Origin of the sequence: Kitasatospora sp. NPDC056273, assembly GCF_042268845.1 — a bacterium.
Classification (GTDB): Bacteria; Actinomycetota; Actinomycetes; order Streptomycetales; family Streptomycetaceae; genus Kitasatospora.
Map to the genome: position 1 here is coordinate 1 of NZ_JBHJSJ010000022.1, position 55235 is coordinate 55235.

Below are 55235 nucleotides of genomic sequence, written 5' to 3' on the forward strand. Positions count from 1 at the left end.
GTGCTGCCGAGCGCCGACCTGGACGCGGGGGGGGGGGCCCCCCCCCCCGCCCCGGGGGGGGGCAACCGCCCCGCCCGCCACGCCCCCCCCCCGGTGCCGGGGGGCGCCCCGCCCCCGCGTCCGGGGTCAGCGCTCCTCGCGGAAGTCGACGTGCCGGCCCGCGGCCGGGTCGTACTTGCGCAGGACCATCCGGTCCGGGTCGTTGCGGCGGTTCTTGCGGGTCACGTACGTGAAGCCGGTGCCGGCGGTGGAGCGGAGCCTGATCACCGGGCGCAGTTCGCTGCGGGCCATGGGACGTCCTCCTGGGGTCTGGGGGTCGGGGTCTCGGGTTCCGGGCCGAGGGGTTGGCTCGAACCGTACATCGAAATGGAAGTCATTTTCATCTGGTGTAACGTGAGCCCGGTCCTGCCCATTCCCGGACGCCAGGGAGCACCCATGTCCGCCCGCTGCCAACTCACCGGCCGCCGGCCCGGCTTCGGCAACGCGATCTCGCACTCGCACCGCCGCACCGGCCGCCGCTTCGACCCCAACATCCAGCGCAAGCGCTACTGGCTGCCCGGCGAGGGCCGGTACGTCCGGCTGGCGCTGAGCGCCAAGGGCATCCGCACCGTCGACGCGATCGGCGTCGAGGCCGCCGTCGCCCGCATCCGCGCCCGGGGGGAGAAGGTCTGATGGCCAAGCAGAGCAAGATCGCCAAGAACGAGCGGCGGCGCGCCGTCGTCGCCCGCCACGCCGAGCGCCGGGCCGAGCTCAAGCGGACCATCGCCCACCCCGGCACCGGCCCCGCCGAGCGCGCCGCCGCCCAGGCCGAACTCGCCCGCCAGCCGCGCGACGCCAGCGCCACCCGGGTCCGCAACCGGGACGCCGTGGACGGCCGGCCCCGCGGCTACCTGCGGGCCTTCGGCCTCTCCCGGGTCAACCTGCGCGCCCACGCCCACGCCGGGCACCTGCCCGGCGTCCGCAAGGCGAGCTGGTGAGCGCCGTGGACGGGACCAGGCTGCCGGTGGTGGTCGTCGCTGGCCTGCACGCGGAGCAGCGCCGGGCCGCCGTCGAGGAACTGGCGGCGGCCGCGGTGGACGCCGTGGTCCTGCACCACGACCTGCGGGACGCCGCGCTCGGCACCGTCCGCCGCGAGCTGCGCGACGCCGCCGGGGCCTTCGACGCGGCCGACGTACCGCTGGCGAACGACTGCCCGTGCTGCGCCCTGCGCGAGGACCTGCTGCCCCGGCTGCTGGAGATCGCCGACGGCAGCCGGTACGGACTGGCGATCGTCGAACTGTGGGGCGGCAGCGACCCGCACCCCGCGGTCGAGGTGATCGCCGGGGGAGAGGTGGACGGGCGGCGGCTCGACGGCGCCGTCGAACTGGCGGGCGTGGTCACCGCCGTCGACCCGGACCGGCTGGTCGGCGAGCTCTCCGTCCCCGACGACCTGGCGGAGCACGGCGAGCAGACCGCCTCGCGCGACGACCGGACCCGCGCCGAGGCGCTCGCCCACCAGATCGAGTACGCCGGCACGCTCGCCGTGCCGCGCGCCGCGGCGCACGCGCCGGGGCTCGCCCTCCTGCGCCAGCTGCACGCCACCGCCCGGACCGTCCGGCTCGGCACCGGCGCGCTCACCCGGGCCGCGCTCGGCGGCTTCGACGTGGCCGCCGCCCGCGACCGGGTCAACCCGGCGCTCGCGCTGCTGCCGCAGGAACGGGACGAGGCGGGCGTCGCCACCCTGCTGTGGGAGCGCCGCCGACCGCTCCACCCCGAGCGGCTGCACCGGGCGCTGGAACTGCTCGTCCCGGCGGCGCAGCGCAGCCGCGGCCGGTTCTGGCTGGCCAACCGGCCCGACCTGATACTCGCCTGGGACGCCGCCGGGGCGAACCTCGCGGTCGAGGAGTGCGGGCCCTGGCTCACCTCCCTGCCCGACGCGGCCTGGGAGCTCTACCCGCCCGCGCGCCGGGCCGCCGCCGCCCTCGACTGGCACCCCCGGCACGGTGACCGGGTGCAGCAGCTCAGCTTCACCGCCGAGGGGCTGGACGTCGACGGCATCACCGACCTGCTCGACTCCTGCCTGCTCACCGACGCCGAACTCGCCGCCGGCGAACCCGGCTGGAAGGCCCTGCCGGACGCCTTCCAGGACCTGCTCGACCCCGTCCACTGAAGGAGCGCCCTCCCGTGCGCAAACGATCCGCCCCGCCGAAGCCCCGGCCCAACCCGCTGCTCGCGGCGGGCATCGAGTACATCGACTACAAGGACACCGACCTGCTGCGCCGCTTCGTCTCCGACCGCGGCAAGATCCGCGGCCGCCGGGTCACCCGGCTCACCGCCGAGCAGCAGCGGGCGGTGGCCCGGGCGATCAAGAACGCCCGGGAGACGGCCCTCCTGCCGTACGCCTCGGGCGCCACCCGCTAGCGCCGCCCGACGACGCGTTCGACCACACCACCCGAGAAGGAGCCCGCGATGGCCGTACCCAAGCGCAAGACCTCCCGCAGCAACACCCGGCACCGCCGGGCCCAGTGGCGGGCGACGCCCCCGAAGCTGGTCGCGATCACCCTGAACGGCCGGGAGATGCTCGTCCCGCAGAACCTCGTCCCGGCGTACCGGCGGGGTCTGCTCGACCCGGACGGGCAGTAGGCGCGACGGGAGGAAGCCGCCGCCGAGGGGAGGTGGGCCCCTCGGCGGCGGCGCGCGTCCGAGCGGCGGTGGGGGCGGGGGCCCCGGCGCGGGCCGGAGGGCGACGGCGCGGTCGCGCGGGGGGCGCGCAAGGGGCACCGGGGGTTCTGGCGGGGGTGCTCGGCGGGCGCTTCGGGCCGGGGGTTCGTAGGCTCGACGCATGGCGGATGCGTACGCGGGGCGGCGGGAGCGGGTGAGGGAGCACTGCAGCGCGGCCGGGGCCGATGCGGCGCTGATCACCCGTGCGGCGAACGTGCGGTACCTGACGGGCTGCGCGCCCTGCGGGGCGAGCCTGTTGCTGACCAGGGAGCGGGCGCTGCTGGCGCTGCCGGACGACCTGCCGCCGGACGACACCGGGGAGCACCTGATCGCCCCGGACGTCACCCGGCTGCCGGTGGCGGCCGGCTCGGACACCGCGCTGGCCGCCGCGGCCGCGGCCACCCGCTCCGGGGTGTCGGGCCTGGCGGTGGAGGAGCACGACCTGACCGTCAGCCGGCACCGGGCGGTGGGCGACCTGATAGCGGGGACCCGGCTGGTGGACCTCGGTCGGACGGTCGAGCGGCTGCGGGTGGTCAAGGACGAGCACGAGATCGCGGACCTGCGGATCGCCGCCGAGATCGCCGACCAGGCGCTGGGCGAGCTGCTGGAGTCGATCCTGGTCGGCCGCACCGAGCGGCACCTGGCGATGGAGCTGGAGCGCCGGATGATCGACCACGGCGCCGACCGGGCGGCCTTCCCGGTCTCGGTCGGCACCGGCAGCCACTCCGGCCAGGCCGCCCACCAGCCGACCGACCGCCGGGTGGAGGAGGGCGACTTCCTGACCGTGGTGATGGGCGCCCAGTACCGCGGCTACGGCGTCTCCACCGCCCGCACCTTCGTGATCGGCGCCGCCCCCGCGCCCTGGCAGGTGGAGCTGCACCGGCTGGTCTTCCGGGCCCAGCGGGCCGGGCGGGAGGCGCTCGGACCAGGCGTGGAGCAGTGCGTACCCGACCGGGCCGCCCGGCAGGTCCTGGAGGCGGCCGGCCACACCGAGCCCTCCCCGCACCCGGTGGGCCACGGCATCGGGCTGGAGATCCGGGAGGCGCCGCGCCTCGGTCCGGCGGACATGGGTAAACTGGACAGCCGCGTGCCGGTCACCGTCGGTCCGGGGGTTCACCTCCCGGGCAGGGGCGGCGTCCGGATCGAGGACACGCTCGTCGTGCGCCCCCTTGAGGAGGGCGGGCCCGAGCTGCTCACCATCACCACCAAGGAGCTCCTCGCCCTGTGACCGCGGCCCCCCGGGGGCCGTGGGCGGCAGGACGCAATCCCTTGGTTCCTTGACAGCTATACAGGAGTAAGTGCGCCCGTGGCTTCCACGAACGATCTCAAGAACGGCATGGTCCTCAAGCTGGAGGGCGGCAAGCTCTGGTCCGTCGTCGAGTTCCAGCACGTCAAGCCCGGCAAGGGCCCGGCCTTCGTGCGTACCAAGCTCAAGGAGGTCCTGACCGGCAAGGTCGTCGACAAGACCTTCAACGCGGGCACCAAGGTCGAGACCGCCAACGTCGACAAGCGCGGCATGCAGTTCTCGTACAAGGACGGCGAGAACTTCGTGTTCATGGACATGGACACCTACGACCAGCTGACCATCGAGCCGTCGGTCGTCGGCGACGCCGCCAAGTACCTGCTGGAGGGCTTCGAGGCCCTCGTCGCGCAGAACGAGGGCTCGGTCCTCTACATCGAGCTCCCGGCCGCGGTCGAGCTGACCATCGCCGAGACCGAGCCGGGCGTCCAGGGCGACCGCTCGACCGGTGGCACCAAGCCGGCCACCCTGGAGACGGGCGCCGAGATCCAGGTGCCGCTCTTCGTCACCACCGGTGAGAAGGTCAAGGTCGACACCCGCGACGGCAGCTACCTCGGCCGGGTGAAGTAAGTCCGTGTCGGCCGCACGCAGCAAGGCCCGCACGCGGGCCTTCCAGATCCTCTTCGAGGCCGACCACCGTGGGGTAGACCCGCAGCAGGTCCTCGCCGACTGGGTGGCCCGCGCCCGCGAGCCCAAGCCCGACGAGGGCACCCCGCAGGTCGGTGAGTACACCATGGAGCTCATCGAGGGGTACGTCCAGCACGCTCGTCGCATCGACGACCTGATCGAGCAGTACGCCGTGGGCTGGACGCTCGACCGGATGCCGATCGTGGACCGCAACGTCCTGCGGCTCGGTGCGTACGAGCTGATCTGGGAGGACGGCGTCCCGGACGCCGTCGTCCTGGACGAGGCCGTCGAGATCGCCAAGGAGTTCTCCACGGACGACTCCCCGGCCTTCGTCAACGGCCTGCTCGCCCGCTTCCTCGAGCTGAAGCCGAGCATCCGCCGCTGAGTGGTCGAATCCCGTGAACGGCCGTCGGACCCGAACAGGTGTCCGGCGGCCGTTCCGCGTTTCATCCGGGCGGCGTAGGGTGAGGGCCTACTTGTCAGTAACTTGACGTCCGGAAGCACGCGTGAAGGGCAGGCCCCCCACATGACCACGGCGATCCGCAGCGAGTTCGACCAGGGCATCGCCCTGACCAGGCACCCCGAGGAGGCCGGCCGGTACGAGGCCGAGCTCGGCGCCGGCTGGCAGATCGGCGGCGGGGTGAACGGCGGACTGCTGCTCGCGGTGGCCGGACACGCGCTGTCGCTGGAGCACGGCACCCACCCGGACCCGGTGTCGATCAGCGGTTACTACCTGTCCGCCTCCACGCCCGGCCCGGCCACCGTCCGCACCGAGGTGCTGCGCACCGGCCGCGGCCTGTCCACCGGCACCGCCTCGCTCAGCCAGGACGGCGTCGAGCGGCTGCGCGTGGTGGCCAGCCACGGCGACCTCGCCACCGCCGACGGCGAGGTGCGCACCAGCGCGCTGCCGCCGCAGCTGCCGCCGCCGGACCAGTGCATCGGCGTCGAGCACGCGCCCAAGGAGCTGATCGCCCAGGCCGCCCTGCTGGAGCGGTTCGACCTGCGGCTGGACCCGGCCACCATCGGCTGGGCGCTCGGACAGCCCTCCGGCAACGGGCGGATCCAGGGCTGGTTCCGGCTCGCCGACGGCCGCGAGCCCGACCCGCTGCTGCTCCTGCTGGTCGCCGACGCGCTGCCGCCGGTCACCTTCGACCTCGGCCTGCCGGGCTGGGCCCCCACCGTCGAGCTGACCGTCCACCTGCGCGCCAGGCCGGTGCCCGGCTGGCTGCGGGTCACCCACGCGACCCGCAACCTGGCCGGCGGCTACTTCGAGGAGGACGCGGAGGTCTGGGACGAGTCCGGCCGCCTGGTCGCGCAGTCCCGCCAGCTGGCCCGCGCGCCCCGCTCCGCCTGACGCCCGCGCGACCCGCATTACCGGTGGTTACATTCCTGTGACACGCCGTACGTGTGCGACGCGCGCGGATGGGGAGGAAGACGGTCAGCGGCACGCCTGCCGCCGACCGTCCTCCCCTGAAGCCAGGAGCCACCGATGAGTCATTTGGGGCGCGCCCGCCGTAACTCCGACTGCACCGCCGGCGGCTCGCGGCCCGTGGTGCGGTCGCACCGGCCACGGCGGGTCGAGGGCGCCGAGCAGGCGTTCGTCATCGGAGTGCTCACCAACGCCGCGGACTTCGCCCGGGCCCGCGCCTGGGGGATCTCCGACGCCCCCGACCACGAGCGCTACCTGGCCGACACCGCCGACCTGCTGGCCGAGGCGCTGGAGCGGTTCGACACCGTCCGGGCCCGGACGTTCCACCCGCAGGACTTCGAGGAGTTCTGCCTGCTGAACGGGCTGGACCCGGCCGAGCCCGCGGCCCGCGACCGCTACCTGGTCAACCCGGCCCTGCAGACCCAGCTGCTGGCCTATCAGGGCGAGGAGCTGGCCGGGGACTTCGTGCCGCGCCTGGTGCGCGCCCGGGAGAACGGGCTGACGCTCTGCCACGCCGACCTGCTGCTCGACGGGGGCCTGTACGGGGGCGCGGGCGCCTCCGACGAGGAGCACGCCGCCTGGGTGCGCGCCGCCTACGAGCGCGGGGGCGAGGTGTTCCGGCGGATGCTGGTCGGCGCGGGCGCCGGGGTGTACGAGCTGCGCCTGCGGGTGGACGCGCCCGGCGGCGGGCTGACCGCCGCGGCCCGGGTGCTCCAGTGGGAGGACGGCGTGGTCCGGATCAACGACGAGGACCTGGAGCTGGTCTGCGCGGTGCTCTGCACCGGGCTGGCCCTGGAGCTGCCGGGCGTCGCGGTGCTGCACGGCTCGCAGGGCTCGGCGGCCTCCTGCGGGGAGTACCTGCCGGCCTCCTGGGCCTGGTCGAGCGGCGGGCAGGAGTGGGCCCCGGCCGACCGGCCGGTCCGGCTGGACGGCGTGGCGGCGCAGCCCGGCTACAGCCTGGGGACGGTCTGCTGACGCCTCCGCCGCCCCGGGGTGGTGTGGCTACACCGCGGCGCGGCCCCCGGTCTGGGGAGCCGCGCCGTGACGTTTCTGCTTGCCAGCACTAGTGGCGCGAGTGCTGGGTCGTGCCTGGATCCGCTGGCGGGAGCCGGTGCGGTGAGCCTCAGCTCGCATCCTCCTCGCGCACCGCACGGCGCGCGTCGGGGTTCAGCACGCCCCAGGAGATCAGCTGCTCGGTGAGGATCGACGGGGACTGGTCGTAGATCACGGCCAGGGTGCGCAGGTCGTCCTGGCGGATCGACAGCACCTTGCCGTTGTAGTCGCCGCGCTGGCTCTGGATGGTCGCCGCGTAGCGCTGCAGCGGGCCGGCCTTCTCGGAGGGGACCTGGGTCAGTCTCTCCAGGTCGAGGACCAGGCGCGGCGGCGGCTCGGCCGCGCCGCCGGGCGTACCGCCGGGCAGCAGCTCCTGGACCGGGACGCCGTAGAACTCCGCCAGTTCGGCCAGTCGCTGCACGGTGACCGCACGGTCACCACGTTCGTACGAACCGACGACGACTGCCTTCCAGCGCCCCTGGGACTTCTCCTCGACACCGTGCAGGGAGAGACCCTGCTGAGTGCGGATCGCTCGGAGCTTGCCTCCGAGTTGCTTCGCGTAGTCGCTGGACATTGATCTCCCCGGACGAGATTGCTTCGCGTTCAGTGGTGGGTCACGGGCGATTGCCGACGCCGTTACCGGTGGGTCCGACGTCCGTCTCGTAACTCACTGTGAGGTTACGTAGAGTAAGGTAGTTGCGTCAAGCCGAATGGGGCAGTCGTGCGAATGGCCCGCATCGGCGGCGCGTCCGGAGTGTTAACCCGGGGAAGCGGAATGGTGGACGTCTGTTTGCCGTCCGGCGCGCTGGTAGGATGACCGAAGCCCGCGCCCGGTCGGCGGGGGCCATCCCAGACATCCTTTAAGGCCCGTCCAGTGAGGCGGGGAAGGAGGTCCGCTTCGGCATGACCACACACCACGAACCCACGCCGCGGCCGCCGCACCAGGTGCTCGACGGCACGGACATCGCCCGGGTCGTCACCCGGATAGCGCACGAGATCGTCGAGCGCGCCAAGGGCGCGGAGGACGTCGTGCTGCTCGGCATCCACACCAGGGGCGTCCACCTCGCCCGCCGCCTGCACGACCGGCTGGCCCAGATCACCGGGCGCGAGATCCCGCTGGGCTCCCTGGACATCACCATGTACCGGGACGACCTGCGGCTGAAGCCCGCCCGGGCCCTGGAGCACACCGAGATCCCGCCCGGCGGCATCGACGGCAAGCTCGTCATCCTGGTCGACGACGTGCTCTTCTCCGGCCGCACCATCCGCGCCGCGCTCGACGCGCTGAGCGACATCGGCCGCCCGCGCGCCGTCCAGCTCGCCGTCCTGGTCGACCGCGGCCACCGCGAGCTGCCGATCCGCGCCGACTACGTGGGCAAGAACCTCCCCACCTCGCTGCGCGAGGCCGTGCAGGTGCGCCTCGCCGACCGCGACGGCGTGGACGCCGTCCTGGTCGGCGATCGCGACTTCGCCCAGCGCTCCTCGCAGGCCCTGGCCCCCCAGTCTTCCGAACCGCACCTCCCGGAGTAGCCCGCGTGAAGCGCCACCTCGTCTCCGCCGCCGATCTCAGCCGCGACGACGCGCTGCTGATCCTGGACACCGCCGAGGAGCTGGCCCAGCTCTCCGGCCGGGCCGTCAAGAAGCTGCCCACGCTGCGCGGCCGCACCGTCGTCAACCTCTTCTTCGAGGACTCCACCCGGACGAAGACCTCCTTCGAGGTCGCCGAGAAGCGGCTCTCGGCCGACGTCATCAACTTCTCCGCCAAGGGCTCCTCGGTCTCCAAGGGCGAGAGCCTCAAGGACACCGCGCTGACCCTCCAGGCGATGGGCGCCGACGCGGTGGTCATCCGCCACCACGCCTCCGGCGCCCCGGCCCGGCTGGCCCAGTCCGACTGGCTGCACGGCAGTGTGATCAACGCCGGTGACGGCACCCACGAGCACCCCACCCAGGCGCTGCTCGACGCCTTCACCATGCGCCGCCACCTCAACCCGGGCGCCGGCCAGGACCTCGCGGGCCGCCGGGTGACCATCGTCGGCGACGTCCTGCACAGCCGGGTCGCCCGCTCCAACGTCCACCTGCTGAACACCCTCGGCGCGCAGGTGACCTTCGTCGCCCCGCCGACCCTGCTGCCGATCGGGATCGAGAACTGGCCCTGCGAGGTCAGCTACGACCTGGACAGCGTGCTGCCCAAGACGGACTCGCTGATGATGCTGCGGGTGCAGCGCGAGCGGATGAACGCCGCGTTCTTCCCGACCGAGCGCGAGTACAGCCGCCGCTACGGCATGAACGGCCGCCGGATGGCCCAGCTGCCGGACCACGCGATCGTGATGCACCCCGGTCCGATGGTCCGCGGCATGGAGATCACCGCCGAGGTCGCCGACTCGCCGCGCTGCACCGCGATCGAGCAGGTCGCCAACGGCGTCTCCGTCCGGATGGCCGTCCTCTACCTGCTGCTCGGCGGCGCCGTCTTCGCCGACGCGCCCACCGACACCCCCCGTACCGACTCCGTGGAGACCGCCCAGTGACCAGCTACCTGATCCGCAACGCCAAGATCCTGGGCGGCGCCCCGCAGGACCTCCACCTCGCCGACGGCGTCGTCCAGGCGATCGGCACCGGCCTGACGGTCGAGGCGGACATCGAGATCGACGCCACTGGGCTGATCGCCCTGCCCGGCCTGGTCGACCTGCACACCCACCTGCGCGAGCCCGGCCGCGAGGACGCCGAGACCGTGCTCACCGGCACCCGGGCCGCCGCGATGGGCGGCTTCACCGCCGTGCACGCGATGGCCAACACCACCCCGGTGGCCGACACCGCCGGCGTGGTCGAGCAGGTCTGGCGGCTCGGCCAGGAGGCCGGCTACTGCGACGTGCAGCCGGTCGGCGCCGTCACCGTCGGCCTGGAGGGCAAGCAGCTCGCCGAGCTCGGCGCGATGCACGAGTCCGCCGCCGACGTCCGGGTCTTCTCCGACGACGGCAAGTGCGTGGACGACGCGGTGCTGATGCGCCGCGCCCTGGAGTACGTCAAGGCCTTCGACGGCGTCGTCGCCCAGCACGCCCAGGAGCCGCGGCTCACCGAGGGCGCCCAGATGAACGAGGGCCAGGTCTCCGGCGAGCTCGGGCTCGGCGGCTGGCCGGCCGTCGCCGAGGAGTCGATCATCGCCCGCGACGTGCTGCTCGCCGCGCACGTCGGCTCCCGGCTGCACGTCTGCCACCTCTCCACGGCCGGCTCGGTCGAGATCGTCCGCTGGGCCAAGTCCAAGGGCTGGGACGTCACCGCCGAGGTGACCCCGCACCACCTCCTGCTCACCGACGAGCTGGTCCGCACCTACGACCCGGTCTACAAGGTGAACCCGCCGCTGCGCACCGCCGAGGACGTCCGGGCACTGCGCGAGGCGCTCGCCGACGGCACCATCGACGCCGTCGCCACCGACCACGCGCCGCACCCGGCCGAGGACAAGGACTGCGAGTGGGCCGTGGCCGCGATGGGCATGGTCGGCCTGGAGACCGCCCTGTCGGTCGTGCAGCAGACCATGGTCGACACCGGCCTGCTGAACTGGGAGGGCGTCGCGGACCGGATGTCGCACCGCCCGGCCCGGATCGGCCGTCTCACCGGTCACGGCCGGCCGATCTCGGTGGGTGAGCCCGCCAACCTGGTGCTGTTCGATCCCGCGTACCGTGGTGCCGTGAACCCGGACAGCTTCGCCACCCGCAGCCGCAACACCCCCTACAAGGGCCTGGACCTGCCCGGACGGGTGCACGCCACCTTCCTGCGCGGGCGCGCCACCGTGCTGGCCGGCGAGCTCGCCGAGCGGGGCGAGGCGTGATGGACCGCGCCACGCTCGCCCAGGAGCAGGCGAAGGTCACCGACTGGCCCGGGTACATCGGCTGGTCCATCGGCCTGCTGATCGTGATCGGCCTCGTCTACTGGCTGATGCGCCAGGGCTGGAACTGGCGGCGCACCCTGCAGTCCGGGATCCCGCCGCTGCCGGCCGTGCCGGCCCGCGCCGGGCGCACCATCCTGGAGACCAGCGGCCGGTACCACGGCACGACCACCGCCGGGAACTGGCTGGACCGGGTCGTCGCCCACGGCCTGGGCACCCGCAGCCGCGCCGACCTCACCCTCGGCGAGGACGGCCTGCTGGTGCAGCGCCCGGGCGACGTCGACTTCTGGATCCCGGCCGAGCACCTGACCGGTGCCCGTACGGACTCCGGGATCGCCGGCAAGGTCGTCCCCTCCGGGCTGCTCGTCGTCACCTGGACGCACGAGGGCGCCGAGCTGGACTCCGGTTTCCGGGCCGACCACCCCGATGAGCACGCCGCCTGGGTCGAGGCGGTCGCCCAACTCGCAACACGTACGAAGACGAAGACGGAAGAGGCCGCGCAATGACCGCACCTGCCCCCACCACGCAGCGCCAACGGCGGGAACGAGTGCCTGCCGTGCTCGTCCTGGAGGACGGCCGGACGTTCCGCGGACAGGCCTACGGCGCCATCGGCGAGACCTTCGGCGAGGCGGTCTTCAACACCGGCATGTCCGGCTACCAGGAGACCCTCACCGACCCGTCGTACCACCGCCAGGTGGTCGTGATGACCGCCCCGCAGATCGGCAACACCGGCTGGAACGACGAGGACGACGAGTCCAAGCAGATCTGGGTCGCCGGCTACGTGGTGCGCGACCCCGCCCGGGTCGCCTCCAACTGGCGCTCCCGCCGCTCGCTCGACGAGGAACTGGTCGACCAGGGCGTCGTCGGCATCAGCGGCATCGACACCCGCGCGCTGACCCGCCACCTGCGCGAGCGCGGCGCGATGCGCTGCGGCATCTTCTCCGGCGAGGCGCTGGCCGACCAGGCCGCCCTGCTGGCCCGGGTGCAGCAGTCGCCCGAGATGAAGGGCGCCGACCTGTGCGCCGAGGTCGCCACCACCGAGGCGTACGTGGTGCCCGCGATCGGTGAGAAGAAGTTCACCGTCGCCGCGCTGGACCTCGGCATCAAGGCGATGACCCCGCAGCGGATGGCCGAGCGCGGCATCGAGGTGCACGTGCTGCCGGCGAACTCCACCCTGGAGGACCTCTACGCCGTCAACCCGGACGGCGTGTTCTTCTCCAACGGCCCGGGCGACCCGGCCACCGCCGACCACCAGGTCGCCGTGGCGCAGGGCGTGCTGGAGCGCAAGACCCCGTTCTTCGGGATCTGCTTCGGCAACCAGATCCTCGGCCGCGCCCTGGGCTTCGGCACCTACAAGCTCAAGTACGGCCACCGCGGCATCAACCAGCCGGTGCAGGACCGCACCACCGGCACGGTCGAGGTGACCGCCCACAACCACGGCTTCGCCGTGAACGCCCCGCTGGACAAGGTGAGCGACACCCCCTACGGGCGGGTCGAGGTCTCCCACGTCTGCCTCAACGACGACGTGGTCGAGGGCCTCCAGGCACTCGACGTCCCCGCCTTCAGCGTGCAGTACCACCCCGAAGCGGCCGCCGGTCCGCACGACGCCGCCTACCTGTTCGACCGCTTCGTGAAGCTCATGGAGGGCCAGCGTGCCTAAGCGCTCTGACATCAAGTCCGTCCTGGTGATCGGCTCCGGTCCGATCGTGATCGGCCAGGCCGCCGAGTTCGACTACTCGGGTACGCAGGCCTGCCGGGTCCTCAAGGCCGAGGGCCTGCGGGTCGTGCTGGTCAACTCCAACCCGGCCACGATCATGACCGACCCGGAGATCGCCGACGCCACCTACGTCGAGCCGATCACCCCGGAGTTCGTCGAGAAGATCATCGCCAAGGAGCGCCCCGACGCGCTGCTGCCGACCCTGGGCGGCCAGACCGCGCTCAACACCGCGATCTCGCTGCACGCGGCGGGCACGCTGGAGAAGTACGGCGTCGAGCTGATCGGCGCCGACGTCGAGGCGATCAACAAGGGCGAGGACCGCGAGCTCTTCAAGGGCGTCGTCGAGGCCGTCAACGCCAAGATCGGCCACGGCGAGTCCGCCCGCTCGGTCATCTGCCACACCATGGACGAGGTGCTGGCCGGCGTCGACACGCTCGGCGGCTACCCGGTCGTCGTCCGCCCCTCCTTCACCATGGGCGGCGCCGGCTCCGGCTTCGCCCACAACGAGGAGGACCTGCGCCGCATCGCCGGCCAGGGCCTGACCCTCTCGCCGACCACCGAGGTGCTCCTGGAGGAGTCCATCCTCGGCTGGAAGGAGTACGAGCTGGAGCTGATGCGCGACAAGAACGACAACGTCGTGGTCGTCTGCTCCATCGAGAACTTCGACCCGATGGGCGTCCACACCGGTGACTCGATCACCGTCGCCCCGGCGATGACGCTCACCGACCGCGAGTACCAGATCCTGCGCGACATCGGCATCGCCGTCATCCGCGAGGTCGGCGTGGACACCGGCGGCTGCAACATCCAGTTCGCCGTCAACCCCGAGGACGGCCGGGTCATCGTCATCGAGATGAACCCGCGCGTCTCCCGCTCCTCGGCGCTCGCCTCCAAGGCCACCGGCTTCCCGATCGCCAAGATTGCCGCCAAGCTGGCCGTCGGCTACACCCTGGACGAGATCCCCAACGACATCACCGAGCAGACCCCGGCCTCCTTCGAGCCGACCCTCGACTACGTCGTCGTCAAGGTGCCGCGGTTCGCGTTCGAGAAGTTCCCGAGCGCCGACGCCACGCTGACCACCACCATGAAGTCGGTCGGCGAGGCGATGGCCATGGGCCGCAACTTCCCCGAGGCCCTGCAGAAGGCGCTGCGCTCGTTGGAGAAGAAGGGCTCCCAGTTCAACTGGACCGGCCCGCTCGGGGAGAAGACCGAGCTGCTGGTCAAGGCCACCGTGCCGACCGACGGCCGGATCAACACCGTGATGGACGCCATCCGGGCCGGCGCCACCCCGGAGGAGGTCTTCGAGTACACGAAGATCGACCCGTGGTTCGTCGACCAGCTCTTCCTGCTGGACGAGATCGCCGGCGAGCTGGCCGAGGCCGAGGAGCTCACCCCCGAGCTGCTGCGCCACGCCAAGCGGCACGGCTTCTCCGACCAGCAGATCGGCGAGATCCGCGGCCTGAAGCCGGACGTCGTCCGCGAGGTGCGGCACGCCCTCGGCATCCGCCCGGTGTTCAAGACCGTCGACACCTGCGCCGCCGAGTTCGCCGCCAAGACCCCGTACTTCTACTCGTCCTACGACGAGGAGAACGAGGTCGCCCCGCGCACCAAGCCCGCCGTGATCATCCTGGGCTCCGGCCCGAACCGCATCGGCCAGGGCATCGAGTTCGACTACTCCTGCGTGCACGCCTCCTTCGCGCTCGCCGACGCCGGGTACGAGACCGTCATGGTCAACTGCAACCCGGAGACCGTCTCCACCGACTACGACACCTCCGACCGGCTCTACTTCGAGCCGCTCACCCTGGAGGACGTGCTGGAGATCGTCCACGCCGAGCAGCAGGCCGGCCCGCTCGCCGGCGTGATCGTCCAGCTCGGCGGCCAGACCCCGCTCGGCCTGGCCCAGGCGCTCAAGGACAACGGCGTGCCGATCGCCGGCACCCAGCCCGAGGCGATCGACCTCGCCGAGGAGCGCGGCGCCTTCGGCCGCGTCCTGCGCGACGCCGGCCTGCCGGCCCCCAAGCACGGCACCGCCTTCTCCTTCGAGGAGGCCAAGGCGATCGCCGACGAGATCGGCTACCCCGTGCTCGCCCGCCCGTCCTACGTGCTCGGCGGCCGCGGCATGGAGATCGTCTACGACGAGGCCTCGCTCGCCTCCTACCTGGAGCGCCACGCGGGCCTGATCTCCGAGCACCCGGTGCTCATCGACCGCTTCCTCGACGACGCGGTGGAGATCGACGTCGACGCCCTCTACGACGGCACCGAGCTCTACCTCGGCGGCGTCATGGAGCACATCGAGGAGGCCGGCATCCACTCCGGCGACTCCGCCTGCGCGCTGCCCCCGATCACCCTCGGCGGCTACGACATCAAGCGCCTGCGCACCTCCACCGAGGCCATCGCGCGCGGTGTCGGCGTCCGCGGCCTGATCAACATCCAGTTCGCCATGGCCGGGGACATCCTCTACGTGCTGGAGGCCAACCCGCGCGCCTCCCGGACCGTCCCGTTCACCTCCAAGGCGACCGCCGTGCCGCTGGCCAAGGCCGCCGCCCGGATCTCGCTCGGCGCCACCATCGCCGAGCTGCGCGCCGAGGGCCTGCTCCCGGCCGAGGGCGACGGCGGCACGCTGCCCGCCGACGCGCCGATCGCGGTCAAGGAGGCCGTGATGCCGTGGAGCCGCTTCCGCGACATCCACGGCCGCGGCGTGGACACCGTGCTCGGCCCGGAGATGCGCTCGACCGGTGAGGTCATGGGCATCGACAAGGTGTTCGGCACCGCCTACGCGAAGGCGCAGTCCGGCGCGTACGGCGCGCTGCCGACCAAGGGCAAGGTCTTCGTCTCGGTGGCCAACCGGGACAAGCGCAACCTGGTCTTCCCGGCCCGGGCGCTGGTCAACCTCGGCTTCGAGGTGCTCGCCACCGCCGGCACCGCCGAGGTGCTCCACCGCGGCGGCATCCCGTCCACGCTGGTGCGCAAGCACAGCGAGGGCGAGGGCCCGAACGGCGAGCGGACCATCGTCCAGCTGATCCACGACGGTGAGGTCGACCTCATCATCAACACGCCGTACGGCACCGGCGGCCGCCTCGACGGCTACGAGATCCGCACCGCGGCCGTGGCCCGCGCGGTGCCCTGCCTGACCACCGTCCAGGCGATGGGCGCGGCCGTGCAGGGCATGGACGCGCTGCTGCGCGACGAGGTCGGGGTGATGTCGCTCCAGGAGCACGCCGAGCTGATCAACGCCGGCCGCAAGTAGCACCACCGCAGTGGGGGGCACCGGAGCCAGCCGGGTGCCCCCCACTTCCATGAGCAAGCCCGTTATCCGCTCCGGGAGTTGAACCACCCTTGTACAAGCTTCTGTTCGACCTGCTCTTCAAGAGGATGGACCCCGAGAAGGCCCACCACCTCGCCTTCTTCTGGATCCGCCTCGCCTCCTCGGTGCCCGGCCTGCGCACCCTGGTGCGGCTGGTGCTCGCCCCGCGCGACCGGGCCCTGCGCACCCGCGCCCTCGGCCTCGACCTGCCCGGCCCGTTCGGCCTGGCGGCCGGCTTCGACAAGAACGGCGTCGGCATCGACGGCCTGTCGATGCTCGGCTTCGACTACGTCGAGATCGGCACCGTCACCGGCGAGGCCCAGCCCGGCAACCCGGCGCCCCGGCTCTTCCGCCTGGTCGAGGACCGCGCGCTGATCAACCGGATGGGCTTCAACAACCAGGGCTCGGCCCGGGTCGCCGCCCGGCTGGCCGCCCGCCCGCACACCAGCTCCACCCCGGTGCTCGGCGTCAACATCGGCAAGACCAAGGTGGTCGAGGAGGCCGACGCCGTCGCCGACTACGTGAAGTCCACCGAGCGGCTCGCCCAGTACGCCGACTACCTGGTGGTCAACGTCAGCTCGCCGAACACCCCCGGGCTGCGCAACCTCCAGGCCGTGGACCACCTGCGGCCGCTGCTCTCCGCCGTCCGCGAGGCCGCCGACCGCACCACAGCGCACCACGTGCCGCTGCTGGTCAAGATCGCCCCCGACCTGGCCGACGAGGACGTCGACGCGGTCGCCGACCTCGCCCTGGAGCTGGGCCTGGACGGCATCATCGCCACCAACACCACGATCGGCCGCGAGGGCCTGCGCGCCGACGCCGCGCGGGTCGAGGAGATCGGCATGGGCGGCCTGTCCGGTGCCCCGCTCAAGGCCCGCGCCCTGGAGGTCCTCCAGCGGCTGCGCGCCCGCACCGGGGGCCGGCTGACCCTCGTCTCGGTCGGCGGCATCGAGACCGCCGAGGACGCCTGGCAGCGGATCGTCCACGGCGCCGACCTGGTCCAGGGCTACAGCGCCTTCATCTACGAGGGCCCGTTCTGGTGCCGGCGGATCCACAAGGGCCTGTCCGCCAAGGTCCGCGCGGGCGGCTTCCGCAGCCTGGCCGACGCCGTCGGCAGCGCCGTCCGCGGCTCGTGAACACCCCCATCGGTTCTGGACCCACCGGTCCTGGAAAGGACGACATGACCCTCGCCCCGTTCGGCGCCCGGCTGCGCCAGGCCCTCGACACCCGCGGCCAGCTCTGCGTCGGCATCGACCCGCACGCCTCCCTGCTCGCCGCCTGGGGGCTCGGCGACGACCTCGCCGGGCTGGAGTCCTTCAGCCGCACCGTGGTCGAGGCGCTGGCCGACCGGGTGGCCGTGCTGAAGCCGCAGGCCGCGTTCTTCGAGCGCTTCGGCAGCAAGGGCGTCGCGGTGCTGGAGCGCACCGTCGAGGAGGCCCGGGCGGCCGGCGCGCTGGTCCTGATGGACGCCAAGCGCGGCGACATCGGCTCCACCATGGCCGCGTACGCCGAGGCCTTCCTGTCGCCGGGCAGCCCGCTGTTCTCGGACGCGGTGACGGTCAGCCCGTACCTGGGCTTCGGCTCGCTGCGCCCGGCCCTGGACCTGGCCCGGGAGCAGGGCTGCGGCGTGTTCGCGCTGGCGCTCACCTCCAACCCCGAGGGCGCCGAGGTGCAGCGCGCGGTGGGCGCGGACGGCGAGCCGGTCGCGGCCTCGGTGCTGCGGCAGCTGGCGGCCGAGAACGAGGGCGCCGCGCCGCTCGGCTCCTTCGGCGCGGTGGTCGGCGCGACGCTGGCCGACGCGGGCGTGGACCTGGCCATCAACGGCCCGCTGCTGGCCCCCGGGATCGGCGCCCAGGGCGCGACCATGGCGGACCTGCCGCGGGTCTTCGGCGCCTCGGTGATGAACGTGGTGCCGAGCGTCAGCCGCGACGTGCTCAAGCACGGCCCCTCGGTGCCGGCGCTGCGCGAGGCGGCGGAGCGCTTCGTCGGGGAGTTCGCGGAGGCCGTGTAGGGCCCGTCCTGCCGGTCAGCCCGGATCAGGGCGCGGCGTTGGGGTGCGTGCATCGCAAGGCGGAGGAGGGAGTCCATGCGGAGCATCGGCGACCGACGACAACGCGGCGAGGTGCGTGCCCCGGCGTCGCGGACCCGGGAGTGATCGGCAAGACGGGTCCTGGTAGCGGAACCCGTCCTTCAGGTAGCGGGCTGGTGACCCTGCGGAGTGTCCGCAGGACCGCGCGGTGGCCGCCGAGTTGACGTGAGCGCCGTCACATCGGCCCCGCCAAAGTCTCGCAATCGCGGTCATTTTGCCCTGGAAAGTCCTGGTCGGCCTTGGCTGACCAGGACTTTTCGTGTTCTTTTCCTGACGTGGCGCCGCAATCCGGGTAGTGTCCGGCGATAGGTCATCGGCGAGCCGCGATTTCCGTGGCTCCCGCAGGTCAGGGCCTTGTGGTTCCCCTTGCGGACGGTGTCCTCGGTACCGAAACCAGTCCTAGCTCAATCCATCCATCCACACCCTGAGGTGAACGGCGTGGCCCTTCCGCCCCTTACCCCTGAACAGCGCACCGCCGCGCTCGCCAAGGCCGCCGAGGCTCGCCGGGAGCGCGCCGAGGTCAAGAACCGGCTCAAGCACTCCGGCGCCTCCCTGCACGAGGTGATCAAGGCCGGCAAGGCCGACAACGACGTGATCGGCAAGATGAAGGTCTCGGCTCTGCTCGAGTCCCTTCCCGGCGTCGGCAAGGTCCGCGCCAAGCAGATCATGGAGCGCCTCGGCATCAGTGAGAGCCGGCGTGTCCGCGGCCTCGGTACGAACCAGATCGCTTCCCTGGAGCGGGAGTTCGGCGGTGGCGCCGCCTGACCGTGCCCCCGTGGTCCCAGGATCCCCCGCGATCCGGGATAATCGGTGCATGAGTGAGCGTCCGCGGCTGACCGTGCTCTCCGGCCCTTCGGGGGTCGGCAAGAGCACGGTCGTCGCTCATATGAGGAAGATGCACCCCGAGGTCTGGCTCTCGGTGTCGGCGACGACCCGGCACCCGAGGCCCGGCGAGAAGAACGGGGTCCAGTACCACTTCGTCGACAACGACGAGTTCGACAAGCTGGTCGCCAACGGCGAGCTGCTGGAGTGGGCCGAGTTCGCCGGGAACCGTTACGGGACCCCGCGTGCGGCCGTGCAGGAGAAGCTGGAGCGCGGCGAGCCGGTGCTGCTGGAGATCGACCTCCAGGGCGCCCGGCAGGTGCGCGAGTCGATGCCCGAGGCGCAGCTGGTCTTCCTGGCCCCGCCGAGCTGGGACGAGCTGGTCCGTCGGCTGACCGGCCGGGGCACCGAGTCGCAGGACGTGATCGAGAAGCGGTTGGCGGCGGCCAAGATCGAGCTCGCGGCCGAGCCCGAGTTCGACACGACCCTTGTCAACACCTCGGTCGAGCAGGTAGCGGCCGAACTGCTAGCCTTGCTCGGTGTAGCCTGACCTGTCTGTCTTTTCCACCCTTTCGGAAGGTTTTAGCGTGTCCTCTTCCATGACCGCGCCCGAGGGCATCATCAACCCGCCGATCGACGAGCTGCTCGAGGCCACCGACTCCAAGTACAGCCTCGTGATCTACGCCGCCAAGCGCGCGCGCCAGATCAACGCTTACTACTCCCAGCTCGGCGAGGGCCTGCTGGAGTACGTCGGCCCGCTGGTCGACACCCACGTGCACGAGAAGCCGCTGTCGATCGCGCTGCGCGAGATCAACGCGGGCATGCTGACCGCCGAGGCGGTCGAGGCTGCCTGAGGCGGTCGCTGAATTTCCGGGAGGGCCCGGCGGAATCGTTTCCGCCGGGCCCTCCGGCGTTCCCGGCGCCGGAGCGCGGTGCGGAGCGCCGTACGGGGTCGGGCCGGGGCGCTGTGCGGGGCGGGGCCGGGGGGCCGTAGGGTGGGCGCGTTCCCGATGCGGAGCCCGATGCGGAGAAAGGCCGGTAGATGACTCTGAGTGCGGACGCCCCCCGCGTGGTCCTCGGCGTGAGCGGCGGGATCGCCGCGTACAAGGCGTGCGAGCTGCTGCGCCGCTTCACCGAGTCCGGCCACCAGGTCACCGTGGTGCCGACCGCGGCCGCGCTGCACTTCGTCGGCGAGGCGACCTGGGCCGCGCTGTCCGGCCGCCCGGCCGCCACCGAGACCTGGGAGCGCGTGCACGAGGTGCCGCACGTGCGGATCGGGCAGCAGGCCGACCTGGTCGTGGTCGCCCCGGCCACCGCCGACCTGATCGCCAAGGCCGCCCACGGCCTCGCCGACGACCTGCTGACCAACACCCTGCTCACCGCCCGCTGCCCGGTGGTGCTGGCGCCCGCCATGCACACCGAGATGTGGGAGCACCCGGCCACCCGGGACAACGTCGCCACGCTGCGCCGCCGGGGCGTGATCGTGCTGGAGCCGGCCGTCGGGCGGCTGACCGGCAAGGACACCGGCAAGGGCCGGCTGCCCGAGCCCTCCGCGATCTTCGAGGCGTGCAAGGCCGTGCTGCGCCGCGGCGGGCCGGTGCCGACCGACCTGGCCGGCCGGCACGTGGTGGTCTCGGCCGGCGGCACCCGGGAGCCGCTGGACCCGGTGCGCTACCTCGGCAACCGCTCCTCCGGCAAGCAGGGCTACGCGCTCGCCGTGACGGCCGCGGCGCGCGGGGCCCGGGTGACGCTGCTCTCGGCCAACGCCGAGCTGCCGGACCCGGCCGGGGTGGACGTGGTGCACGTCTCGACCGCGCTGGAGCTGCGCGAGGCGGCGCTGGAGGCGGTCAAGGACGCGGACGCCGTGGTGATGGCCGCGGCGGTGGCGGACTTCCGGCCCGCCGAGTACGCCACCGGCAAGATCAAGAAGGTCGAGGGGGTCGAACCGGCCGCGGTCGCGCTGGTCCGCAATCCGGACATCCTGGCCGAGCTCTCGGCCCACCGGGCCCGTTCGGGCCAACTGGTGGTGGGTTTCGCGGCGGAGACGGACGACGTGCTCGCCAACGGCCGCGCCAAGCTCGCGCGCAAGGGCTGTGACCTGCTGGTCGTGAACGAGGTGGGCAACGGAAAGGCCTTCGGCACGGACGTCAACGAGGCCGTGGTGCTGGGCTCGGACGGCGGCGAGACGGCCGTTCCGGTGGGCCCGAAGGAGGCGCTCGCGGACGTGGTCTGGGACCTGGTCGCAAAGCGGCTGGAAACAGGCGGCAACTGATCGGATTCGCTCGCGCGGCGGTCGAGAAATCCTGAAGCGGGTGACGTTCGGCGGAACCAGACCGTTAGACTCCAGGAATCAAGTCTTTCCGGAGTTCCCCGGTACGAGCCGGGGAACTTCAGTCAGCAGCCGCTGCAACCCCAGGGAGCGCTGTGTCTCGCCGCCTGTTCACCTCGGAGTCCGTGACCGAGGGACACCCCGACAAGATCGCTGACCAGATCAGCGACACCATCCTTGACGCTCTCCTGCGGGAGGACCCGACGTCCCGGGTCGCCGTGGAGACGCTCATCACCACCGGCCAGGTGCACGTGGCCGGCGAGGTGACCACCAAGGCGTACGCGCCGATCGCCCAGCTCGTCCGGGACAAGATCCTGGAGATCGGCTACGACAGCTCCAAGAAGGGCTTCGACGGCGCCTCCTGCGGCGTGTCGGTGTCCATCGGTGCCCAGTCGCCCGACATCGCGCAGGGCGTCGACACCGCGTACGAGGCCCGTGTCGAGGGCGACGAGGACGACCTGGACAAGCAGGGCGCCGGTGACCAGGGCCTGATGTTCGGCTACGCGTCCGACGAGACGCCCGAGCTCATGCCGCTGCCGATCACCCTGGCGCACCGCCTCTCCCGCCGCCTGACCGAGGTGCGCAAGAACGGGACCATCCCCTACCTGCGCCCCGACGGCAAGACCCAGGTCACCATCGAGTACGACGGCGACAAGGCCGTCCGCCTCGACACCGTGGTCGTCTCCACCCAGCACGCCAGTGACATCGACCTGGAGTCGCTGCTCACCCCGGACATCCGCGAGTTCGTCGTCGAGCCGGAGCTGAAGGCGCTGGCCGAGCAGGGCATCAAGCTGACCACCGAGGGCTACCGCCTGCTGGTCAACCCGACCGGCCGCTTCGAGATCGGCGGCCCGATGGGCGACGCCGGCCTCACCGGCCGCAAGATCATCATCGACACCTACGGCGGCATGGCCCGCCACGGCGGCGGCGCCTTCTCCGGCAAGGACCCGTCCAAGGTGGACCGCTCGGCCGCGTACGCGATGCGCTGGGTGGCGAAGAACATCGTCGCCGCCGGCCTCGCCCGCCGCGCCGAGGTGCAGGTCGCGTACGCGATCGGCAAGGCCGAGCCGGTCGGCCTGTTCGTGGAGACCTTCGGCACCGAGTCGGTGCCGGTCCTCGCGATCCAGAAGGCCGTCTCCGAGGTCTTCGACCTCCGCCCGGCCGCGATCATCCGCGACCTGGACCTGCTGCGCCCGATCTACTCCCAGACCGCCGCGTACGGCCACTTCGGCCGTGAGCTGCCGGACTTCACCTGGGAGCGCACCGACCGCGTGGAGCAGCTGAAGGCCGCCGTCCAGGACTGACGTCCTGAGCCCGGTGCCCGAGCGCCGACCCGTAGCGTTCTGACGCTCGGCCCGTAGCGCCCGGAAGCGGCGCCCGTCCCCGTTCGGGGGTGGGCGCCGCTTCGTGCATTGTCGGTGTGACCTGGTAGTACTTGGTGGCGATGAGCAGCACAGGGGAGAACGGGGCCGCCGAGCCGGAGCAGCTGGCGTTCATCCGGGAGACGGTCAAGCGGGCCAAGCCGCGCACCTGGCACGGGGCCAAGCGGGCCGAGCACCTGCCGGTGGCCCGGGTCGTGGTGGACAAGGGCGTGCTCACCATCGACAAGTTCTTCGACTACGCGGTGCCGGCCGCCATGGCCGAGGAGGCCCAGCCCGGGGTGCGGGTGCGGGTGCGGTTCGGGGCGCGGGTGGTGAAGGGCCAGCGCGAGGGCGGGGAACTGCACGACGGGTTCATCGTCGCCCGGCTGGAGAAGAGCGACTTCGCCGGCCCGCTCGCCCCGCTGGCCCAGGTGCTCTCGCCCGAGCCGGTGCTCACCCCGCAGCTGCTGCGGCTGTGCCGGACCGTCGCCGACCGGTACGCCGGGACGCTGGCCGACGTGCTCCAGCTGGCCGTCCCGCCCCGGCACGCCAAGGCCGAGGCCGAACCCTCGCCCCCGCCGCTGCCGCGCCCGGCCGCCCCGGCCCCCGGCGGCTGGCAGCGCTACCCCGCCGGGCCCGACTTCCTCGCCTCGCTCACCGCCGGCGGCTCGCCGCGCGCGGTCTGGGCGGCGCTGCCCGGGCCCGGCTGGCCGTACGAGATCGCGCGCGCCGTGGCCGCGACCCTGGCCGGCGGGCGCGGGGCGCTGGTCGTGCTCCCGGAGGGGCGCTCGGTGGCCCGGGTCGACCAGGCGCTGACCGAACTGCTCGGCCCCGGGGCGCACGTGGCGCTGGAGGCCGACCTCGGCCCGCGCGAGCGGTACAAGCGCTGGCTCGCGGTGAGCCGGGGCTCGGTGCGCGCCGTGATCGGGACCAGGGCCACCATGTTCGCGCCGGTGCGGGACCTCGGGCTGGTCGTCGTCTGGTCGGACGGCGACGGCAGCCACAGCGACCCGCGCGCCCCGCACCCGCACGTGCGCGAGGTGGCGCTGCTGCGGGCCGCCGACGAGGGCGCCGCGGTGCTGCTCGGCGGGCACGCGGTGACGGTGGAGGGCGCGCAGCTGGTCAGCACCGGCTGGGCGCGCCCGCTGGTCGCGGACCGCGAGACGGTGCGGCAGGCCGCGCCCCGGGTGCGGACCGTCACCGACCAGGACCAGCACCGGGACGCCGCCGCCCAGGCCGCCCGGCTGCCCTCGGTGGCCTGGGAGGCCGCCCGGGAGTCGCTGGCCGCCGGGCACCCGGTGCTCATCCAGGTGCCCCGGCGCGGCTACGTGCCCCGGCTGGCCTGCGGGCGCTGCCGGACCCCCGCCCGCTGCCGGCGCTGCGAGGGGCCGCTGGAGGCGCCCTCGGCGGACGCCACGCTGTGCTGCGCCTGGTGCGGGGAGCCGGAGAACGACTGGCACTGCCCCGAGTGCGGGTCCTTCCGGCTGCGGGCCCAGGTGGTCGGGGCCCGGCGGACGGCGGAGGAGCTGGGCAAGGCGTTCCCGCGCATCCCGGTGCGGACCTCGGGCCGGGACGCGGTGCTGGCCACCGTGCCGGACGAATCCTCCCTGGTGATCTCCACGCCCGGCGCGGAACCGGTGGTCGAGGGCGGCGGCGGGTACGGGGCCGTGCTGCTGCTGGACGGCTGGGCGCTGCTCGGCCGGCCGGACCTGCGGGCGGGGGAGGAGACGCTGCGGCTCTGGCTCACGGCGGCCGCGCTGGCGCGGTCCTCGACGGAGGGCGGGACGGTGGTCGTGGTCGCCGAGCCCTCGGCCCGCCCGGTGCAGGCACTGGTCCGGTGGGACCCTTTGGGGCACGCCGGGCTGGAGCGGGACGAACGGGCGCAGCTGCACTTCCCGCCGGTGTCCCGGATGGCCTCGGTGAGCGGCAGCCCCTCGGCGGTCGCGGACCTGCTGAACCTGATCCGGCTGCCGGAGGAGGCGGACGTGCTCGGGCCGGTGCCCGCGCCGGCGCTGCGGGGGGAGGAGCAGGAGCGGGCGCTGCTGCGGGTGCCGCCCGGGCAGGGGGCCGCGCTGGCGGCGGCGCTCAAGGCGGCGCAGATCGCGCGGATCGCGCTGCGGACGGCGGAGCCGGTGCGGGTGCGGGTGGATCCGACGGACATCGGCTGAGACGGACATCGGCTGAGGGGCGGGGCTCGGGGGCTTCGGGGGCTCGCGGGTGGGTGCGTCGCGTTCGGGGGCTTCGGGACCGGCGGCCCGGCGGGGCGGGGTGAGTGGGCCACCCCGCCCCGGACGGCCCGGGTGCGTGGCTCGGTCAGCCGCGCAGCGGGATGCCGGGTCGGTCCGCCTGGGGGCGGTCGACGGGGGTGCTGCGGTCGGTCGTGGCGCGGTCGACGGGGGTGCGGTCGATGCCGGGGCGGTCCAGCGGGCCCCGGTCCAGCGCGCCACGGTCGATGCCGGCGCGGTCGATGCCGGTTCGGTCGATGGGCGTGCGGTCGATCGTGGTGCGGTCCATCGGCGTGCGGTCGATGCCGGTGCGGTCGATCGTGGCGCGCTCCAGGGCGCGACCGTCCAGGCCGCCCTGGCGGGCCGCCGGGACGGTCGTGGCCAGTCCGGTGCGCTCGGTGCCCGTGGGCAGCTCCTCGGAGCGGTCCGGACGGGCCTGGCCCGGGACGGCGCCGCTCGCGGCGAGGAGTTCGCTGGTCGGCCGGCGCATCCCGTAGCGCCGGTGCACCGCCTGCTTGGTGACCCCGAGGGCGGAGCCCACCGAGTCCCAGGAGAACCCCAGCGCCCGGTCGAACTCGACCGCCGCCGCCACCAGGGTCTCCACGCTCTCCCGCAGCTCCTGTGCCAGGCGCACGGTCGGCGCCGGCGCCCGCCCGTACACGACGAAGCCGGCCGAGGTGCTCGGTCGGCGCGGACGGTAGACGTTGCCCAGTTGAGCGGTGAGCGTCCGCAGCGCGTCGACCTGCCGCCTCACCCGCTCGATGTCCCGCACCAGCAGGTGCAGGCTCGCCCGCGCCCGGGCGTCGTGGTTGATCTGCTCGGCCATGGCCTACGTGCCACCTTCCGTACGGTTCAGCTCGGCCGGGACGCGGTGTCCCGTTGCGCCCGGCCCCGGTCAATCTCTCTTGACCAACGCCGAAGCGGGGGCCGGGGTAACGCGGCTCGGCACAGTCGGGGCGTGCCGGGCGGCGATCCGGTGCTGATCCGGCGCCGGTCTGGGCCCTGAGGCGGGGCCGGTCCGGTGCCGGTCCGGGCTCCGGGGAAGCCCTCGGCGGGCGGCCGCGCGGGTTGCATAGACTGGCGGGTGAACCAGCCGCCGACCGCAGCCCGCGCCCCTACGGACAGGAGCCCGTACCCCGTGGCGATCCAGCCGATCCGTCTCTTCGGAGACCCCGTCCTGCGGTCCACCGCCCAGCCGGTGACCACCTTCGACAAGGAACTGCGCAAGCTGGTCGGCGACCTCACCGACACCATGCTGGACGCCCCCGGCGCCGGCCTCGCCGCGCCGCAACTCGGCGTCTCGCTGCGGGTATTCACGTACCACGTGGACGGTGTCACCGGGCACCTGATCAACCCGGACCTGTCGCTGAGCGAGGAGGAGCAGGACGGCCCCGAGGGCTGCCTGTCGCTGCCGGGCCTGCGCTACGACACCACGCGCGCGTACGGCGTGGTGGCCAAGGGCTTCAACATGTACGGCGATCCGGTGACGGTGGAGGGCACGCAGTTGCTCGCCCGGTGCATCCAGCACGAGACCGACCACCTGGACGGCATCATCTTCATCGACCGGTTGGACCGCGAGCAGCGCAAGGCCGCGCTGAAGGCGATCCGGGAGGCGGACTGGGGCGCCGGGCCGGCCCCGGTGGTCAAGGTCTCGCCGCACGGCACCTTCGGCTCCGCCCGCTGAGTTCGGCCGGTTCCTTCGGTCCCGGCGGCCCCGGTGGTCTTCCCCGGTCGTTGTCGGTCTTCGTTGGTTTCTTGAACTTCCTTTTGCAGAAAGGCACTTGATGCGTCTCGTCTTCGCCGGCACCCCCGAGGTCGCCGTTCCCGCCCTGGACGCCCTGCTCGCCTCGGACCGGCACGAGGTCGTCGCCGTGGTCACCCGCCCCGACGCCCCGGCCGGGCGCGGGCGCAAGCTGGTCGCCAGCCCCGTCGCCCAGCGCGCCGAGGAGGCCGGGATCGAGGTCCTCAAGCCGGCGAAGCCCAGCGACCCGGACTTCGTCGCCCGGCTCACCGAACTCGCCCCCGACTGCTGCCCGGTGGTCGCCTACGGTGCGCTGCTGCGCCCCGGCACCCTGGAGATCCCCAAGCACGGCTGGGTCAACCTGCACTTCTCGCTGCTGCCCGCCTGGCGCGGCGCGGCCCCGGTCCAGCACGCGGTGCTGGCCGGCGACGAGGTCACCGGCGCGTCCACCTTCCTGATCGAGCAGGGCCTGGACTCCGGCCCGGTCTACGGCGTGATCACCGAGGAGATCCGCCCGACCGACACCAGCGGCGAGCTGCTCACCCGGCTCTCCCTCTCCGGCGCGCGGCTGCTCGCGGCCACCATGGACGGCATCGAGGACGGCTCCCTGCACGCCGTGCCGCAGCCCGCCGAGGGCGTCACGCTCGCGCCGAAGATCAGCGTCGAGGACGCGCGGATCGACTGGAGCCACCCCGCGCTGCGGATCGACCGGGTGGTGCGCGGCTGCGCGCCGGCGCCGGGGGCCTGGACGGAGTTCCGGGGTGAGCGGCTGAAGGTCACCGGGCCGGTCAGGCTGCTGCCGGACTCCACCGAGCTGGCGCCGGGCGAGGTCGCGATGGCGGGCAAGAACAGCGTCCGGGTCGGGACCGGCAGCCACGACATCGAGCTCGGGGAGGTGCGTCCGCAGGGGAAGAAGGAGATGCGGGCCGCCGACTGGGCCCGGGGCGCGCGCCTGGAGGCGGGGGAGCGCTTCGGGGGCTGACGCTCCGGTTTGGCGCTACTGTTCGTTTGAGATCGTCCGTGTTCGTTCGACTTCGTTGTCGTCTGATTGCGTTGTCGTCCGAGTTCGTTGCTAACCACCGTTCGTTGATAACCACCGCAGCACCTTGAGGCACCTGTGACCACCCCCAGCGCCAAGCGCGCCCCCCGCCCGCACCGCCGCCCGAAGAAGGACCCGGCCCGGATCGTCGCGTTCCGCGCGCTGCGCGCCGTCGACGAGCGCGACGCGTACGCCAACCTGATCCTGCCCTCGCTGCTCCGCGAGGCCGAGCAGAAGGGCATGGACCGGCGCGACGCCGCCCTCGCCACCGAGCTGGTCTACGGCACCCTGCGCCTGCAGGGCACCTACGACGCGGTCATCGCCGCCTGCATCGACCGGCCGCTCGGCAAGGTCGACCCGCCAGTGCTGGACGTGCTCTCGCTCGGCGCCCACCAGCTGCTCACCACCCGCATCCCCAGCCACGCGGCCGTCTCGGCGACCGTCGAGCTGGCCCGGGTGGTGCTCGGCGACGGCAAGGCCAAGTTCGTCAACGCCGTGCTGCGCCGGATCAGCGCCCACGACCTGGACGCCTGGATCGAGAAGGTCGCTCCGCCGTACGACAAGGACGCCGAGGACCACCTGGCGGTCGTGCACTCGCACCCGCGCTGGGTGGTCTCCGCGCTCTGGGACTCGCTCGGCCGCTGGCAGCCGGACGCCTCCGGGCGCGCCGCGATGGAGGACCTGCTGCGGGCCGACAACGAGCGGCCCGAGGTCACCCTGGTCGCCCGCCCCGGCCGGGCCACCGTCGGCGAGCTGGCCGACGCGCTGCCCGAGGCCGAACCGGGCCGCTGGTCCCCGTTCGCCCTGCGGCTCGCCGAGGGCGGCGACCCGGGCGCCGTCGCGGCCGTGCAGGAGAACCGGGCGGGCGTGCAGGACGAGGGCAGCCAGCTGGTCGCGCTGGCACTGGCCGCGGCGCCGCTGGACGGGCCGGACCGGCTCTGGCTGGACGGCTGCGCGGGCCCCGGCGGCAAGGCCGCGCTGCTCGGCGCGCTGGCCGCCGAGCGGGGCGCGGCGCTGGTCGCGAGCGAGAAGCAGCCGCACCGGGCCCGGCTGGTGGCACGGGCGCTGGCGGGCAACCCCGGCCCGTACACCGTGATCGCGGCCGACGGGACGCGCCCGGCCTGGCGGTCCGAAGGCTTCGACCGGGTGCTGGTCGACGTGCCGTGCTCCGGCCTCGGCGCGCTGCGCCGCCGCCCGGAGGCGCGCTGGCGGCGCCGGCCGGCGGACATCGCGGCCTTCGGCCCGCTCCAGCGGGACCTGCTGCGTTCGGCCATCGAGGCCACCCGGGTCGGCGGCGTGGTCGGCTACGCGACCTGCTCGCCGCACCTCGCGGAGACCCGGGCGGTCGTGGACGACGTGCTGCGGGCCGAGGGCGGCCGGGTCGAGTGGATCGACGCGCGCCCGCTGCTGCCCGGCGTCCCGGCGCTCGGCGACGGCCCGGACGTGCAGCTGTGGCCGCACCTGCACGGGACGGACGCGATGTACCTGGCGCTGCTGCGGCGTACCGCCTGACGGCGGGGTACCGATGCCGCCTCCCCGGTCGGGGTCGCTTCCCCGGCCGGGGCCGTCGCCTCGGCGGGGAGGCCGGCCGGTCGGCTCCGGCAGGTGAACCGCCGCCTGTCCGGGCGGGGTTGACGCGGCGTCGGATGTCGGCTTCCATGGCTGCTGTGTAGCCGCTCGGCTGCATGATCTTTGGGGGGCAGGCTTCGTCGCGTCGAGCGGCGGAAGCCGGGGAAGCAACCCCACAAGACATGCGGCGCGATGCGGCTGTTTCGTTGTGTGGAGTCGGATCCTCGGCGCTGCCCTCCCCGGCCGTGGGAGGCGGCAGTGTCATCGGAGATTCGACGTTCGATGGGGGAGCCTGCCGGTTCGCGGGGTGACGGTGGTGCCGGGACGGACGGCCGCGCGCTCGATCTGATCGCCCTGATGTCGATCCTGGCGGTGTGCACCCTGATCTGCCTGCTGGCCGGTACGGGGGCGCTCCAGGCGGTCATCGGCGCGGCGGGCATCCTGTTCGCCGCCTGGCGGACACCGCGGCGCTCCGGGCGGGAGGAGGGGCGTCGGCGCGGGCCCCGTGGGTGAGACGGGGGCGGCCGCGGCCGTGGGCGGCTTGCATCTCCCGTAGGGGGAGGTAGCAGGGTGGTGGCCATGAACGGCGACGCGCTCTGGACGATCGGTGAGCTGGCCCGGCGCACGGGGCTGACGGTCAAGACCGTCCGCTTCTACTCGGACCAGGGGATCGTGTCGCCGGCCGACCGCAACCCGGCCGGCCACCGGCGGTACGGCCCAGAGGCCGTCGCGCGCCTCGAACTGGTCCGCACCCTGCGGGAACTCGGGCTCGGACTGCCCGCGATCCGGCGGGTGGTGGAGCGTGAACTGACGCCGGCCGACGTCGCCGCCGCGCAGGCGGAGGCGATCGACCTCCAGATCCGGGTGCTGCGGCTGCGGCGGGCGGTGCTCGGGGCGGTGGCCAGGATGGGTTCCACACCTGAGGAGTTGACGCTCGTGCACCGGTTGGCCCGGCTCACGGAGGATGAACGGGGGCGCCTGATCGGGGAGTTCCTGACAGGGGTGTTCGGCGGGATCGAAGACGGCGGGGTCGGGGGCGGCGGGCGGTTCGCCGCGGTGGCGCGCTCGTTGACGCCGGAGCTGCCGGAGGAGCCGTCGGTCGAACAGGTCGAGGCCTGGGTGGAGTTGGCGCAGCTGGCGGGGGACGCCGGGTTCCGGGCGCTGCTGCGCGGGCTCGCCGAGGCGGAGGCCGCGGAGGCGGCCGGCACGGGGCTGCCGAGGCCCGGACTGGCGGTGGCGGTGCGGGAGTTGGCCGGGCCGGCGGTCGCGGCCGGGGTGGAGCCCGGGTCGGCGGAGGCGGCGGCGGTCGTCGCGGTGCTGGTGGAGCGGTACGGGCGGTGCTGCGCGGGGGCGGTGCCGGGGGATGCCGGGGCGGTGCGCGACCGGTTGGCGGAGCGGCTGGGGGCGATGGCCGATCCGCGGCGGGAGCGGTACCTGGAGCTGCTGGCGGTGGTCAACGGTTGGGCCGCGCCGGAGAGTTGGGCGGCCGAGGTGGACTGGGCGGTGCGCGCGGTGGCGTGAGTCGGGGCTGCTCGGCGGCGGGGTGGCGAGGAGGTGAGGCGGTGGGGCCGTGGGGCGGTGGGTCTGTACGGCTACCGGCGGGTGGGGCCGGAGAAGGTGGTGAGGAAGGCGTGGGCCTGGGCACGGAGGTGGTCGACCGGCGGGTCCTCGCAGATCACCTCCAGGCCGAGTCCGGTCGCCCGGCCCAGGTCGTAGTAGGACTGGTAGGCGAGGTACGGGCGGTGGTCGTCGGTGGGGTCGAGGCCGACGGCGAAGGTCGCGAAGTGGGGCTGCGGCCCGCCCGGGGCGGGGGCCGGCCCGCTGCGGGAGAGCTGCCACTCGAACTCGTACGGCTCGGGTTCGGCGGGCAGGTCCAGCAGGGCCTGGGCGAGCCGGCGGACCTCGTCCGGGTTCGCGAAGGGGATCGACTCCGACGAGGAGGGGGCCGAGGCGAGCAGTTCCCAGGCGTCGCCGTTGTGGCCGACGGTCAGGGCCCACTCGCCGCTCGGGTCCTGCCAGCGGCAGCTGATGATCGGGTCCACGGCGGTCAACCTCCCTGTGGCGCTGGATCGTTCGTACCTCATCATGGTGGCACACCGGTCGCTGCGGGGGCCTTGGCCGCGAGCCGTCCTCGGGCCCGTTGCCAGGCTTCCTGGAGCGTGCGGCAGCCGTGGCCCGCTCCGGGTGCGCCCTGCGGGGCGGGTCGGTCAGTCGGTCAGTCGGTGACGGGGGCCGGGTGCCAGGGGCGGTCGGGGCGGGTCTGGACCGGGGCGGAGGTGAGGCGCAGGGCGTACACCTCGCGGTCGGTGGCCTTGTACGGGACCTGGCCGAGGTACTCGTGGCCGGTCAGGTGGCACCAGGCGGGGAGGTCGAGCGGGGCGGCGGGGTCGGTGGTGTGGATGTGGACCACCGCGCCGGCGGGGAGGTGCGCGATCCGGGCGCGCAGTCGGAGCAGGAGCTGGACGCAGAGCAGGCCGGTGCCGTCGATGGTGAGGTCGGGGGCGTTCGGGGCGTCGGGGGTGGCGGTTTCGGGGGCGGTCATCGGGGCGTCTCCTGGGTGATGCGCCAGAGGCGGCGGGGCAGTTCGCCCTCCTCGAAGGGGTGGACGTCGGTCAGGTGCCAGCCTTCGGCGAGCCTGTCCACCAGCTCGCGGGGGAAGAAGTGGACGGCGAAGCCGCCGTGCTCCCAGATGTCGTCCCCGTGGCCGGTGCCGGCGCCGTAGTGGGCGTCGCCGGTGTGGCGGACGGTGCGGACGAGGGTGCCGCCCGGGCGCAGGACCCGGCGGATCTCGGCGACGAGCGCCTCGATCTCCCCGGTGGAGAGTGCCATGCAGAGCAGCATGTGGGCGAAGACCGCGTCGACGGAGGCGTCGGGGAGGGGCAGCGGGTCGCGGACGTCGTGGGCGAGGACCGAGAGCCGGTCGGCCAGGCCCTGGTCCGCCGCGGTGGTGCGCAGCTGCTCCAGGCCGGTCGGGCTGAAGTCGGCGGCCAGCACGCGGAAGCCCGCCCGGGCGAAGTGCAGCGCGTCGCGTCCGTGACCGGCGCCGAGTTCCAGCACCTCCCGGGCCCCGGCGGCGGCGAACACTCCGGCGGCGTACTCGGCGGGGGCGGAGGGCCGCTCGCCGTACATCCCCGGGTTGGCGGTGTAGGTCTGCTGCCAGTGCGCGCGTTGGGCGTCCGCGAGGGCGCGCTCCGGGCCGGGCCCGGCGTCGGGGGTGTCGGTCATGGTGCGGCCCTTCGCGGGGTGGGGTGGTGCGGGTGGTGCCAGTGGTGCCAGATGGCACGGAGGTGCCCGTGGTGCGGGGCCAGCCTAGGACGTGGGCTCGGGTGGAGGGTGTGGCGGGGTGCGGAAGGGCGCGCGCGGGGGCGGCGGGGCGGGCGGATCAGCCGAGGTGCCGGCCCGGGGCGGTGCCGCCGAGGCGGGTGAGCAGGGTGGACAGCCGGCCGAGGTCCTCGGCGCTCCACTGCTCCGCCGCGAAGTGCTCGGCGGCGACCTTGCGGGCGGTGTACAGCATCTCGGCGAGCCGCTCGCGGCCGGTCGGGGTGAGGGCGGCGTAGGTGACCCGGGCGTCGCGGGCGGCGGCCTCGCGGGCGACCAGGCCGATCCGCTCCAGCGGTGCGAGGCCGCGGGTCACGCCGGAGGCGGTGAGCCCGAGGGCCTCGGCGAGGTCGACCCGGCGCATCCGGCCGCCGGGGGCCTGGGAGAGGTGGAGCAGCATGGTGAAGTCGGCCAGGCTGACGCCGTGCAGGCGGCTGAGGCCCGCGTCGAAGCGCTTGACCACGGCGGTCTGGGCGCGGACCAGCCGCAGGGCGGTGTCCAGGGGATCGGGGCTCGGGCTCGTCGCGGCCGGTGCGGTCGCGGCCCGGTCCACCTGGTCCGGCTGCTGCTGGTCTGAACGCTGATGGTCTGGACGCTCTGTCATTGCCACCTCCTTGACTGCTCAAGTATAGCGCTAGGGCGAGCCGTCAAGGAGGTGGCGGAGGGGGGAGGGGAGGGGTGGGTCAGTGCGCGGTGTTGGCGGCGCGGCGCTGACGCTTGCCGAGCGGGGCCTGGGAGAGGTCCTCGGCCTGGGAGCGGAGGTTCTTGTAGCCGTAGCCGCGTTCGATGAGCCAGTCCCGCGCCGACTGCTCGGCCCGCTCGGTGGCCTCCAGGATGTCCTCCTCGGCCTCGCCCTCGTCGAGGAAGCGGAAGGTGAAGGCGGCCCGGGCGGAGACGTCGTAGCTGAGGTGGCCCTCGCGGGTGAAGGCGGCGCGCAGCACGTCGTGCTCGGGGGCGGCGGCGAGCAGTTCGGCACGCTGGTCGGCGGTGAGGCCGTCGAAGACGCCGCGCACCATGATGCGGAAGGTTCGAGTGGTCATCCCCCGACCATAGGCAGTGCGGGCCGCCGACCGCCAACGTGATTCCTGGGCCGGGCGCTTCTCGGTGACGGTCGGTGGTCGCGGGCCTCCTTGGGCGCCCGTAGGCGGTCGTCGGGTGGTCGCCGGTGGTGGTGGGCGCCGGTCAGGCGGGGGTGAGTACTTCGGCGAGCTCGTCCGCGTACCGGGTGAGCCGGTCGAGCCCGGGGCCTCCTCGGGCGCGCCGGAAGCCGTGCCGCCGACCGTGGAAGGCGGCCTGGACGGCGTGGAGTTGGGTCCAGCGGCGGAGGCGTTCGCGGTCCAGCTCGGCGGCCTCGGCGAAGACGTCGAGCGCGCGGAGGAGAGCGCGCTGCCGGTCCGGCGCGTCGAGCAGCGTCAGGGCGTGGACCTTGAGCAGGGTGCCGCCGTCGTAGGCGCGGTCTCCCACGTAGCCCTTGGGGTCCACGGCCAGCCAGGGTTCGCGCTCCGCCCGCAGGATGTTGCGGGGGTGGAGGTCCCCGTGGACGAGCACGTCCGGCTGGGTGCGGGCGAGTTCGCGGACGGTGGCGAGGGCGGCGCCGACCGTGCGGGCCGGCAGGGGGTGGGAGAGGGAGGCCGCGTCGGCGCGCAGGGCGGCCTCCCATTCCGCGGCCTGCTCGCTCAGCCGGGGCAGGCCCGGGGGCGCCGGGACGGCGAGCCGCCGGCTGAGCCGCCCGGCGACCGTCGGCACCTCGTCGGTGTCCCGGGCCTCCGCGAGCGTGGTCGGGCTCGCCCGTTCGAGCAGCATCGCGAAGCGCTCGTCGTCCCGTTCGTAGAGCCGGACGGCGCCCCGGCCCGCCCACACCGCGAAGGCGTCCGGCTCGTGCACGTTGCCGGGGTGGGGGAACGAGACCTTCAGTACGGCCACGCGTTCGGCCGCCTGCCGGACCGGGAGGATCAGGCCGACCCCGCCGTGGGTGGCGGCGCCGTCCGGCACGCAGCCCCAGCGTTCCAGCAGCTCGGCGGCGAGGCCGGGGAGTTCGGCGATCCAGGCCGCGCCGGGGGCTCCCTCACGGTCGATGGTGGTGCGGGCGAGCCCGCCGGGGATGCTGATCATCTGCTTCCTTTCGACGGTGGGGGGAGGGCGCTGGTGTGGCTTGCCGGTTCGGTCCGGTTCGGTCCGGTCGGGCTCAGGGGGCGAAGGGGCCGAAGGTCGTGGCGGCGAGGCGGAGCGCCGGTGCCGGGGTGCCGCTCCCGGCGCCGACGGAGTAGACCAGCCGCCTGCGCAGGTCCGGGGTGGTGAAGACGCCGTCGGAGTACCCGAGGTCGTGCCCGGTCTTGCCCCAGAGCACCGTGCCGTCCTGCAGCGGGACGGCCATCAGTCCGGCGCTGTAGCAGGCCCGACCCTTGTCCGGACCGAACAGGCACTCGCCCGCTCCGCGTACGGGCACCAGTCGGCCGGAGGCGTCGCGCGGCAGGGTGAGCAGGTCGTGCAGCTGCTGCGGAGGCAGGAGTTCGCCGTCGAGCAGGGCGCGCAGGAACCTGTCCAGGTCGGCCGGGGTGGACACCATCGACTCCGGGTTGCCGCCCTGTTCGGAGACGTCCGTCGGGGTGTCGGCGCTGTCGGGGACGTAGCCGGCCAGGTGGGGCTCCGGCATCGCGGGCCTGCCCTCCGTCACCTCGGTGTGCCGCAGGCCGAGCGGCTTCAGGATGCGGGCCGTCACCTCCTCCCTGATCGTGTGCCCCGTCACCTGCTCGATGATCCGGCCCGCCACCCGGTAGTTGAAGTTGTTGTACTCCTGCTCGCTGCCCGGATCGAAGGCCGGGCCGGCCTCCGGCAGGCCGCGCTCCGGGTGGGGCCGAAGCGTCCGCTGGACGACCAGGTCGAGCGTCTCGATCGCGAAGCGGTTGGCGATCAGGCCGTCGCGCTTCTCCAGCTCGGTGTCCTCGAGTTCCGGGCCCTCGACGGCCTGCGGAAGTCCGCTGGTGTGGTCGAGGAGTTGACGGACGGTGATCGGCAGCGTGAAGCTCGCGGGCAGCGTGCCGGGCAGGTACTGCTGGACGGTGCCGTCCAGGGAGATCCGCTGCTCGGCGGCGAGTTGGAGCAGCACCGCGGCGACGAAGGTCTTGTTGATGCTGCCGATCCGGAACGCCGCGTCCGGCGCCACCGGCCGCCCGCTCACCGGATCGTCGGCGCTGCCGCGCCAGACCAGGCCGTCGGCCGTCACCCGGGCGACCGCGCCCGCCACCGGGTCGCCCGGCCGGGCGGCGATCGCGGCGTCGAGGGCAGCCGGATCGAGGACAGCCGGACCGAGAGCGGCCGGAGCAGGCGTGGCGGCGAAGGCGGGTGCGGTGGATGCGGACGCCGCCGCGAGGAGCAGGGCGGCGAGGCCCCGCGCGAGGGTGGCGGGTTTGCTGACGGCCATGTGCCCTCCGAAGCGGGTGGGACGGCTGTGGGGCGGAGCGATCCGCCCTGGAGAACACGCGGCTGACGGTCATTCAGTTGCACACGACCGGTGCGAAGGCGGAGAGCGCGGGCACGGAACACGGTGAGGACTCCCTTCCACGGCGGCCCGGGTGGCCACCGTCGCGATGCCCCCAAGAGTGATCGCCGGAAGCCCCTTCGCGCATGTGCCGTTCGGCAGGAATCCGGCGGGAAAGCGACCGGGCCTCCCCTGCCGATCGGCAGGGGAGGCCCGGGGTGCGGACGCGGACCACACGGGACGCGGGACGCGACAGCGGTTGGGGGGCGTCGGCTACACCCGCGCCGGCAGCCGGGTGCAGACCGCTCCCGCCACCAGCGGAGCGGGCTCGGCGCCCAGGACGCCGAGGGTGAAGGCGGTGGTCAGCGCGCTGATGTCGCGGGACTCGCGGAGCAGCAGGTGGTTGGCGCCCGGGGCCTCGTACCGCGCGAGATCCGGGACGACCCGCCGGGCGCGCAGCGCGTACTCCAGGGACTGGGTGGCACTGGCCGAGCTGTGGTCCCCGGTGCCGTGGACGATCAGCACCCGCCGCCCGGCCAGCTGGTCGACCGGGTCGCCGCTGGGCAGCCACGGCGCGATCCCGGCCACGCCGACCACCGACGGGTGCCCGGCGCACCAGAAGGCGGCGCGCCCGCCCAGCGAGTTGCCGATCAGCACGACGGGTGCGCCCGGGTAGAGCCGGGCCAGCTCGTCGAGCGCCCAGCGGGTGTCGACGGCGGTGTCGGCGTCCGCGTCGTTCCAGCCGCCGTGGCGGTAGCGCAGCAGGTGCACCGCGAGGCCGTGCGGCCGGCCGCGGTCGGTGAGTTCGGTGGCCAGGTCCCGCAGGCCCAGCTCGGCGACCCGCATCGGTGCGCGCCGACTGCGGAGGAACCCGCCCGGCAGCAGCAGGGCGACGCCGGTGACCGGCTCCTCGCCCCGTCGTGGGGTCAGCTCTGCGGTGCGCGGACGCTGCGCTCGGAACACGCGAATTCCCTCCTGATGTGTACAGGCGGATTCTACGGTTCCGAGGAGGGGTCGCGGTGCGCGAGCAGGGACCACAGGACCCAGCCGGAGACCCGGGTGCGCTCCACCATGACCTTCGCCCAGCGGGCGCCGAGCGGTGAGGTCCAGGTGTCCACGACCTCGACCCGGTCACCCGAACGGGCGAGTCCGATGACGGTCTCCTCGCCGAAGTGGTCGACCCGGACGTTGGCGGCGTTGGCCGACACCTCCCACCAGCCCGCACCGGGCTCGGGCGGCAGGTCGGTGCCCGCCGTGACGGCCGTCGGGATCAGCAGGATGCCCAGCGCGACCACGGTGGCCGCCGCACGGCCGATCACGGCCACGGGGACCTCCGTGCGGTGGTCCGCGCGGTGCCGCGGACGGGCAGCGGTGAGGGCATCGGGATCAGGGGAGGCATGTACAGCAGAACGAGCCGACCGGGCGTGCGCGTACAGTCCGGCGCCGAGGTTGACCCGGTCGGCGCAGCACGACGTGCGGACCCGGTGCCGCCGGTGCGCCGGCGGATGCCCGACACATGTCAACTGTCCGGCCGTAGCGCGGGGTTGGCGCGCCCTGGCGGACGGCCGTCGAGTCGGCCGGCGGCGGCTGGGGGTGCGGACAGGGCCGGTCGGGCGGGGCGGTCACACGGCCCTGTCACAGGGGGCGGTCACTCCGGGCGCTGCTCCGCCAGGAGCTTCGCCCGGGTCTCCCGGACGAACGCCGCGACGACGTCCGCGTCGGCGAGCACGCGGGTGACGACCCGTCCGCCCCGGCCCGGTCCGGTGCGCTCCGTGATCCGCAGCTCGCGCGTGTCCTCGGCGCTGATGTCCTGGAGGTCGTTCCACGGCAGCGGGGCCGTGGGGTGGTCGTCGTCGGGGTCGAGGAGGAGTCCCGCGGGCAGCACGGCGAGCACCGTCCCGAACAGGACGTGTCCCTCCTCCTCGAACCGCTCGTGCAGCGGCGCGGTGTAGCGCGGCAGCAGGCCCGCGCGGATGGCCTCGGCCAGCCCCGGTTCGTAGCGGCCCGCCAGTTTCGAGACCACGAAGGGGGTTTCGCGGCCGCGCGCCAGGATGAGGACGCGGCCGAAGTGCTCGACGCTCAGGTTGCCGCGGAACTCCATCCGGGAGGGTATGTACTCGTAGCTCTCGATGGCGTCCCAGGGGAGGGCGCGGAAGTCGCCGCCGGCGTGGTGGAGGACGAGGCCGCCCTGGTAGCGCGCCACGGCGACCAGCCCGGAGCGCGGCGGGACCTTCTGGTAGGCCACGGCGGCCGCTGCCACGGCGGCGACCGCGAGGACGGCGCCCCACCAGGTCCAGCCGGAGGCGGCGAGGACGAGGATGCCGGGCAGTCCCAGGCCCCACTTGCCCACGCCGTCGCCGATCCGGCGGCTCGTCCGGTACAGCCGCCGCCGTTCGCCCAAGCCCGCCTCGGCCGCGACCTCGTCGCAGCGGGTGGCACCACTCATCGCTGACTCCCCTCGGCTGTGGAGCGCGCCAGTCTAGTCAGGGTGGTCGGGAGGGTGGGTGGTCGGGCGGTCGGTCGGGGCGGCCGGGTGGGTGGTGAAATCCCTTGCCCACAAAGGCTGGTAACACTGTTTCCCATCGGTTACGTTGTTACCCATGAGCACGCCCTACCAGGACGCGCAGCGGGTCGGCCAGGATGCCGTACGCGCCGTGATCCTCGACCGCGCCATCTCCCTCCTCGTCGCCGAAGGCCCCGCCGCGCTGACCGTGCGCCGGATCGCCGCCGAGATCGGCTCCTCGACCAAGGTGCTGTACACGATGTTCGGCGGGAAGGAGGGGCTGCTCGACGCGCTGTACCGGGAGGGCTTCGCACGACTGCGCCGGGCGCAGGAGCAAGTCCCGCGCGGGAGCGACCCGTTGGAGTACCTGACCGAGCTCGGCCGCGCCTACCGGGAGCGGGCGGTTACCGAACCCGCCTACTACCGCGTGATGTTCGAGCAGCCGGTGCCCGGATTCCGGCCCAGCGCCGAGGCGTTGGCCCTGGCCGACGGCGCGTTCGGCGCCTCGGTGGCCGCCGTCGAGGCCTGCATGGCGGCCGGGGTCTTCCGGCCCGGCGACGCCCTGGAGGTCTCCAACCTCTTCTGGGCGGCCACCCACGGCGCGGTGAGCCTGGAGCTCGCCGGCCACTTCGCGTCGGCCGAGGCCGGGGCGCGCTACGAGGCGCTGATGGCCGCACTGGGGCGGGCGTTCGGCGCCGGTTCGTGAACGAGTCCGGACACCCCATCACCTGACGAGAGGCCGAGACGATGAGCCCAGGCGACCCGATCCGCAACGGCACGATCGGCAAGAGCAACGGCAACGGCGCGATCAGCAACAGCAACAGCAACGGCAACAGCAACAACGGTACGAGGCGCAGCCGCTACGTCTCCGGGAACTTCGCCCCGGTGGCCGAGGAGGTCACGGCCTACGACCTGCCCGTCACCGGCCGGATCCCCGCCCACCTCGACGGCCGCTACCTGCGCAACGGCCCCAACCCGCTGGGCATCGACGACCCGGGCGCACATCTGTGGACCCTCGGCGCGGGCATGGTGCACGGCGTGCGGATCCGGGACGGGCGCGCCGAGTGGTACCGCAACCGCTGGGTCCGCTCCGGCACGGTCGCCGACCGGCTCGGTGAGCCCCGGCGCGGCACGCCCGTCGACGAGCGGATGGACATCTCCCCCAACGTGCAGGTCGCGGGCCTCGCCGGGCGCACCTACGCGCTGCTCGAAGGCGGCATCCGCCCGTACGAACTCACCTACGAGCTGGACACGGTGGGGCCGTGCGGGCTGGGCGCCACGCCGGAGGGGTACAGCGCCAACGCCCACTCGGTCGTCGACCCGCACACCGGGGAACTGCACTCGCTGGCCTTCCGGTACGGCTCCGAGCAGGTGCAGCACATCGTGATGGACGCGGCCGGCACCGTCCGGCGCAGCACGCTGATCGAGGTGCCCGGGAACCCGTACATGCACGACTTCGCGCTCACCGAGCGGTTCGTGCTGCTGTACGACACCCAGGTGGTGTTCAGCCCGGCGCACCTGGCCACCGGGGTGCCCTTCACCTGGGACGGGCGGCGCGCCGCCCGGGTCGGGGTGATGCCGCGCGAGGGCGGCGCGGTGCGGTGGTTCGAGCTCGCGCCGCACCTGGTCGGGCACACCCTCAACGCGTACGAGCGGACGGCGGACGAGCTGGTGGTCGACGTCGTGCGGCACCCGCCGGGCATGGACCTGCGGAACATCGGCGCGAGCCGGCCCACGCTCGACCGCTGGACGGTCGACCTGGCGGCGGGGACGGTCCGGGAGGAGCGGCTGGACGACCGGGTGCAGGAGTTCCCGCGCCTCAACCCGCGGCACACCGGCCGCCCCTACCGCTACGGCTACGCGGCCGCCGTCGAGCTCTACGCGCCGCCGACCGGCCCCGGGGACGACCGCCCGGACGAGGGCTTCAGCAACGCCCTGCTCAAGCACGACCTGAGCCGGGGGACCGTCGAGGCCCACGAGTTCGGGCGCGACGGGGCGGTGGGCGAGGCGGTGTTCGTCGCCGCCGAGTCGCCGACGGCGGAGGACGACGGGTACCTGATGGCGTACGTCCACGACCCGGAGCGGGGAGCGGCGGACCTGGTGGTCCTCGCCGCCCAGGACTTCACCGGCGAGCCCCTGGCCCGCATCCACCTGCCGGTGCGGGTGCCCCTGGGCCTGCACGGCAACTGGGTGCCGGGCGGGGACAGGGTGTCTGGCGGGGACCGGACCGCAGGCAGGGGCGGGGACACGGGCTGGAGCTGAGGGGCCAAAATGTGCCCGCTGCGAGCACGGGCGGGATCGCGCCCGGCGGCACCGCGGGGGAGGGCGTCGGCGTAGGGGACGGGGGTCTCGACGGCGGCGAGGGCGGTGAGGGCGGCGAGGGGGAGGCCCTGGGAGCCGGGGCGGAGCCGCCCCGGCGGGGTCATCGGGGCCGGGTGGCGCGGAGGGAGTAGGTCTGCGGGGCGGGGGCGCCGGCGGGGACGCGGAAGTGGGCGTGGGCGTGCTCGTGGAGGAAGTCCAGGCGCAGGCCCGCGTCGGCCAGGGCGGTGACGACCTCGCCGAGGCCGTGCTGCCACTGGACGGTGACGGTGGAGTCGAGCCGGGCGTCCGGGTCGGCGTAGGTGCCGGGGTAGTCGACGACGATCGGGGTGCGCTCGAAGTAGTCCTCCGCGAAGCCGCGCCCGTCGTCGGCGAGGACGTCGGCCACCGGGTGGTACTCGGCGAGGTAGAGGAAACCGCCGGGGGTGATGAGCGAGGCGACCGTCCGGGCCCAGCGGGTGAGGTCGGGGAGCCAGCAGAGCGCGCCGAAGCCGGTGTAGACGATGTCGTACGTCCGGCCGTCGAGCGCCTCGGCGGCGGCGTAGACGTCGGAGGTGACGAAGCGGGCCTCGGCGGCGCCGATCCGGGCGGCGAGGTCGGTGGCGGCCGCGACGGCAGGGGCGGAGAAGTCGAGCCCGGTGACGACGGCGCCGCGGCGGGCCCAGGAGAGGGTGTCGAGCCCGAGGTGGCACTGGAGGTGGAGCAGGGTGCGGCCGGTGACGTCGCCGACCTCGGCGGGCTCGTAGTCCTGGAGGGTGTCACGGCCCGCGACGAAGCCGGGCAGGTCGTAGAAGGGGCCGGCGGCGTGGACGGGGACGCGCTCGTCCCAGTTCGCGCGGTTGGCGGTGCGCCAGTCGGGGGTGGTGGATGGCGTGGTCATGCCGGGCAACGCTAGTCAGCGGCCCAGGGGCGGGCAATCGATTTCCGCGCCCGGCGCGCGCCGTGGACAGCGGGTGCCACCGGCGCCCCGGGCCCGGTATGTGCGGGTCATGGCCGGGGTTTTCCCTGCTCTTTGTTCCGGATCATGGCGCGCTCTGCGACGATCCGATGATCGTCGCCCCGACGCGGTGGGCGGCGCGTCGCAGGGGAGAGACCGGCATGGCCGTTCGGCCCGAGGACAGTGTCGTCCGGGCGAAGTGGGGAGTGTGGTCCGCCTGGGACCGGGAGACCTGGATGGTGGTCTCCGGCGGGGTGCTGGGGGCGCTGTTCGCGAGCATGGGGCTGGCGGTGCTGTTCGGCCCGGCGAACGGGTTCGGCGGCGACAGCCTCGCGTACATGGGGATCATCAGCATCCTGGGGCTGATGCCCTGCGGCGCGGGCTTCGTCTGGGCGCTGATCCACCCGAGGGCCGGGTTCCCGTCGGCCGCCGTCGGGGCGGTACTGGGGCTCGGGATCTTCGTCGGCTTCGCCGGGGACGGCCTCAACGACTCCTGGAAGGCGCCGCTGGACCGGCCGTCGACGATCCGCGCGGTGGGCAGCTGGACCAGCGGGGACCTGGTGGTCCGGGCCCGGCCGGACCTGGTGGTGGCGTACCGCCGGACGACCGGGGCCGTCGCCTGGCACTGGGCCCCGCCCGGGGAGGACACGGTCTGCGCGATGAGCCGGACGACCGGGCCTGACGGCACGGGCCGCGGCGGCGCCCTCGGCCTGATCGGCCACGCGCCGCACGACAAGCCGTGCTCCGCCGTCACCGCGCTCGACCTCTCCGACGGCAGGGAGGGCTGGACCGCCGCCGTGGACGCGCCCGCCCGGGACGGGGACGACGCGACTCCGGACGTGGTCGCGGTGGCCGGGCAGCAGGCCCTCCTCCAGGAGAAGGCCGGCTGGCGCGCCGTACGGCTGGCCGACGGCCGGGACGTCTGGCGCGGCGCGGCCGACCCGGGCTGCACCCCGCTGCAGGTCGCGGGCGGGCCCGGGGACGCCGTCACGGTCGCGCAGTGCGGCGCCGCGCCGCCCGTGCTGCGCTCGCTGGCCCCGGCGGACGGCCGGGAGCAGCGGCGGATCGCGCTGCCCGCGGCGGGCGGGCTGAAGAACCTCGCGGTGGTGTCGGTCGACCCGCTCGCGGTGTGGGTGGACGCCCAGGCCGAGCGCGGCACCCACGCGGTGCTCAGCTACGACCAGACCGGCCGGCAGCGGGCGGTGATACCGGTCGCCGGGGACGAGTACGACCTGGACGTGATGCTGGGCGGGCTGCACGCCTTCGACGAGTTCAGCGCCCGGCCGCTGTTCGGCGGAGTGGTGGTCGGAGACCTGTTCGTCGTACCGGGGGAGAAGCCCGGCGACATCGGCATCAGCGGCGGCAAGCACCCGAGCCGCACCGCCACCGGCCGGCTGCTGGCGTACTCGCTGACGGACGGCGGCAAGCGGTGGACGGCGGGGCTGGACGACCAGGTGACCGGCCTGGTGGTGGACGGCGGCTCGGTGTGGGCGATGACCCGGGGCCGGGTGACCAGGGTGGAGGCGGCGACCGGGCGGCAGAGCGCCGTGCTGGACGTCAACGACACCGCGTCGCTCTATCCGGTGGACCTGTCGGTGTCGGACGCGGAGCGGTTCACGGTGGTCGCGGAGGACGGGACGCGGGACGAGCCGCCGGTGCGGGCGATGAGCTGACGGGGGCCGGGACGGGGCCCGCCGCCGACGGACCTGACCCTTTCGGGTGGTTGTGTCAGTCTGGTGGGGGAGCACCGCCGAGACCGGGAGACTCGTGATGGCCGAGATCAGGGTGAACGGGGTGGCGCTGCACTACGAGGCCCGTGGCGAGGGCCCCGGCGTCGTCCTGGTGCACGGTTCCTGGAGCGACGCGGACTCCTGGGCGCGGGTGCTGCCCGGCCTGGCGGAGTCCACCACCGCGGTCGCCTACGACCGCCGGGGGCACAGCCGCAGCGAGGACCCGCTCACCCAGGGTTCGGTGCACGAGGACGCGGCCGACCTGGCCGGGCTGATCCACGAGCTGGGCCTCGCGCCCGCCTTCGCCTACGGCGACTCCTACGGCGCCCTGGTCGTCCTCCGGCTCGCCGCCGCCCGGCCCGACCTGCTGCGCGGGATCGCCGTGCACGAGCCGCCGGGCACCGGCATCCTGCTCGCCGACCCGGACCTGCGACCGCTCGGCACCGGCTTCGCCGACCGGATCGCCGCCGTCCGGGAGCTGCTGGAGCAGGCCGAGTCGGCGGCCGCCGCCGAACTGTACGTGGACAGCCTCGCCTTCGGCCCCGGCGCCTGGGAGCAGCTGCCCGCGCCGGTCCGGCACAGCTACATCCGCAACGCGCCCACCTACCTGGACGAGCTGCGCGACCCGGACGCGCTCGACCTCGACCTCATCGGGCTCGCCCGCTTCGGCGAGCCCGCACTGCTCACCCAGAGCGACGAGAGCGCGCCGATGTTCGGCGAGGTGCTGGACCTCATCGACCTCACCCTGCCCAAGGCGGAACGCCACCTGTACAGCGGCGCCGGGCACGCCCCGCACCTGTCGCAGCCGGAGGAGTGGGTGCGGGTGGTGCTGCCGCGGGCGCTGCTCTGAGACTGCCGCGGCTTCCGCGATTGATGTGACTGTGCGTCACCTTCGCTGGCTCCGTCGGGGATTCGCCCCTGGTCGAATCCCCGGATAACCGCTCGCCTTCGCCGTCGTCCCGGGCGCAGGCTACGTCCGTGCCCGCGTCAGCACGGACGCGGTGCGAGCGGAAGGACTCACATGACGAGCACGCGCGGCCGCATCGCCGCCCTGCTGGGCGCCGTCGCGGTGGTCGCCGGCACCACGCTGGCCACTCCCGCGGCCGCCACGGCCGACACACTCGCCACGGCCAGGCCAGGCGGCGGGATCGCCGGGCAGGCGCCCTGCCCGGACGCGCCCGAGTTCACCTGCGGGACCCTCACTGTCCCGCTCGACCACAGCGGCGCCGTCCCCGGCACCCTCGACCTCGCCGTGGCCGTCGCCGGGAACACCGCGGCCCCCAAGGGCGACCTGCTGTTCCTCACCGGCGGCCCCGGCCAGCCCGGCGTCCCGCTGATGAAGCGGATCGCCGGAAAGATGGCGCCCGTCCTCAAGGACTACCGCCTGGTCATGTACGACCAGCGCGGCACCGGCGCCCGTGCGCTCCAGTGCCCGGGCCTCCAGGAGGACATGGGTTCCTCCGACCTCGCTGTGCCGCGCAAGCAGTCGATCGCGGACTGCGCCGCCACCCTGGGCCCGAACGCCCGTTTCTACAGCACCGCGGACACCGTCGCCGACATCGACCGGCTGCGCGGCGCCCTCGGTGACCGGCGGCTGACCCTCGACGGCGTCTCGTACGGCACCCTCGTCGCCGAGCGGTACGCGCTCGCCCACCCGGCGCACGTGGCCCGGCTGGTGCTCGACTCGGTGGTGCCGCAGCAGGGTTACGACCCGCTCGACCTGGCCGCGCTGCCCGCCAGCGCCCGGGTGCTGCGGGCCGCCTGCCAGGCCACCGGCTGCACCACCGACCCGGCCGCCGACCTGGCCGCCACCGTCCGGCGGTACGGCAACGGGGCGCAGGTCCTGGACGCCCTCACCAGCTACGAGTTCACCGACCCGAACTACGGCGGGGTCCCGGAGGCGCTGCACGAGGCCGCCGGCGGGCAGCCCGCCAAGCTCCAGGCCTTCATCGAGACCGTCCACCGGGACGACGCGGCCCCGGCCGAGGCGCTCAGCCAGGGCCTGCACGCCGCCACCGTCTGCGCGGACTCGCGCTTCCCGTGGGGCAGCACGGACACCCCGGTCGCGGGCCGGGCGGCCGCGCTGGAGCGCACCCGGCAGCGGCTGACCGCCGAGCAGACCTGGCCGTACGACGCGGCGACCGCGACCGGGCTCGGCAGCCAGCTGGTCTGCCTGGACTGGCCGCGCGAGCAGGTGCCGCCGATCCCGCCGGCGCACCGCAGGCTGCCGAACGTGCCGGTGCTGCTGCTCGGCGGCGACCGGGACCTGTCCACGCCGAACGAGTGGCTGTACCAGCAGGCGGAGCTGGCGCACGACCCGCAGGTCGTGATCGTCCCGGGTGCGGCGCACTCGGTGCAGACCCGGGCGGCCGACCCGGCCGGGCGGCAGGCGGTGTACGACTTCCTGCTCAAGTAGCGGGGGCCGTCGGCGGGTTGCGGCCGACGGTGGACCGCCGCCGGCGGTGGGCCGTTCCGAGCAGGGGACGGAACGGCTCGCCGCCGCGCTACGGCCCGGCCGCGCCCCAGCCGTCGTCGGGCAGGGAGCGGTCGGGCTCGGGGCAGTCGAGGTGTTCGTAGCCCCACAGCAACGCCTTGTGCAGCGCCCACGCCTCCAGCGGCGGCTCGTCCTGGGACGCCCGGTTCGTCAGGACCAGCTCCACCCGGACCTCCTCGGCCGGCGAGAACAGCAGGTTCCGCTGGTCCGGGAGGTTCTCGTACGTCACCGTCTGCCAGCTGTGGCCGGTGGCGGTCAGCGCCGCCATCAGGTCGGCCTCGGAGACGTGGGTGTCGAGCGTCGCCGAACCGCCGCCCGGCTGCGGGAGGTCGAGCTCTCCCTGCCAGACCGGCAGGGAGAGCGAGTGGAGCCGGCGGCAGCGGCAGAACACCGTCCGCACGTCGCCCCAGCAGAAGGCGTGCGGCCACCGGTCGCCCCGGTGGATGCCGCCGCCGTCCCACGGATCGCCGTAGTGGACGGCGAGTTCGGGCAGCGAGGCGCCGTAGCGCAGCTCGCCGAGGCCGCCGGTGGTGGCCAGGACGGTGACGAGCGGGAGGAAGCCGGTCAGCCCAGGCACTCGCGCACCGCCTCGATCAGGCGGTTCGCCCGGGCGTCGCCGTGGCCGATCATCCGGTTGGCGACATAGGCGAAGCCGACGCCGAACTCGTCGTCCCCGAAGGCGAACTGGCCGCCGGCGCCGTCGTTGCCGAAGCTGCGCGCGCCGAGCAGCGGGCGGAAGGCCGGGGAGTCGAGCAGCAGCCCGGAGCCCCAGCGGGCGCCCATGTCGAAGCCCAGGAAGCCCGCCCCGGAGGAGACTTCGCGCACCGCGCCGGTCACGGTGTCGGGCGAGAGCAGGCGGGGCGCGCCGTCCAGTCCGGTGGCCGCCGCCGCGTAGAGGCCCGCCAGGCCGGTGGCGGAGGCGACGGCGCCCGCGCCGGGCAGCTCGATCGCGTGCAGCGCCGGGTCGTTCCAGCCGTGCGGCACGTCCAGGCCGGGGAAGACCAGGGCGCCGTTCATGGTGACGATCCGGGTCAGCAGGTGCTCCGGGCCGGGCATCGGACGGCGACCCTCGGCCTCCACCAGCCGGGCCAGGTGGGGGAGTTCGCTCTCCGGCAGGCCGATCCAGACCGGCAGGCCGAGCGGCTCGGCGATCTCCTTGCGCAGGAACGCGCCCGGGGTCAGCCCGGTGATCCGGCGGATCACCTCGCCGACCGCGAAGCCGAGCACATGGCCGTGGTACTCGTACGCGGTGCCCGGCTCCCAGAGCGGCTGCTGCGCCTCGATCGCCCGGATCACCGGATCCCAGGCGGCGACCTCCTCGAAGGAGAGCACCGCGTCCAGGGCGGGGATGCCGGCCCGGTGGCCGAGGATCATCCGGGTGGTGACGTCCTGCTTGCCGTTGCGGGCGAACTCCGGCCAGTAGCGGGCGACCGGCGCGTCCAGGTCGAGCCGGCCCCGCTCGGCGAGCAGGTGGGCGCTGATGCTCACCGGGCCCTTGGCACAGGAGAAGACGGGCACGAGGGTGTCCTGCGCCCAGGCCCGCCCGGTGCGCTCGTCGGCCGTGCCGCCCCACAGCTCGACCACCTTCCGGCCCCCGGCGAACACCGTGACGGCGGCGCCCAGCTCGGGGAACCCGGCGAAGTTGGCGGCGAAGACGTCCGCGACGGCGCCGAAGCGCTCGTCGGCCCAGCCCTGGTGCTGCTGCATGATGTGGTGCCCCGTTCTGCCCAGTTCCGCCCTCAAGATCGACCGAACCACGCTACGGGAGCCCGGCGGCCCTGACGAGGGGATTTCACCAGGCCGGGACGGGTGGGACGGATGTGGCAGACTCGCCGGCCCCGGCCTGCGGCGGCTGTACCACCCGTACGACGGCGGGGCGGACGTCTACCTGGCGTCGACGGAGGAGCGGGACCGGCTGAAGGAGCGGCACGCCGGGTGGCTGTCGGGGCACCCGAACGGCCTGTGAGCGGCCGCGCCGGGCGGACGGCTTGCCCTCACCGCCGTCCGCCGCGCACAGTGTCCGGAGCGCGTTGACGATCACGCGCCCCGGCAGCCCGGCTGCCGCAGTGAGCGAGGGAGCGACACATGGCCGTCAGTCTGAGCAAGGTCGAGCAGAGCGCGCCCGCGCTGGTGAGCCTCTACAAGACGGCCGGCGCCTCGGTGGAGCGGCGCGGGCTGAACGGCCAGCGGGTGGCGGTGTACCTGGTGGTCGACTACTCCGGCTCGATGCGGCCCTACTACAAGGACGGCAGCGTCCAGGCGCTCGCGGACCGGGTCCTGGGGCTGTCGGCCCACCTGGACGACGACGGGACCGTGCCGGTCGTCTTCTTCTCCACCGAGGTCGACGCCCAGGCCGAGATCGCCCTGGAGGACCACGCGGGCTGGATCGACCGGATCGTCGCGGGCCTCGGCCACATGGGCAGGACCAGCTACCACCTGGCGATGGACGCGGTCATCCGGCACTACCGGGAGAGCGGAGCCACGGACCCGGCCTTCGTGCTGTTCCAGACGGACGGCGGCCCGATCAGCAAGCCCGCGGCGGAGAAGAAGCTCTGCGAGGCGGCGACGCTGCCGATCTTCTGGCAGTTCATCGGCTTCGGCGACCCGGACAGCCGGCAGTTCGACTTCCTGCGGAAGCTGGACGAACTGCCCGTCCCGGAGAAGCGGCCGATCGACAACGCCGGCTTCGTCCACCTGGGGCGCGACCCCCGGACGGTCTCCGACGACGAGCTGTACGACCTGCTGCTCACCGAGCTGCCGAGCTGGCTGGTGGCCGCCCGGGCCCAGGGCATCGTCCCGGACGGCCCGACGCTGCGGCCGCCGGTCGGCGCCGCGGCCGAGGAGCAGCCGCAGCGCCGGGGCTTCTGGGCCACCCTGACCGAGGGACTGGGGAAGCGGGGCCGCCGCGGTCGGTAACCCGACGGCGACGGGGCCAGGCGCTCTCTTCCGGATCACGCCGCGCGCCCGGCATGATCCGATCGAGAGGGCCTAGACCGCGGGGACCATCCCGAGCAGCTCGCTCAGGCGGCGGACCGTGGCGGGCGACTCGCGGTGCAGGCCGGCGATGTCGAGGCCCTCGTCTCCCAGAATCATCAGCAGCGCCTGCTCCCCGATCGCCAGCACCACGACGTAGCCGCTGGTGCAGCGGGTGACCACGTCGCGCAGGCCGCCCACGCCGACCTCGGCCGCGGTGCGCCGGCCGAGGCCGAGCATGGCGGCGGACAGGGCGGCGGCCGACTCGGGGTGGACGGCGGCCGTGTCGGCGGCCACCAACAGGCCGTCGGTGGTGGAGATGACACTCTCCGAGATGCCCATGACCCGGTCGCGGAGGGACTTCAACTCGTCGACCAGCACGGCGGTCGGTGTCTGGCTGCTCATGGTGCGCTCTTCTCGCTCTGCTCGGTCGTCTCGGTACGCGCGGTGTGCTCGGCGCGGTGTGCGTTCGGTGGACCGTCGGAAGCGGCCGCCGCTCCCTCGGATCGGGCGGGCAGGCCGCCGGGGCCGCCCGGACCACCCGCGCCGCGTCCGCTGCGGACGCGGCGCGGCAGCGGCCCGGTGTCGGCCGGCGGCGGTTCGCTCGTCGGCATGCGCGGGGCCACGCTCGGTGCCAGGGGCCCCGGGTGAGCCGGTTCCCGGTGGAGCAGGTGCCGGGCGTCCATCCGTACGACGTCGAGGAGCACGGCGAACACACCGCGTCCCAGGGCGAAGCCGAGGTCGCGCGCGGTGCGGCGGCCGGTGGCGGCGGCCAGGATCTCCCGGTAGCGGACGGGGATCCGCAGCGCGCCGGACTCGGCCCGGGCGGCAGGACGGATCCGGATGCGGGCCAGTTCGCCGGGCGGTCCCCAGAGGCGGGTCAGCAGGGCCGTCCGCCGGGCGGTCTCCTCGAAGAGCCGCTCCGGCTCGATGCCCGGGCGCAGCGCGATCCTGGCAGGCGGCGCCGCCTCGGCCGTCTCCCAACTGCCGGGCGGGCTCAGCACCAGGGCGAAGGCCCCGTCGAAGGCGGCGGCGGCGCAGACGGCTTCGAGCTCGGCGGCGCCGATCGACCCCTGAGCCACCAGGGCCGCGCCGAGGTCGCCGCCCCAGGTCGGGGGAGCGTCGGTCGGTCGGCCGATGGACGCGGCCGTCTCGGCGGACGCCCACTCTTCCTCGCCGACGCGCCGGGACTTCAGCAGCAGGGTCGCGGCGGTCGGGGCCCCGGGGGTCTCGATCGCCGCGACCAGACCCTGCTCCAGGTGGATCGTGCCGCCCGGTGCGCTGGAGACGGTGACCGAGCCGGTGAACTCCGTCCGGCGCAGCGCGAGCAGCAGTGCGGGCACGTTGCGCGCGGTGGGTGGAGCCGGCGTCGTGGGAGTCGCGGGCACGGCGGGCGGCGCCGTGCCGTGGGACGGGTCGGTCATGCCAGCAAGTCCTGCGCGCGGTCGGCGGTCTGGCGGAGGGCCAGTGCCAGGTTGGTCCGTTCCCGGTCCAGCACGGTGGCCAGCAGCAGGGGGTCGCCCTTCCGGGACAGCACCTGGACGACCTGGTGATGGCGGGTGCTGGTGACCACCAGGCTCTCCAACTCGCTCTCCGCCCCTGCCTCGTACAGTCGCTCGCCGATCAGGTTGGTCAGCTCGGCGAGTTCGGCCCCGGTCCCGAGCAGCCGGTGGTCCCCGGCGGACTGGTAGCTGAGACCCGTGACGGCGTCGACGAGCGCGGCACCGACCACTCCGGGGGAGCCGAGCACATCGGAGAGGGAAGCGTCGAGTGCGCGCACCAGTACCCCTTCACGTTCTGAACCCCGGCAGCGTACTTTATTCCATCATTTTCACGAGGCGACCACAACCGGCGGCTTCTTGCTATTTTGTTCCCGCACACGGGAGTTCTGCCCGGAAGTCACGCAAAGGACGAACAGCGCATGAACATTGACGAGGCACTCAAGGACGCGATGGCCATCGAGGGGGCCATCGGAGTGGCCGTGGCCGACCACGAGAGCGGTATGTCACTCGGGTTCCTCGGCGGGGGGCAGCAGCTCGACCTGGAGATTGCGGCCGCCGCCAACACCGAGGTCGTTCGTGCGAAGATACGCGCCCTGGCCGCGCTGTCGATCGATGATGTCATCGAGGACGTCCTGATCACCCTCGGCACCCAGTACCACCTGATCCGCCCGCTGACCCGCGGTCACGGCTCGCTCTTCCTCTACCTGGCGCTGGACCGCTCGCGGGCCAACCTCGCGCTCGCCCGGCACGGTCTCAAGCGCATCGAGGCCGCTCTCGACATCTAGCGGGGCCGGGCCGGCTGCCCGGGTGTCCGCGCCCCGTCCGGACGCCCTGACCGGATGCCCTGCCCGAAGGCCCGCGCGGGCCGCGTTTCGCGCGCGGAATTCCGGACGGAGCGAATGCGCGGCGTGACGAAGCGGCTACGGAGATCCGTCCGCGGGAATCGGGCCGCGAATATCGTGGGTGTGCGCCCGGCACGGAAATGCGTGACTTTCCGATGACTGGGCGTCATATTCGCCCCGGCTGTTCCGGCCGGCGGTGGAGCGCCGGAATACCGTGGTCGAACCGCCGGAGCGCCGGTGTTTCGGCGGTGCCGCGGACCGCGCAACTCCCGGTGATCCCGACGGTTCTGACGCCCTGCTATGGTCCGGACCCGTGACGGACGGGGTGCGGAACCAGTACGAGGCGATGCGCGGGCACTTCCACCGGGCCGCGGGGCAGCACGGATTCACGCTCGACCCCGCCCAGGAGCTCCCGGTCGAACGACTCAGTCGGCTGGCCGGCGAGCTGGCCCACCCGGCCTGGCGGCTGCGCCGCAGTCCACGGCACCTCTACCTCTGGGGCCCGGTCGGCCGCGGCAAGAGCTGGCTGGTGGACACCTTCCTCGACGGGCTGCCGACCCCGCGCAAGCGGCGGCTGCACTTCCACGACTTCTTCCGCCGACTGCACGAGGGTGTCGCCCACCACTCCGAGAGCCGGAGCGCGGACGGCGCGGCGGTGGACCGGGCCGTGGACGAGCTGCTCGGCAACTGCCGGATCCTCGTCTTCGACGAGTTCCACGCCCACGACGCGGGTGACGCGATGCTGGTCGCCCGCCTCCTCCGCACCCTGCTGGACCGGCGGATCACCCTTGTCACCACGTCCAACTACCCGCCCGCCGGGCTGATGCCCGACCCGCTGTACCACCACCTCTTCGAGCCGACGATCAGGCTGATCGAGGAGCGGATGGACGTGCTCGACGTATCCGGGCCGGTCGACTTCCGGCGGCAGCCCCGGTCGGAGCGCGCTCACGGGTTCGACCTCGGCGCCCGTCTCCGCCCCGGCGACGAGCCCTCGGCCGGTCTCACCCCGCCCCGGCCCGAGGAAGCGGGTCCGGTGGCCGCCCACCGCCGTGAGCTGTCGGCCCGGGCGGTCCGCGAGGACCACGTGTGGTTCGGCTTCCAGGAGCTGTGCGAGGGCCTCACCTCCGTCGCCGACTACCTCGCACTCGTCGACCGCTTCCCCACCGTCGTCCTCGACGGCGTCCCACCGCTCACCGAGGCGTCCCCCGACGGCCGTCGGCGCTTCGCCAACCTGGTCGACGTCTGCTGTGACCGCGACGTCCGCCTGGTCCTGATCGGCGCCGATCCGCTCGCCGGCCTCGCCACCGGCTCCACCCTCATGCGCGACCTCGACCGCACCGCCAGTCGCCTCGCCCTCCTCCGCCCGCCGGTTCGGGAGGCCGCCGGCTGAGCGCCCGCCGGGCGACCGGCGGGAACGGAGAAGTCCTGCCGGAGTGCCAGGACTTGCCCGGTCGATCGCGCCGGCCCTGGAGGGGGGTTGCTCGCCCGGCGCCTTGGCGAACCGGCGTGCCAGGCCGGGGCGGAGTCCGGTAGCGTGCGCGAAGGAGTGCCGGGAAGCCTGGTCGGCGATCGAGGGACAGCTGTGTCCGCGAGCCGGTCCGGGGGTGGTGTGCTTGGCGCTCGACGCGAGGTCCGCCGGCGCGCCGCCGCCCCCCGTGCGGACCCGCTCAGGCCGTACGCACCGCTCACGGGGCTTCGGCGAGCTCCGGACAGACTCCGAGAACCGCGACACCGTCCGGCGTTCCGGCCGCCCGGTACCGTCCGACCCCGGAAGGGGCGGGGCGGCACGCCCCGGCGACGGCGACCCGGGGGTTCCGGCCGCGCACCGGACCGGGGGGAGAACCGTCATGACCCACCGTCCCTCACCATGGACCCGCACCGGCGGCGCGCTGCTCGCCGTCGCGGCGCTGGCCCCGGCGGCGGCCGCCTGGTACGTCTTCACCGTCGTGCTGCCGGACGACGCCGAGCGGTACCGCTCGTACACGGCCGCCGTGACCTGCCCGGCCGGGAGCCCGGGCGCGGCGGTCGAGGAGTGCGTGCGCACCGTGCCGTTCACCGTCAGCGGCACGGTCGTCCGCAACGCGGGCAAGAGCTCCGAGTTCCGGGCGACGCTGGACGGCGCGCCGTTCTGGACCGGCGAGGTGGGGTTCGCCGACGGCGGGCCGCTGCTGGACGGACTGAAGCCCGGAGACCGGGTGGACGGCACGGTGTGGCGCGGCCGGGTGATGCGCCTGGAACGGGCCGGTGTCGCGCAGGCCTCGTACGACGAGCCCCGCGACGAGGGGCAGTTCACCGCCGGGGTGGGCACGTTCGCCGCGCTGCTGGCGGTGCTCGCCGCCGTCCTGGGCGCGCTGCGGTTCACCGGCCGCCCCGGCGACGTCACCCTCGACCTCGCCCGGTCGCTCGTCCTGTGGACGCTGCTCGCCTGCGGAGTGCCCGCGGTGCTCGCGTCCGTGACCGGCCTGCCGTGGTGGACGGTGCCGGCCGCGGCCGTCCCGGCGGCGCTGCTCGCGGCGGAGGCGGTGCGGCGCCGGAACCGGGGGAGGACCCCGGGGGGACCCCGCCGGCTGCCCGCTTGATCGACGACCGTCCCCGCTTGCGCCCGCCCGTCCCCGCGTGCGCCCGCCCGTCCCTGCTCGCACCGGCCCGTACCCGATCCCGGCCGTCGGACAATGTTTCGGCCGGATGAGGAACGGTGTCGCTACCGTCTACCGAGCCCGTGGCCTGGGCAGGCTCGGGCTGACAGTGCTAGCGAAAGGGGCCGACGATGGCCGCAGTTCACGAATCCGTCCTCGACGCGATCGGCGGGACGCCGCTGATCCGCCTGGCCCGGCTCGGCGCCGGGATCGCCGCGCCGATCTACGCCAAGGCCGAGTTCCTCAACATCGGTGGCAGCGTCAAGGACCGCGCCGCGCTCTCGATGGTGCTGGCCGCCGAGCGGGACGGCCTGCTGAAGCCGGGTGGGACGATCATCGAGGCGACCAGCGGGAACACCGGCATCGGCCTGGCGATCGTCGGGCGGCAGCGCGGGTACCGGGTGATCGCCGGGGTGGCCGACAAGTCGTCGGCCGAGAAGTCGGACATCCTGCGGGCGTACGGTGCCGAGGTCGTCCTCGCGCCGACCGCCGTGCCCGCCGAGGACCCGAGGCACCTGTTCAACGTCGTGCAGCGGCTGGCCGAGGAGATCCCCGGCGCCTGGCTCGCCAACCAGTACGACAACCTGGCCAATCCGGACGCCCACATCCGGACCACCGGCCCCGAGATCTGGGAGCAGACCGGCGGCCGGGTGACCCACTTCGTCGCCGGCGTCGGCACCGGCGGCACCATCACCGGCACCGGAGGCTTCCTCAAGGAGACCTCCGGCGGCGCCGTGACCGTGGTCGGCGCGGACCCGGAGTCCTCCACGTACGGGGGCGGCGACGGCAGCCCGTGGTACGTCGAGAGCATCGGGCACTACCTCCACCCCGACACCGTCGAGGACCGCATGCCGCAGGCCCTGCGTACGGAGCTGATCGACTCCTACGAGCGGATCCCGGACCGCGAGGCGCTGCTGGCCGCCCGTCGCCTCTCCCGCGAGGAGGGCCTGCTGGCCGGCCCGTCCTCCGGCGCGGCGGTGGCGGCGGCGCTGCGGGTGGCGCGCCGGCTCGGGCCGGACGGCCTGGTCGTGGTGGTGCTGCCGGACTCGGGGCGCTCCTACCTGTCCAAGGTGCACAGCGACGCGTGGATGCGGGAGTGGGGCTTCCTGGAGGAGGCGGCGGACGGCCTGCGGCCGCTGCTCGACGCCGCCGCGCCGCTGGTGACGGTGGCCGCCGGCGCGACCGTGGGCGAAGCGCTGGAGGCGCTGGGCGGTGCGCCGGGCGGCGTGGCCCCGGCGGTGCTGGCGCGGGCGGCGCGCCCGTACGGGGTGGCCGCGACGGAGGTGGTCGGCTCGGTCTCCCGGGCCGCGCTGGCGGCGGCGCT

The 55235-nt window shown here is 73.9% G+C and carries 56 protein-coding genes and 2 pseudogenes (1 of these 58 running past the window's edge); 39 read left to right on the forward strand and 19 right to left on the reverse strand.

Features of this window, described 5'->3' with window-relative positions; genetic code table 11:
• Nucleotides 1-126: 126 nt before the first annotated feature.
• Complete coding sequence (rpmG, locus tag ACFCY1_RS20605; protein ID WP_049656556.1) at nt 127-291, reverse strand: 50S ribosomal protein L33; 165 nt, start codon at nt 289-291, stop codon at nt 127-129.
• Between the two features lie 144 nt (nt 292-435).
• On the opposite strand from rpmG, the gene rpmB reads away from it, so the two are divergent.
• The 10 genes from rpmB to ACFCY1_RS20655 all read left to right on the forward strand — a co-directional run bounded on the left by rpmB (nt 436) and on the right by ACFCY1_RS20655 (nt 7031).
• Nucleotides 436-672 carry a 50S ribosomal protein L28 gene (gene rpmB, locus ACFCY1_RS20610; RefSeq protein ID WP_049656558.1) on the forward strand — a complete coding sequence of 79 codons (237 nt, stop codon included), beginning with the start codon at nt 436-438 and terminating at the stop codon, nt 670-672.
• A complete protein-coding gene (gene rpsN, locus ACFCY1_RS20615) occupies nt 672-977 on the forward strand; it encodes a 30S ribosomal protein S14 (RefSeq protein ID WP_375875499.1) in 306 nt (101 codons plus the stop codon). The genes rpmB and rpsN overlap by 1 nt, the downstream gene beginning before the upstream one ends.
• 5 nt (nt 978-982) lie before the next feature.
• A complete protein-coding gene (locus tag ACFCY1_RS20620; RefSeq protein WP_375875567.1) occupies nt 983-2149 on the forward strand; it encodes a CobW family GTP-binding protein in 1167 nt (388 codons plus the stop codon).
• 14 nt (nt 2150-2163) lie between these two features.
• Entirely contained in the window at nt 2164-2400 is a 237-nt protein-coding gene (gene rpsR / locus ACFCY1_RS20625) for a 30S ribosomal protein S18 (RefSeq protein ID WP_049661328.1), read from the forward strand.
• Between the two features lie 48 nt (nt 2401-2448).
• Nucleotides 2449-2622 carry a 50S ribosomal protein L32 gene (rpmF, locus tag ACFCY1_RS20630; RefSeq protein WP_049661326.1) on the forward strand — a complete coding sequence of 58 codons (174 nt, stop codon included), beginning with the start codon at nt 2449-2451 and terminating at the stop codon, nt 2620-2622.
• A gap of 199 nt (nt 2623-2821) precedes the next feature.
• On the forward strand, nt 2822-3928 hold the full coding sequence (locus ACFCY1_RS20635; RefSeq protein WP_117487146.1) for a Xaa-Pro peptidase family protein: 1107 nt from the start codon (nt 2822-2824) through the stop codon (nt 3926-3928).
• Nucleotides 3929-4006: 78 nt separating this feature from the next.
• Nucleotides 4007-4570 carry an elongation factor P gene (efp, locus tag ACFCY1_RS20640; protein ID WP_049651352.1) on the forward strand — a complete coding sequence of 188 codons (564 nt, stop codon included), beginning with the start codon at nt 4007-4009 and terminating at the stop codon, nt 4568-4570.
• A 4-nt stretch (nt 4571-4574) separates the two neighbouring features.
• Complete coding sequence (gene nusB / locus ACFCY1_RS20645) at nt 4575-5012, forward strand: transcription antitermination factor NusB (RefSeq protein WP_049651353.1); 438 nt, start codon at nt 4575-4577, stop codon at nt 5010-5012.
• A gap of 141 nt (nt 5013-5153) precedes the next feature.
• Nucleotides 5154-5981, forward strand: a complete 828-nt coding sequence (locus ACFCY1_RS20650; protein ID WP_049651354.1) for a thioesterase family protein — start codon at nt 5154-5156, stop codon at nt 5979-5981.
• A gap of 135 nt (nt 5982-6116) precedes the next feature.
• Nucleotides 6117-7031 carry a hypothetical protein gene (locus ACFCY1_RS20655; RefSeq protein WP_143204534.1) on the forward strand — a complete coding sequence of 305 codons (915 nt, stop codon included), beginning with the start codon at nt 6117-6119 and terminating at the stop codon, nt 7029-7031.
• 148 nt (nt 7032-7179) lie between these two features.
• Here the strand turns inward: ACFCY1_RS20655 and ACFCY1_RS20660 are convergent, their stop codons facing one another.
• The gene (locus tag ACFCY1_RS20660) at nt 7180-7683 is read right to left on the reverse strand and encodes a transcriptional regulator (RefSeq protein WP_030056198.1); all 504 of its coding nucleotides are present in this window, start codon (nt 7681-7683) and stop codon (nt 7180-7182) included.
• Nucleotides 7684-8012: 329 nt separating this feature from the next.
• Here ACFCY1_RS20660 and pyrR point away from each other — a divergent pair, with 329 nt between their 5' ends.
• The 14 genes from pyrR to ACFCY1_RS20730 all read left to right on the forward strand — a co-directional run bounded on the left by pyrR (nt 8013) and on the right by ACFCY1_RS20730 (nt 24773).
• The gene (pyrR, locus tag ACFCY1_RS20665) at nt 8013-8636 is read left to right on the forward strand and encodes a bifunctional pyr operon transcriptional regulator/uracil phosphoribosyltransferase PyrR (protein ID WP_049651356.1); all 624 of its coding nucleotides are present in this window, start codon (nt 8013-8015) and stop codon (nt 8634-8636) included.
• A 5-nt stretch (nt 8637-8641) separates the two neighbouring features.
• Complete coding sequence (locus tag ACFCY1_RS20670; RefSeq protein ID WP_049651357.1) at nt 8642-9631, forward strand: aspartate carbamoyltransferase catalytic subunit; 990 nt, start codon at nt 8642-8644, stop codon at nt 9629-9631.
• Nucleotides 9628-10929, forward strand: a complete 1302-nt coding sequence (locus tag ACFCY1_RS20675) for a dihydroorotase (protein ID WP_049651358.1) — start codon at nt 9628-9630, stop codon at nt 10927-10929. Before ACFCY1_RS20670 ends, ACFCY1_RS20675 begins: the two co-directional genes overlap by 4 nt.
• Nucleotides 10929-11492 carry a hypothetical protein gene (locus tag ACFCY1_RS20680; RefSeq protein ID WP_049651359.1) on the forward strand — a complete coding sequence of 188 codons (564 nt, stop codon included), beginning with the start codon at nt 10929-10931 and terminating at the stop codon, nt 11490-11492. Before ACFCY1_RS20675 ends, ACFCY1_RS20680 begins: the two co-directional genes overlap by 1 nt.
• Nucleotides 11489-12646, forward strand: a complete 1158-nt coding sequence (gene carA, locus ACFCY1_RS20685; protein WP_049651360.1) for a glutamine-hydrolyzing carbamoyl-phosphate synthase small subunit — start codon at nt 11489-11491, stop codon at nt 12644-12646. The genes ACFCY1_RS20680 and carA overlap by 4 nt, the downstream gene beginning before the upstream one ends.
• Entirely contained in the window at nt 12639-15947 is a 3309-nt protein-coding gene (carB, locus tag ACFCY1_RS20690) for a carbamoyl-phosphate synthase large subunit (protein WP_117487143.1), read from the forward strand. The genes carA and carB overlap by 8 nt, the downstream gene beginning before the upstream one ends.
• Before the next feature lie 89 nt (nt 15948-16036).
• A complete protein-coding gene (locus tag ACFCY1_RS20695; RefSeq protein ID WP_117487142.1) occupies nt 16037-17140 on the forward strand; it encodes a quinone-dependent dihydroorotate dehydrogenase in 1104 nt (367 codons plus the stop codon).
• Nucleotides 17141-17184: 44 nt separating this feature from the next.
• Entirely contained in the window at nt 17185-18015 is an 831-nt protein-coding gene (gene pyrF / locus ACFCY1_RS20700; protein WP_375875500.1) for an orotidine-5'-phosphate decarboxylase, read from the forward strand.
• Between the two features lie 516 nt (nt 18016-18531).
• On the forward strand, nt 18532-18858 hold the full coding sequence (gene mihF / locus ACFCY1_RS20705) for an integration host factor, actinobacterial type (RefSeq protein ID WP_030056187.1): 327 nt from the start codon (nt 18532-18534) through the stop codon (nt 18856-18858).
• A 49-nt stretch (nt 18859-18907) separates the two neighbouring features.
• A complete protein-coding gene (gmk, locus tag ACFCY1_RS20710) occupies nt 18908-19465 on the forward strand; it encodes a guanylate kinase (RefSeq protein WP_049651364.1) in 558 nt (185 codons plus the stop codon).
• Between the two features lie 37 nt (nt 19466-19502).
• On the forward strand, nt 19503-19769 hold the full coding sequence (rpoZ, locus tag ACFCY1_RS20715) for a DNA-directed RNA polymerase subunit omega (protein WP_030056185.1): 267 nt from the start codon (nt 19503-19505) through the stop codon (nt 19767-19769).
• Between the two features lie 188 nt (nt 19770-19957).
• Nucleotides 19958-21187, forward strand: a complete 1230-nt coding sequence (gene coaBC, locus ACFCY1_RS20720; RefSeq protein ID WP_375875501.1) for a bifunctional phosphopantothenoylcysteine decarboxylase/phosphopantothenate--cysteine ligase CoaBC — start codon at nt 19958-19960, stop codon at nt 21185-21187.
• A gap of 152 nt (nt 21188-21339) precedes the next feature.
• Nucleotides 21340-22548, forward strand: coding sequence for a methionine adenosyltransferase (gene metK, locus ACFCY1_RS20725; RefSeq protein ID WP_074002394.1), 1209 nt, complete (start codon nt 21340-21342; stop codon nt 22546-22548).
• 140 nt (nt 22549-22688) lie between these two features.
• Entirely contained in the window at nt 22689-24773 is a 2085-nt protein-coding gene (locus ACFCY1_RS20730) for a primosomal protein N' (RefSeq protein ID WP_375875502.1), read from the forward strand.
• A gap of 415 nt (nt 24774-25188) precedes the next feature.
• Here the strand turns inward: ACFCY1_RS20730 and ACFCY1_RS20735 are convergent.
• Nucleotides 25189-25656: pseudogene (locus tag ACFCY1_RS20735) on the reverse strand (hypothetical protein); the annotation flags it as partial.
• Between the two features lie 312 nt (nt 25657-25968).
• On the opposite strand from ACFCY1_RS20735, the gene def reads away from it, so the two are divergent.
• The 5 genes from def (at nt 25969) to ACFCY1_RS20760 (ending at nt 30700) form a co-directional block, all read left to right on the forward strand.
• Nucleotides 25969-26514 carry a peptide deformylase gene (def, locus tag ACFCY1_RS20740; protein WP_375875503.1) on the forward strand — a complete coding sequence of 182 codons (546 nt, stop codon included), beginning with the start codon at nt 25969-25971 and terminating at the stop codon, nt 26512-26514.
• 100 nt (nt 26515-26614) lie between these two features.
• Complete coding sequence (gene fmt / locus ACFCY1_RS20745) at nt 26615-27553, forward strand: methionyl-tRNA formyltransferase (RefSeq protein WP_074002397.1); 939 nt, start codon at nt 26615-26617, stop codon at nt 27551-27553.
• 135 nt (nt 27554-27688) lie between these two features.
• The gene (locus ACFCY1_RS20750; RefSeq protein WP_375875504.1) at nt 27689-29122 is read left to right on the forward strand and encodes an RsmB/NOP family class I SAM-dependent RNA methyltransferase; all 1434 of its coding nucleotides are present in this window, start codon (nt 27689-27691) and stop codon (nt 29120-29122) included.
• A gap of 339 nt (nt 29123-29461) precedes the next feature.
• Entirely contained in the window at nt 29462-29692 is a 231-nt protein-coding gene (locus ACFCY1_RS20755; RefSeq protein ID WP_375875505.1) for a hypothetical protein, read from the forward strand.
• A 66-nt stretch (nt 29693-29758) separates the two neighbouring features.
• On the forward strand, nt 29759-30700 hold the full coding sequence (locus tag ACFCY1_RS20760; protein WP_375875568.1) for a MerR family transcriptional regulator: 942 nt from the start codon (nt 29759-29761) through the stop codon (nt 30698-30700).
• Between the two features lie 71 nt (nt 30701-30771).
• On the opposite strand, the gene ACFCY1_RS20765 is transcribed toward ACFCY1_RS20760, so the two are convergent.
• From ACFCY1_RS20765 to ACFCY1_RS20810, 10 genes are all read right to left on the reverse strand, one after another.
• Nucleotides 30772-31221, reverse strand: a complete 450-nt coding sequence (locus ACFCY1_RS20765; RefSeq protein ID WP_049654244.1) for a hypothetical protein — start codon at nt 31219-31221, stop codon at nt 30772-30774.
• Nucleotides 31222-31394: 173 nt separating this feature from the next.
• Entirely contained in the window at nt 31395-31721 is a 327-nt protein-coding gene (locus tag ACFCY1_RS20770; RefSeq protein ID WP_375875506.1) for a sulfurtransferase TusA family protein, read from the reverse strand.
• Nucleotides 31718-32404 (reverse strand): class I SAM-dependent methyltransferase, encoded by a 687-nt coding sequence (locus ACFCY1_RS20775; RefSeq protein WP_375875507.1) that lies wholly within the window; start codon nt 32402-32404, stop codon nt 31718-31720. The genes ACFCY1_RS20770 and ACFCY1_RS20775 overlap by 4 nt, the downstream gene beginning before the upstream one ends.
• Nucleotides 32405-32561: 157 nt before the next feature.
• A complete protein-coding gene (locus ACFCY1_RS20780) occupies nt 32562-33101 on the reverse strand; it encodes a MarR family winged helix-turn-helix transcriptional regulator (RefSeq protein ID WP_375875508.1) in 540 nt (179 codons plus the stop codon).
• 79 nt (nt 33102-33180) lie between these two features.
• Complete coding sequence (locus tag ACFCY1_RS20785; protein ID WP_375875509.1) at nt 33181-33537, reverse strand: DUF6204 family protein; 357 nt, start codon at nt 33535-33537, stop codon at nt 33181-33183.
• 142 nt (nt 33538-33679) lie between these two features.
• Nucleotides 33680-34609: an aminoglycoside phosphotransferase family protein gene (locus ACFCY1_RS20790; RefSeq protein WP_375875510.1), complete on the reverse strand. Its 930-nt coding sequence runs from the start codon at nt 34607-34609 to the stop codon at nt 33680-33682.
• A 73-nt stretch (nt 34610-34682) separates the two neighbouring features.
• Complete coding sequence (locus tag ACFCY1_RS20795) at nt 34683-35918, reverse strand: serine hydrolase domain-containing protein (protein WP_375875511.1); 1236 nt, start codon at nt 35916-35918, stop codon at nt 34683-34685.
• Nucleotides 35919-36248: 330 nt separating this feature from the next.
• Nucleotides 36249-36938, reverse strand: coding sequence for an alpha/beta hydrolase (locus ACFCY1_RS20800; RefSeq protein WP_049654234.1), 690 nt, complete (start codon nt 36936-36938; stop codon nt 36249-36251).
• A gap of 32 nt (nt 36939-36970) precedes the next feature.
• Nucleotides 36971-37300 carry a hypothetical protein gene (locus tag ACFCY1_RS20805; protein WP_074002406.1) on the reverse strand — a complete coding sequence of 110 codons (330 nt, stop codon included), beginning with the start codon at nt 37298-37300 and terminating at the stop codon, nt 36971-36973.
• 323 nt (nt 37301-37623) lie between these two features.
• On the reverse strand, nt 37624-38421 hold the full coding sequence (locus tag ACFCY1_RS20810) for a hypothetical protein (RefSeq protein ID WP_375875512.1): 798 nt from the start codon (nt 38419-38421) through the stop codon (nt 37624-37626).
• 154 nt (nt 38422-38575) lie between these two features.
• Here ACFCY1_RS20810 and ACFCY1_RS20815 point away from each other — a divergent pair, with 154 nt between their 5' ends.
• Both ACFCY1_RS20815 and ACFCY1_RS20820 read left to right on the forward strand, forming a co-directional pair.
• The gene (locus tag ACFCY1_RS20815) at nt 38576-39184 is read left to right on the forward strand and encodes a WHG domain-containing protein (RefSeq protein WP_375875513.1); all 609 of its coding nucleotides are present in this window, start codon (nt 38576-38578) and stop codon (nt 39182-39184) included.
• A gap of 41 nt (nt 39185-39225) precedes the next feature.
• Nucleotides 39226-40740 (forward strand): carotenoid oxygenase family protein, encoded by a 1515-nt coding sequence (locus ACFCY1_RS20820; RefSeq protein ID WP_375875514.1) that lies wholly within the window; start codon nt 39226-39228, stop codon nt 40738-40740.
• A 160-nt stretch (nt 40741-40900) separates the two neighbouring features.
• Here ACFCY1_RS20820 and ACFCY1_RS20825 read toward each other — a convergent pair whose 3' ends face one another.
• On the reverse strand, nt 40901-41677 hold the full coding sequence (locus tag ACFCY1_RS20825; protein WP_375875515.1) for a class I SAM-dependent methyltransferase: 777 nt from the start codon (nt 41675-41677) through the stop codon (nt 40901-40903).
• Between the two features lie 218 nt (nt 41678-41895).
• Between ACFCY1_RS20825 and ACFCY1_RS20830 the strand changes: the two genes are divergently transcribed.
• The 3 genes from ACFCY1_RS20830 to ACFCY1_RS20840 all read left to right on the forward strand — a co-directional run bounded on the left by ACFCY1_RS20830 (nt 41896) and on the right by ACFCY1_RS20840 (nt 45880).
• A complete protein-coding gene (locus tag ACFCY1_RS20830) occupies nt 41896-43407 on the forward strand; it encodes a PQQ-binding-like beta-propeller repeat protein (RefSeq protein ID WP_375875516.1) in 1512 nt (503 codons plus the stop codon).
• A gap of 97 nt (nt 43408-43504) precedes the next feature.
• Nucleotides 43505-44314 carry an alpha/beta fold hydrolase gene (locus ACFCY1_RS20835; RefSeq protein ID WP_375875517.1) on the forward strand — a complete coding sequence of 270 codons (810 nt, stop codon included), beginning with the start codon at nt 43505-43507 and terminating at the stop codon, nt 44312-44314.
• Nucleotides 44315-44485: 171 nt separating this feature from the next.
• A complete protein-coding gene (locus ACFCY1_RS20840; protein WP_375875518.1) occupies nt 44486-45880 on the forward strand; it encodes an alpha/beta hydrolase in 1395 nt (464 codons plus the stop codon).
• A gap of 88 nt (nt 45881-45968) precedes the next feature.
• Here the strand turns inward: ACFCY1_RS20840 and ACFCY1_RS20845 are convergent, their stop codons facing one another.
• The gene (locus ACFCY1_RS20845) at nt 45969-46535 is read right to left on the reverse strand and encodes a hypothetical protein (protein WP_049654207.1); all 567 of its coding nucleotides are present in this window, start codon (nt 46533-46535) and stop codon (nt 45969-45971) included.
• Nucleotides 46523-47665: a serine hydrolase domain-containing protein gene (locus ACFCY1_RS20850; RefSeq protein WP_375875519.1), complete on the reverse strand. Its 1143-nt coding sequence runs from the start codon at nt 47663-47665 to the stop codon at nt 46523-46525. The genes ACFCY1_RS20845 and ACFCY1_RS20850 overlap by 13 nt, the downstream gene beginning before the upstream one ends.
• Before the next feature lie 378 nt (nt 47666-48043).
• Between ACFCY1_RS20850 and ACFCY1_RS20855 the strand changes: the two are divergent.
• Nucleotides 48044-48754: pseudogene (locus tag ACFCY1_RS20855) on the forward strand (VWA domain-containing protein); the annotation flags it as partial.
• Between the two features lie 192 nt (nt 48755-48946).
• Here the strand turns inward: ACFCY1_RS20855 and ACFCY1_RS20860 are convergent.
• Genes ACFCY1_RS20860 through ACFCY1_RS20870 form a run of 3 tightly spaced genes read right to left on the reverse strand, consistent with a single transcriptional unit; the run spans nt 48947 to nt 50711 of the window.
• Entirely contained in the window at nt 48947-49336 is a 390-nt protein-coding gene (locus ACFCY1_RS20860; RefSeq protein WP_074002412.1) for a roadblock/LC7 domain-containing protein, read from the reverse strand.
• Entirely contained in the window at nt 49333-50355 is a 1023-nt protein-coding gene (locus ACFCY1_RS20865; RefSeq protein WP_375875520.1) for a hypothetical protein, read from the reverse strand. The genes ACFCY1_RS20860 and ACFCY1_RS20865 overlap by 4 nt, the downstream gene beginning before the upstream one ends.
• The gene (locus tag ACFCY1_RS20870) at nt 50352-50711 is read right to left on the reverse strand and encodes a hypothetical protein (protein ID WP_049654212.1); all 360 of its coding nucleotides are present in this window, start codon (nt 50709-50711) and stop codon (nt 50352-50354) included. The genes ACFCY1_RS20865 and ACFCY1_RS20870 overlap by 4 nt, the downstream gene beginning before the upstream one ends.
• Nucleotides 50712-50852: 141 nt before the next feature.
• Here ACFCY1_RS20870 and ACFCY1_RS20875 point away from each other — a divergent pair, with 141 nt between their 5' ends.
• The 4 genes from ACFCY1_RS20875 to ACFCY1_RS20890 form a co-directional block, all read left to right on the forward strand.
• Complete coding sequence (locus ACFCY1_RS20875; RefSeq protein WP_049654214.1) at nt 50853-51218, forward strand: hypothetical protein; 366 nt, start codon at nt 50853-50855, stop codon at nt 51216-51218.
• 370 nt (nt 51219-51588) lie between these two features.
• A complete protein-coding gene (gene zapE / locus ACFCY1_RS20880; RefSeq protein ID WP_375875521.1) occupies nt 51589-52665 on the forward strand; it encodes a cell division protein ZapE in 1077 nt (358 codons plus the stop codon).
• Nucleotides 52666-53122: 457 nt separating this feature from the next.
• Entirely contained in the window at nt 53123-53854 is a 732-nt protein-coding gene (locus ACFCY1_RS20885) for a hypothetical protein (protein WP_117487123.1), read from the forward strand.
• Nucleotides 53855-54042: 188 nt separating this feature from the next.
• On the forward strand, nt 54043-55235 hold the 5' portion of the coding sequence (locus ACFCY1_RS20890; protein WP_375875522.1) for a pyridoxal-phosphate dependent enzyme. 184 nt of this gene lie beyond the right edge of the window; only the first 1193 of its 1377 coding nucleotides appear in the window; the start codon lies at nt 54043-54045; its stop codon lies off the right edge, out of view.

Excerpts from the sequence above, each read along its gene's own strand:
- rpmG (WP_049656556.1), bottom strand. The coding sequence starts at position 291 with ATGGCCCGCAGCGAACTGCGCCCGGTGATCAGGCTCCGCTCCACCGCC.
- rpmB (WP_049656558.1), top strand. The coding sequence starts at position 436 with ATGTCCGCCCGCTGCCAACTCACCGGCCGCCGGCCCGGCTTCGGCAAC.
- rpsN (WP_375875499.1), top strand. The coding sequence starts at position 672 with ATGGCCAAGCAGAGCAAGATCGCCAAGAACGAGCGGCGGCGCGCCGTC.
- rpmF (WP_049661326.1), top strand. The coding sequence starts at position 2,449 with ATGGCCGTACCCAAGCGCAAGACCTCCCGCAGCAACACCCGGCACCGC.
- ACFCY1_RS20635 (WP_117487146.1), top strand. The coding sequence starts at position 2,822 with ATGGCGGATGCGTACGCGGGGCGGCGGGAGCGGGTGAGGGAGCACTGC.
- ACFCY1_RS20650 (WP_049651354.1), top strand. The coding sequence starts at position 5,154 with ATGACCACGGCGATCCGCAGCGAGTTCGACCAGGGCATCGCCCTGACC.
- ACFCY1_RS20655 (WP_143204534.1), top strand. The coding sequence starts at position 6,117 with ATGAGTCATTTGGGGCGCGCCCGCCGTAACTCCGACTGCACCGCCGGC.
- ACFCY1_RS20660 (WP_030056198.1), bottom strand. The coding sequence starts at position 7,683 with ATGTCCAGCGACTACGCGAAGCAACTCGGAGGCAAGCTCCGAGCGATC.
- pyrR (WP_049651356.1), top strand. The coding sequence starts at position 8,013 with ATGACCACACACCACGAACCCACGCCGCGGCCGCCGCACCAGGTGCTC.
- ACFCY1_RS20680 (WP_049651359.1), top strand. The coding sequence starts at position 10,929 with ATGGACCGCGCCACGCTCGCCCAGGAGCAGGCGAAGGTCACCGACTGG.
- carA (WP_049651360.1), top strand. The coding sequence starts at position 11,489 with ATGACCGCACCTGCCCCCACCACGCAGCGCCAACGGCGGGAACGAGTG.
- pyrF (WP_375875500.1), top strand. The coding sequence starts at position 17,185 with ATGACCCTCGCCCCGTTCGGCGCCCGGCTGCGCCAGGCCCTCGACACC.
- gmk (WP_049651364.1), top strand. The coding sequence starts at position 18,908 with ATGAGTGAGCGTCCGCGGCTGACCGTGCTCTCCGGCCCTTCGGGGGTC.
- coaBC (WP_375875501.1), top strand. The coding sequence starts at position 19,958 with ATGACTCTGAGTGCGGACGCCCCCCGCGTGGTCCTCGGCGTGAGCGGC.
- ACFCY1_RS20730 (WP_375875502.1), top strand. The coding sequence starts at position 22,689 with ATGAGCAGCACAGGGGAGAACGGGGCCGCCGAGCCGGAGCAGCTGGCG.
- fmt (WP_074002397.1), top strand. The coding sequence starts at position 26,615 with ATGCGTCTCGTCTTCGCCGGCACCCCCGAGGTCGCCGTTCCCGCCCTG.
- ACFCY1_RS20755 (WP_375875505.1), top strand. The coding sequence starts at position 29,462 with ATGGGGGAGCCTGCCGGTTCGCGGGGTGACGGTGGTGCCGGGACGGAC.
- ACFCY1_RS20760 (WP_375875568.1), top strand. The coding sequence starts at position 29,759 with ATGAACGGCGACGCGCTCTGGACGATCGGTGAGCTGGCCCGGCGCACG.
- ACFCY1_RS20770 (WP_375875506.1), bottom strand. The coding sequence starts at position 31,721 with ATGACCGCCCCCGAAACCGCCACCCCCGACGCCCCGAACGCCCCCGAC.
- ACFCY1_RS20775 (WP_375875507.1), bottom strand. The coding sequence starts at position 32,404 with ATGACCGACACCCCCGACGCCGGGCCCGGCCCGGAGCGCGCCCTCGCG.
- ACFCY1_RS20780 (WP_375875508.1), bottom strand. The coding sequence starts at position 33,101 with ATGACAGAGCGTCCAGACCATCAGCGTTCAGACCAGCAGCAGCCGGAC.
- ACFCY1_RS20785 (WP_375875509.1), bottom strand. The coding sequence starts at position 33,537 with ATGACCACTCGAACCTTCCGCATCATGGTGCGCGGCGTCTTCGACGGC.
- ACFCY1_RS20790 (WP_375875510.1), bottom strand. The coding sequence starts at position 34,609 with ATGATCAGCATCCCCGGCGGGCTCGCCCGCACCACCATCGACCGTGAG.
- ACFCY1_RS20795 (WP_375875511.1), bottom strand. The coding sequence starts at position 35,918 with ATGGCCGTCAGCAAACCCGCCACCCTCGCGCGGGGCCTCGCCGCCCTG.
- ACFCY1_RS20810 (WP_375875512.1), bottom strand. The coding sequence starts at position 38,421 with ATGAGTGGTGCCACCCGCTGCGACGAGGTCGCGGCCGAGGCGGGCTTG.
- ACFCY1_RS20815 (WP_375875513.1), top strand. The coding sequence starts at position 38,576 with ATGAGCACGCCCTACCAGGACGCGCAGCGGGTCGGCCAGGATGCCGTA.
- ACFCY1_RS20820 (WP_375875514.1), top strand. The coding sequence starts at position 39,226 with ATGAGCCCAGGCGACCCGATCCGCAACGGCACGATCGGCAAGAGCAAC.
- ACFCY1_RS20825 (WP_375875515.1), bottom strand. The coding sequence starts at position 41,677 with ATGACCACGCCATCCACCACCCCCGACTGGCGCACCGCCAACCGCGCG.
- ACFCY1_RS20830 (WP_375875516.1), top strand. The coding sequence starts at position 41,896 with ATGGCCGTTCGGCCCGAGGACAGTGTCGTCCGGGCGAAGTGGGGAGTG.
- ACFCY1_RS20835 (WP_375875517.1), top strand. The coding sequence starts at position 43,505 with ATGGCCGAGATCAGGGTGAACGGGGTGGCGCTGCACTACGAGGCCCGT.
- ACFCY1_RS20840 (WP_375875518.1), top strand. The coding sequence starts at position 44,486 with ATGACGAGCACGCGCGGCCGCATCGCCGCCCTGCTGGGCGCCGTCGCG.
- ACFCY1_RS20850 (WP_375875519.1), bottom strand. The coding sequence starts at position 47,665 with ATGCAGCAGCACCAGGGCTGGGCCGACGAGCGCTTCGGCGCCGTCGCG.
- ACFCY1_RS20860 (WP_074002412.1), bottom strand. The coding sequence starts at position 49,336 with ATGAGCAGCCAGACACCGACCGCCGTGCTGGTCGACGAGTTGAAGTCC.
- ACFCY1_RS20865 (WP_375875520.1), bottom strand. The coding sequence starts at position 50,355 with ATGACCGACCCGTCCCACGGCACGGCGCCGCCCGCCGTGCCCGCGACT.
- ACFCY1_RS20875 (WP_049654214.1), top strand. The coding sequence starts at position 50,853 with ATGAACATTGACGAGGCACTCAAGGACGCGATGGCCATCGAGGGGGCC.
- ACFCY1_RS20885 (WP_117487123.1), top strand. The coding sequence starts at position 53,123 with ATGACCCACCGTCCCTCACCATGGACCCGCACCGGCGGCGCGCTGCTC.